Annotated in this window: 53 protein-coding genes and 8 pseudogenes (2 of these 61 cut by a window edge); 13 read left to right on the top strand and 48 right to left on the bottom strand. The window is 56.2% G+C overall.

The window, feature by feature from the left end:
- A protein-coding gene (locus ACOYW1_RS16850; RefSeq protein ID WP_482418945.1) for a DUF3859 domain-containing protein crosses the window boundary here: on the bottom strand, positions 1–4,122 show its 5' portion. 345 nt of this gene lie to the left of the window's left edge; the window shows 4,122 of its 4,467 coding nt (coding positions 1–4,122); it begins with the start codon at positions 4,120–4,122; the stop codon falls past the left edge of the window.
- Positions 4,123–4,590: 468 nt separating this feature from the next.
- On the opposite strand from ACOYW1_RS16850, the gene ACOYW1_RS16845 reads away from it, so the two are divergent.
- Positions 4,591–4,953 carry a CGGC domain-containing protein gene (locus ACOYW1_RS16845; RefSeq protein ID WP_180143070.1) on the top strand — a complete coding sequence of 121 codons (363 nt, stop codon included), beginning with the start codon at positions 4,591–4,593 and terminating at the stop codon, positions 4,951–4,953.
- Positions 4,954–5,047: 94 nt separating this feature from the next.
- Here ACOYW1_RS16845 and ACOYW1_RS16840 read toward each other — a convergent pair whose 3' ends face one another.
- The 3 genes from ACOYW1_RS16840 to creB form a co-directional block, all read right to left on the bottom strand.
- A complete protein-coding gene (locus tag ACOYW1_RS16840) occupies positions 5,048–5,263 on the bottom strand; it encodes a hypothetical protein (RefSeq protein ID WP_482415575.1) in 216 nt (71 codons plus the stop codon).
- Positions 5,264–5,527: 264 nt separating this feature from the next.
- Positions 5,528–6,958, bottom strand: a complete 1,431-nt coding sequence (gene creC / locus ACOYW1_RS16835) for a two-component system sensor histidine kinase CreC (RefSeq protein WP_482418944.1) — start codon at positions 6,956–6,958, stop codon at positions 5,528–5,530.
- On the bottom strand, positions 6,955–7,659 hold the full coding sequence (gene creB / locus ACOYW1_RS16830; RefSeq protein ID WP_482418943.1) for a two-component system response regulator CreB: 705 nt from the start codon (positions 7,657–7,659) through the stop codon (positions 6,955–6,957). The genes creC and creB overlap by 4 nt, the downstream gene beginning before the upstream one ends.
- 173 nt (positions 7,660–7,832) lie before the next feature.
- Here creB and creD point away from each other — a divergent pair.
- Both creD and ACOYW1_RS16820 read left to right on the top strand, forming a co-directional pair.
- Positions 7,833–9,166 (top strand): annotated as a pseudogene (gene creD / locus ACOYW1_RS16825) (cell envelope integrity protein CreD).
- A gap of 634 nt (positions 9,167–9,800) precedes the next feature.
- Entirely contained in the window at positions 9,801–10,190 is a 390-nt protein-coding gene (locus ACOYW1_RS16820) for a Bd3614 family nucleic acid deaminase (RefSeq protein ID WP_482418942.1), read from the top strand.
- 399 nt (positions 10,191–10,589) lie between these two features.
- Here the strand turns inward: ACOYW1_RS16820 and ACOYW1_RS16815 are convergent, their stop codons facing one another.
- From ACOYW1_RS16815 to bla, 4 genes and pseudogenes are all read right to left on the bottom strand, one after another.
- On the bottom strand, positions 10,590–11,384 hold the full coding sequence (locus ACOYW1_RS16815) for a bestrophin-like domain (protein WP_482418941.1): 795 nt from the start codon (positions 11,382–11,384) through the stop codon (positions 10,590–10,592).
- A gap of 51 nt (positions 11,385–11,435) precedes the next feature.
- Positions 11,436–12,502: pseudogene (locus ACOYW1_RS16810) on the bottom strand (serine hydrolase domain-containing protein).
- A gap of 437 nt (positions 12,503–12,939) precedes the next feature.
- A complete protein-coding gene (gene catB / locus ACOYW1_RS16805; RefSeq protein WP_482418940.1) occupies positions 12,940–13,572 on the bottom strand; it encodes a type B chloramphenicol O-acetyltransferase in 633 nt (210 codons plus the stop codon).
- A 26-nt stretch (positions 13,573–13,598) separates the two neighbouring features.
- Entirely contained in the window at positions 13,599–14,408 is an 810-nt protein-coding gene (gene bla / locus ACOYW1_RS16800) for a class A beta-lactamase (RefSeq protein ID WP_482418939.1), read from the bottom strand.
- A 915-nt stretch (positions 14,409–15,323) separates the two neighbouring features.
- On the opposite strand from bla, the gene ACOYW1_RS16795 reads away from it, so the two are divergent.
- Positions 15,324–17,312: a methyl-accepting chemotaxis protein gene (locus tag ACOYW1_RS16795; protein ID WP_482418938.1), complete on the top strand. Its 1,989-nt coding sequence runs from the start codon at positions 15,324–15,326 to the stop codon at positions 17,310–17,312.
- A 51-nt stretch (positions 17,313–17,363) separates the two neighbouring features.
- On the opposite strand, the gene ACOYW1_RS16790 is transcribed toward ACOYW1_RS16795, so the two are convergent.
- The 29 genes and pseudogenes from ACOYW1_RS16790 to ACOYW1_RS16650 form a co-directional block, all read right to left on the bottom strand.
- Positions 17,364–17,852, bottom strand: coding sequence for a hypothetical protein (locus ACOYW1_RS16790; protein ID WP_482418937.1), 489 nt, complete (start codon positions 17,850–17,852; stop codon positions 17,364–17,366).
- A 27-nt stretch (positions 17,853–17,879) separates the two neighbouring features.
- Positions 17,880–18,245 (bottom strand): VWA-like domain-containing protein, encoded by a 366-nt coding sequence (locus ACOYW1_RS16785; RefSeq protein ID WP_482423747.1) that lies wholly within the window; start codon positions 18,243–18,245, stop codon positions 17,880–17,882.
- Between the two features lie 42 nt (positions 18,246–18,287).
- Positions 18,288–19,001: pseudogene (locus tag ACOYW1_RS16780) on the bottom strand (DUF2201 family putative metallopeptidase); the annotation flags it as partial.
- A gap of 426 nt (positions 19,002–19,427) precedes the next feature.
- Positions 19,428–19,772, bottom strand: a complete 345-nt coding sequence (locus tag ACOYW1_RS16775; protein ID WP_482418936.1) for a hypothetical protein — start codon at positions 19,770–19,772, stop codon at positions 19,428–19,430.
- Between the two features lie 8 nt (positions 19,773–19,780).
- On the bottom strand, positions 19,781–20,422 hold the full coding sequence (locus ACOYW1_RS16770; RefSeq protein WP_482418935.1) for an AAA family ATPase: 642 nt from the start codon (positions 20,420–20,422) through the stop codon (positions 19,781–19,783).
- Between the two features lie 533 nt (positions 20,423–20,955).
- Entirely contained in the window at positions 20,956–21,279 is a 324-nt protein-coding gene (locus ACOYW1_RS16765) for a hypothetical protein (RefSeq protein ID WP_482418934.1), read from the bottom strand.
- 1,916 nt (positions 21,280–23,195) lie between these two features.
- Entirely contained in the window at positions 23,196–24,035 is an 840-nt protein-coding gene (locus tag ACOYW1_RS16760; protein ID WP_482418933.1) for a phage tail-collar fiber domain-containing protein, read from the bottom strand.
- A 10-nt stretch (positions 24,036–24,045) separates the two neighbouring features.
- Positions 24,046–24,603 (bottom strand): phage tail protein, encoded by a 558-nt coding sequence (locus ACOYW1_RS16755; protein ID WP_482418932.1) that lies wholly within the window; start codon positions 24,601–24,603, stop codon positions 24,046–24,048.
- On the bottom strand, positions 24,604–25,722 hold the full coding sequence (locus ACOYW1_RS16750) for a baseplate J/gp47 family protein (RefSeq protein WP_482418931.1): 1,119 nt from the start codon (positions 25,720–25,722) through the stop codon (positions 24,604–24,606).
- Between the two features lie 20 nt (positions 25,723–25,742).
- Positions 25,743–26,183, bottom strand: coding sequence for a hypothetical protein (locus ACOYW1_RS16745; protein ID WP_482418930.1), 441 nt, complete (start codon positions 26,181–26,183; stop codon positions 25,743–25,745).
- Positions 26,183–26,380, bottom strand: coding sequence for a hypothetical protein (locus tag ACOYW1_RS16740; RefSeq protein ID WP_180143102.1), 198 nt, complete (start codon positions 26,378–26,380; stop codon positions 26,183–26,185). Before ACOYW1_RS16740 ends, ACOYW1_RS16745 begins: the two co-directional genes overlap by 1 nt.
- Before the next feature lie 13 nt (positions 26,381–26,393).
- Positions 26,394–26,771 (bottom strand): hypothetical protein, encoded by a 378-nt coding sequence (locus ACOYW1_RS16735; protein ID WP_482418929.1) that lies wholly within the window; start codon positions 26,769–26,771, stop codon positions 26,394–26,396.
- A gap of 218 nt (positions 26,772–26,989) precedes the next feature.
- Entirely contained in the window at positions 26,990–27,799 is an 810-nt protein-coding gene (locus ACOYW1_RS16730) for a hypothetical protein (protein ID WP_482418928.1), read from the bottom strand.
- A 2-nt stretch (positions 27,800–27,801) separates the two neighbouring features.
- Positions 27,802–28,320: a hypothetical protein gene (locus ACOYW1_RS16725; protein WP_482418927.1), complete on the bottom strand. Its 519-nt coding sequence runs from the start codon at positions 28,318–28,320 to the stop codon at positions 27,802–27,804.
- Between the two features lie 11 nt (positions 28,321–28,331).
- Positions 28,332–28,907, bottom strand: coding sequence for a hypothetical protein (locus ACOYW1_RS16720; RefSeq protein WP_482418926.1), 576 nt, complete (start codon positions 28,905–28,907; stop codon positions 28,332–28,334).
- Between the two features lie 156 nt (positions 28,908–29,063).
- Positions 29,064–29,996, bottom strand: a complete 933-nt coding sequence (locus ACOYW1_RS16715; protein ID WP_482418925.1) for a phage tail tape measure protein — start codon at positions 29,994–29,996, stop codon at positions 29,064–29,066.
- A 16-nt stretch (positions 29,997–30,012) separates the two neighbouring features.
- Positions 30,013–30,453: pseudogene (locus ACOYW1_RS16710) on the bottom strand (phage tail tape measure protein); the annotation flags it as partial.
- Positions 30,454–30,478: 25 nt separating this feature from the next.
- Positions 30,479–30,652: pseudogene (locus ACOYW1_RS16705) on the bottom strand (phage tail tape measure protein); the annotation flags it as partial.
- Positions 30,653–30,998: 346 nt separating this feature from the next.
- Positions 30,999–31,331 (bottom strand): DUF6848 family protein, encoded by a 333-nt coding sequence (locus tag ACOYW1_RS16700; protein ID WP_482418924.1) that lies wholly within the window; start codon positions 31,329–31,331, stop codon positions 30,999–31,001.
- 117 nt (positions 31,332–31,448) lie between these two features.
- On the bottom strand, positions 31,449–31,877 hold the full coding sequence (locus tag ACOYW1_RS16695) for a hypothetical protein (protein ID WP_482418923.1): 429 nt from the start codon (positions 31,875–31,877) through the stop codon (positions 31,449–31,451).
- Entirely contained in the window at positions 31,877–33,568 is a 1,692-nt protein-coding gene (locus tag ACOYW1_RS16690) for a DUF2586 domain-containing protein (protein WP_482418922.1), read from the bottom strand. The genes ACOYW1_RS16695 and ACOYW1_RS16690 overlap by 1 nt, the downstream gene beginning before the upstream one ends.
- Before the next feature lie 9 nt (positions 33,569–33,577).
- Complete coding sequence (locus tag ACOYW1_RS16685) at positions 33,578–33,784, bottom strand: hypothetical protein (protein WP_092215598.1); 207 nt, start codon at positions 33,782–33,784, stop codon at positions 33,578–33,580.
- Positions 33,785–34,723 (bottom strand): hypothetical protein, encoded by a 939-nt coding sequence (locus ACOYW1_RS16680; RefSeq protein ID WP_482418921.1) that lies wholly within the window; start codon positions 34,721–34,723, stop codon positions 33,785–33,787.
- 599 nt (positions 34,724–35,322) lie between these two features.
- The gene (locus tag ACOYW1_RS16675) at positions 35,323–35,670 is read right to left on the bottom strand and encodes a DUF2730 family protein (protein WP_180143122.1); all 348 of its coding nucleotides are present in this window, start codon (positions 35,668–35,670) and stop codon (positions 35,323–35,325) included.
- Positions 35,667–35,879 (bottom strand): TraR/DksA family transcriptional regulator, encoded by a 213-nt coding sequence (locus ACOYW1_RS16670; RefSeq protein ID WP_482418920.1) that lies wholly within the window; start codon positions 35,877–35,879, stop codon positions 35,667–35,669. Before ACOYW1_RS16670 ends, ACOYW1_RS16675 begins: the two co-directional genes overlap by 4 nt.
- A gap of 4 nt (positions 35,880–35,883) precedes the next feature.
- Positions 35,884–36,522, bottom strand: coding sequence for a hypothetical protein (locus ACOYW1_RS16665; RefSeq protein ID WP_482415603.1), 639 nt, complete (start codon positions 36,520–36,522; stop codon positions 35,884–35,886).
- On the bottom strand, positions 36,515–36,961 hold the full coding sequence (locus tag ACOYW1_RS16660) for a DUF5675 family protein (protein ID WP_482418919.1): 447 nt from the start codon (positions 36,959–36,961) through the stop codon (positions 36,515–36,517). The genes ACOYW1_RS16665 and ACOYW1_RS16660 overlap by 8 nt, the downstream gene beginning before the upstream one ends.
- 153 nt (positions 36,962–37,114) lie before the next feature.
- On the bottom strand, positions 37,115–37,630 hold the full coding sequence (locus tag ACOYW1_RS16655; protein ID WP_482418918.1) for a Mor transcription activator family protein: 516 nt from the start codon (positions 37,628–37,630) through the stop codon (positions 37,115–37,117).
- Positions 37,630–38,238 (bottom strand): DUF3164 family protein, encoded by a 609-nt coding sequence (locus ACOYW1_RS16650; RefSeq protein ID WP_482418917.1) that lies wholly within the window; start codon positions 38,236–38,238, stop codon positions 37,630–37,632. Before ACOYW1_RS16650 ends, ACOYW1_RS16655 begins: the two co-directional genes overlap by 1 nt.
- Positions 38,239–38,686: 448 nt before the next feature.
- Between ACOYW1_RS16650 and ACOYW1_RS16645 the strand changes: the two are divergent.
- Positions 38,687–38,875: pseudogene (locus ACOYW1_RS16645) on the top strand (helix-turn-helix domain-containing protein); the annotation flags it as partial.
- Positions 38,876–38,878: 3 nt separating this feature from the next.
- Positions 38,879–39,457: a S24 family peptidase gene (locus ACOYW1_RS16640; RefSeq protein ID WP_482423746.1), complete on the top strand. Its 579-nt coding sequence runs from the start codon at positions 38,879–38,881 to the stop codon at positions 39,455–39,457.
- 173 nt (positions 39,458–39,630) lie between these two features.
- Here the strand turns inward: ACOYW1_RS16640 and ACOYW1_RS16635 are convergent, their stop codons facing one another.
- Positions 39,631–40,365 (bottom strand): ion transporter, encoded by a 735-nt coding sequence (locus ACOYW1_RS16635; RefSeq protein WP_482418916.1) that lies wholly within the window; start codon positions 40,363–40,365, stop codon positions 39,631–39,633.
- A gap of 916 nt (positions 40,366–41,281) precedes the next feature.
- Between ACOYW1_RS16635 and ACOYW1_RS16630 the strand changes: the two genes are divergently transcribed.
- The 3 genes from ACOYW1_RS16630 to ACOYW1_RS16620 all read left to right on the top strand — a co-directional run bounded on the left by ACOYW1_RS16630 (position 41,282) and on the right by ACOYW1_RS16620 (position 44,389).
- Positions 41,282–41,566: a hypothetical protein gene (locus ACOYW1_RS16630; protein ID WP_482418915.1), complete on the top strand. Its 285-nt coding sequence runs from the start codon at positions 41,282–41,284 to the stop codon at positions 41,564–41,566.
- Between the two features lie 363 nt (positions 41,567–41,929).
- A complete protein-coding gene (locus tag ACOYW1_RS16625; protein ID WP_482418914.1) occupies positions 41,930–43,105 on the top strand; it encodes a lysozyme inhibitor LprI family protein in 1,176 nt (391 codons plus the stop codon).
- A gap of 78 nt (positions 43,106–43,183) precedes the next feature.
- Positions 43,184–44,389, top strand: a complete 1,206-nt coding sequence (locus ACOYW1_RS16620; protein WP_482418913.1) for a WD40 repeat domain-containing protein — start codon at positions 43,184–43,186, stop codon at positions 44,387–44,389.
- 125 nt (positions 44,390–44,514) lie between these two features.
- Here ACOYW1_RS16620 and ACOYW1_RS16615 read toward each other — a convergent pair whose 3' ends face one another.
- From ACOYW1_RS16615 to ACOYW1_RS16585, 7 genes are all read right to left on the bottom strand, one after another.
- On the bottom strand, positions 44,515–44,724 hold the full coding sequence (locus ACOYW1_RS16615; protein WP_482418912.1) for a hypothetical protein: 210 nt from the start codon (positions 44,722–44,724) through the stop codon (positions 44,515–44,517).
- A 58-nt stretch (positions 44,725–44,782) separates the two neighbouring features.
- Positions 44,783–45,115, bottom strand: coding sequence for a hypothetical protein (locus ACOYW1_RS16610; RefSeq protein WP_482418911.1), 333 nt, complete (start codon positions 45,113–45,115; stop codon positions 44,783–44,785).
- The gene (locus ACOYW1_RS16605) at positions 45,100–45,591 is read right to left on the bottom strand and encodes a hypothetical protein (protein WP_482418910.1); all 492 of its coding nucleotides are present in this window, start codon (positions 45,589–45,591) and stop codon (positions 45,100–45,102) included. Before ACOYW1_RS16605 ends, ACOYW1_RS16610 begins: the two co-directional genes overlap by 16 nt.
- A gap of 387 nt (positions 45,592–45,978) precedes the next feature.
- Entirely contained in the window at positions 45,979–47,661 is a 1,683-nt protein-coding gene (locus ACOYW1_RS16600) for a DNA topoisomerase (protein WP_482418909.1), read from the bottom strand.
- A gap of 116 nt (positions 47,662–47,777) precedes the next feature.
- A complete protein-coding gene (locus tag ACOYW1_RS16595) occupies positions 47,778–47,954 on the bottom strand; it encodes a DUF1214 domain-containing protein (RefSeq protein WP_482418908.1) in 177 nt (58 codons plus the stop codon).
- 140 nt (positions 47,955–48,094) lie between these two features.
- Positions 48,095–48,982, bottom strand: a complete 888-nt coding sequence (locus tag ACOYW1_RS16590) for a DUF1254 domain-containing protein (protein ID WP_482418907.1) — start codon at positions 48,980–48,982, stop codon at positions 48,095–48,097.
- Between the two features lie 94 nt (positions 48,983–49,076).
- Entirely contained in the window at positions 49,077–49,265 is a 189-nt protein-coding gene (locus tag ACOYW1_RS16585; protein ID WP_482418906.1) for a hypothetical protein, read from the bottom strand.
- Between the two features lie 470 nt (positions 49,266–49,735).
- Here ACOYW1_RS16585 and ACOYW1_RS16580 point away from each other — a divergent pair.
- Positions 49,736–50,129, top strand: a pseudogene (locus ACOYW1_RS16580) (IS3 family transposase); the annotation flags it as partial.
- Between the two features lie 281 nt (positions 50,130–50,410).
- On the opposite strand, the gene ACOYW1_RS16575 reads toward ACOYW1_RS16580, so the two are convergent.
- The gene (locus ACOYW1_RS16575; RefSeq protein WP_180143147.1) at positions 50,411–50,632 is read right to left on the bottom strand and encodes a DUF3820 family protein; all 222 of its coding nucleotides are present in this window, start codon (positions 50,630–50,632) and stop codon (positions 50,411–50,413) included.
- A gap of 325 nt (positions 50,633–50,957) precedes the next feature.
- On the opposite strand from ACOYW1_RS16575, the gene ACOYW1_RS16570 reads away from it, so the two are divergent.
- The gene (locus tag ACOYW1_RS16570; protein WP_482418905.1) at positions 50,958–53,264 is read left to right on the top strand and encodes an ATP-binding protein; all 2,307 of its coding nucleotides are present in this window, start codon (positions 50,958–50,960) and stop codon (positions 53,262–53,264) included.
- On the top strand, positions 53,234–53,926 hold the full coding sequence (locus tag ACOYW1_RS16565) for a response regulator (protein ID WP_482418904.1): 693 nt from the start codon (positions 53,234–53,236) through the stop codon (positions 53,924–53,926). Before ACOYW1_RS16570 ends, ACOYW1_RS16565 begins: the two co-directional genes overlap by 31 nt.
- Positions 53,927–54,025: 99 nt before the next feature.
- On the opposite strand, the gene ACOYW1_RS16560 is transcribed toward ACOYW1_RS16565, so the two are convergent.
- Positions 54,026–55,192, bottom strand: coding sequence for an iron-containing alcohol dehydrogenase (locus ACOYW1_RS16560; protein WP_482415614.1), 1,167 nt, complete (start codon positions 55,190–55,192; stop codon positions 54,026–54,028).
- Between the two features lie 306 nt (positions 55,193–55,498).
- Positions 55,499–56,596 (bottom strand): TRAP transporter substrate-binding protein DctP, encoded by a 1,098-nt coding sequence (gene dctP / locus ACOYW1_RS16555; protein WP_482418903.1) that lies wholly within the window; start codon positions 56,594–56,596, stop codon positions 55,499–55,501.
- 558 nt (positions 56,597–57,154) lie between these two features.
- Between dctP and ACOYW1_RS16550 the strand changes: the two are divergent.
- Positions 57,155–57,198, top strand: a pseudogene (locus ACOYW1_RS16550) (hypothetical protein) (its annotated part continues 46 nt past the right edge of the window); the annotation flags it as partial.

The following is a 57,198-nucleotide window of genomic DNA, read 5'->3' as shown; positions in this document are numbered from 1 at the left end:
GAGACGGACCGAGGGGGTGCCGTTGGGCAGGGGGTGAACCAGGCTGATCGCCTTGTGCGGATGGCTTGCATCGCACACCACGAGCTCTCCAGAAACAAGGTGGAGGGATCCCGGGGCCTGGATTTCCTCGATCCCAGGGGCGGCGGCCCCTTCGCGGATGATGCGCTCCAGTCCGTCAGGGGCGGCCGCAGGGGCCACCACCCGGAAGGTTTGCGTCAGCAGGGTCTGGGTGTTGTCCGTGTCCCGGATCTCGATGGTCCACATGCCCGGTACGCATTCGGCTGCCGTCTCAAAGGTCCAGCCAGCGAAGATGCGTCCCTGGCTCACACCGTTTTGAGCCCATTCGGTGCTGGTGACGGCTTCCTGTTCGCCCGAAAGGGCGGGGTGGAGAATCCGCACGCGATGGGAAAGCACCTCGGGGGCGTCCGCGTCGTTGCAGGTGAACCGGATACCGAAGCTGGTACCGACCTGGGCCGGGATAAGGAGGGTCTCCTCCAGGATCCGTGGGTTGTGGGCCATGACCGATGCACCCGGTGCAGGGGTTTCGTCGCAGGCGTCAGACTCCAGGACGTAGGGCCCGAAGTCCACAAGGGTCAGCCTGGGAAGGGCTTGTGCCTCGGGGGCGGCTTTTTTCGCTCGGGCCACCAGGTCACGGATTTTCCTTGAGCCGTCGTCTTTAAAGGCCAGGAGAAGGGGCAGGGCCGAGGGCTCTTCGTCGATCAGCTCAAGGGCCTCAAGGCGTTTTTGGGGCTTGAGGCCTGCAAGGCAGGGGACGAGATCCGCTTCCTTTGCCAGCTCCAGAAGGGCCTTTGCCTCCCCGCAGTCCAGGATAAAGGAAAAGAGGCAATGCACAGGGGGATTCACCTGCTTGATGTAGGCGATATACGCGTCAAAGGAGCCCTGGAACTCTTCCCAGCCCGCTTCAAGGCCTTCGGGGCTGGCCGCTGCCAGGAAGGTGAGGGCGCGGAGACGCGTGGGCTCGTCCATGGTCCAGATGAAGTCTTTTATCCTGCAGTCGTAGTAACTCTCCATTTCGAAGGAGAGCTTCTCAATGGCGTGGGCGGCAATGGGGGCCACCTCGGCAAAGGGCTTTTCTCCACGGACATAGGCCAGGGCATCGTCGGCCATGGCGGCTTTGAAGGAATCCCGGGTCATCTCCCGGTGCAGGCTCTCAATCAGCTCAGGGGGGCAGGATGCCGAGACCACCGCCACACGGGTGCTGTACAGGAAGGAGCCGTACCCCTGGGCCATCTCCCTGAAGAGGATGGGTACGATCCAGGGGCGGAGAAGGGGGACGTATCCGGTGTCGGTCTCCTGAAGGAGAAGCCATCGGTAGCCGTTGCCCCCAGGATTGGCGGCCTCTTCCAGCTCGGCCTGCTTCAGGGCTTCGGCCTCGGAGGGGACAGGGCTCACCTTCCCAAGGATGGGGGCGCTGGCAGTGGGGTCTGCCACTGACAGGATGGCGCCATGGCTTCGGGCGCGGCTGACAAAGACGCTTTCCGGGCAGGTCAGGCTTGAGTTGAGCACGGTGGCGAGGGTGTCGAAAAAGAGTTCCCGGCCCAGGTCGAACCCGAAGTCGGGAAAGGCTTCCTGGGTGTCTTTGAAAAATTGGAGCTGTGTGGATTTGGGCAGCATCCCGAGCCCGTCCCTGAGGTCCCGCTTGTTGTTGGCGTGGATTTTTCCGAAGAAGCTGCGGTCTTCCTCGGTCTCCCCTTCGGTGAACATCTCCATGAGGCTGTGGTAAAGGGAGGCCTTGTCCTCGTTGTTCTGGCACCGCTCCACCTTCCATGCCCAGATACCGGGTTTTGGAAATTTGAGCCTCTCCAGATTGTCCTCAAAGGTGATTTCGTCCGTGACGGTGTCCATGAACTCATCGCGGTAGGAGGCCCGGTGGATGAAACTCAGGTTTCGCAGGCTCTTTACCGGGGCCAGGTCAGCCAGGAGCATCAAGGCGCGAGAAGCGGCTTTGCTGATGGAAAGGGGCATGAGGGCCAGGAAATAGGCCGTGATCTGGATTTTCTGGATGTGGTCGGAGACGCCAGTGAAAAGTTCATAATGGGCCTGCCTGGCATGGCTACGGCTGTCACGGACCCCAAGGCGGTTTTTCATGATCTCAAGGGCTTCCTCGTGGGTGAGGCGCTCCCCCTTGGGGGGCTGGAGCTGGGCCAGCTCCTCGGGGGTGAGTCCCTCTTTGCCCACCTTCATGGCTTTCATGATGAGGTCCCTTGGAGGGGCCGCAGGCTTCACCCCGCGGACGTAGGTTTTGACTCGGTTCCAGTCTGCCAGGGCTTTTTCCAGCTTTTCCACCTCCTCCGGTGTGGGGCGCATGTGCTCGGGCCGGTTCGGGTCACGGAGCCTTTGGGCTTTTTCTGCGCAGATAAAGCTGGAGTGGTCCTCCACCTCGTCAAAGAAAAAGGGGAGGAAATGGGTCTCCACGTAGGTGACGAGGGTATCGGTGAGGGTGTCGTGGGCGTTTTCGGTGAAGTCGGTGTGAAGCGTGCACGCGGCAAGGGTCATGAGGCCTGGATCTTTGTGGGAAAAGAGATCGGCCAGGAGGGGTGTGGCGTCCTCCCGGTGCTCGCGCAGTAGCCTGGTACAGGCGGTGAGGTTTTTGCCGAAGACGTTGTCGTTGTCTCCGGTGAAGGCGTCGAGGTTCTGTTTGAAGGCCTGGCGCCAGTCTGAGCCGTAGCGGGTCTGGAAGTCCGCTTCGGATAGCATCTCCCATTCATCGGTGATGAAATCCACCGTGTCCATGGCAAAGGGCTGTTTACCGAAAAATCGGTGGAACACATCCAGAAATCGGAGGATGCACTGTTCTCCCCGGGTGATCTCTGCGGAGGTGAGGTCCTCGTCGCAGTGGTCGTAGACAAGGTCCCGGATGGTGTGGTGGAACTCTTCAAGGAGGCTGTCGAACCCTCCCACATACCAGGTAAAGGTTTTCAGGATCTTGTGATTGCCTTTCCTGGCGAGGTCCATGGGATCACAGGGCGCAAGGGTGTCAAGGACCTCAGGTTTATGTCCGTGCTCAACATAAGCCCAGATGGCCTCCCCGTTGTCAAAGGCCCCTTCAATGAAAGACTGCCACTGTTCCGTGGCCTCTCCACGGTAGTAGTAACAGTCGTCATCCTCTTCTTCGGCGGGTCGTGGAGAGACCAGGGGACGACCCAGGAATGCCTCGATCTCGTCGTGGAGTTCTGCTGCCTCGTTGTCGGCCTGGTCCCGCACCCCTTTTCGGCTGAGGATTTCAAGGTGGTCGTCTTCATCGACATACTCTTCGCCGCTGGTGAGCATGGTGATGTAAAACGCGTCAATGGGGCGCTCCACATGGTCCCGTTCATCTTCGCTGTACTGAAGGAAAGGCTGGCTGGCAAACCGTTCCTTCATGGCCTCTTTGAAGTAGGCGTGGTCGTCGGGGTGCTTGCGAAGGTGCAGCAGAAGGTCGCGCTCTTCTTCCGATGCATCGATCATCATCCCTTCGGTGTCCATGCCGTGGGAGGCAAATATCATGGTTCGTACCTCGGCATTGTCGCAGTAACAGAAGGCCTTGATGAGGTCCCGGGTGATGCCGCACCGGCGTACGAGCATGGGGAGGTAGCCCAGAATGTAGTCGGCGTGCTCCGTGTCCCAGTAAGGGATGAAGTAGGCCCCCAGGAGATAAGTGTACTCGGGGAACCTGCGCGCAATGATGTACAGGATGTCCACACCGAACACGGCGACATCGTCAATCCACATGGCCGAGGTGTCGTTCTGCTTGCGGGCGTACTCCACGATGGCCATGGCCGCGTCCAGGATTTCTGCCTTCAGCTCCGGGTGATCACAGGCCTTGAGAAAGAGGTGGGTCTCGGAATAGAGAAACTCGTCGAGGCGGGTGCTCTCCACGGGTGCCGCCGAGCCCCTTTTGAACCGGTAGACCTCCTCGGCAAGGGAGGTGTTATCGATGTCCGAAAGGGTTATGGCCGTCCCGGACTCGGTTTCGACATATATGTTGCAGTAGGAGAACATGTCCTCGGTAAAGGCCTCTTCAGAGCGTATGAGGCGACCGTATGTCCGGAGGCCTGCCTTGATGGACCGGATGTCCTGAGGGTCGAAGGTGATTTTGTTTGTTGTATGAAACTGCTCCATGGAAACACTCCGCAAATGGGCTCAATTCAGTTGGCATGACTGGTGAGTCATGATGGTTTTTCAATCTCGGGGTAAACGTTTTTTGAATTTTTCTTGGCAGGTGCTTTTGACCGTGGGGAAAGGGCATGTGAGATGCGTCCGTCAGGTATGGCTCCGGCAAAAAACGACGGACTATAGCAGAAATGAATCGGGGGAGCAAAAGAGAAAGGAAGGGAGTGGTTCATGTTGTTTCGACTCCTGATTAAAATAATCCCTTCCTTGCAAATCTATAGAGATATAGCTTAAGTATTATCAGCGTGAGGAATGTGGGCTGGAAAATAAAGGTCCAGGGCTCGATGGCAAGGGCATTTTCAACCCGGCATGTGTGGCGGGTGGGAATCCGCAGCACCAGAATGGCAGCTCACATCCACGGATTCCAGCCATTGTGTTGTGCCCGGGTCCTGATCATATCAACCTTCGGAGGAGCACATGGAAAAGATTCTGATTGTCGGTTGCAAGAAGGCCATGGATGATGTGTGTATCGGCTGTTCGCGATGCATGGTGGGGTTCAATCGCCGTGAAGGCGAGTTTCAACGGTATGAAGAAGACGCTGAACTGATGGGGCTCTTGAACTGCGGGGACTGCCCCGGGGCCACCATCGTGACGCGGCTGGCCCAGGTGAACCTGTGGAACAAGCCCATGGGTGAGACCCCCACCAAGGTTCATATCGCTCCCTGTATCACCGACCACTGTCCCCACAGCGAGACCCTGATCAAAAAGATCAAGGCCAAGGCCGGGGTGGAGGTGGTTGAAGGCACGCACCCCTACAAGCCCAGCGATATCTTTTCCTGATTCGGGGCCAGGTCCGGGCGTCGCCCGCAACACCGGTTTGCGGGCGATGTGTTTCGCCTCTTTTCAGGGTGTGCCTCGCTTGTGCGGGGAGGTATCAGTAGTTGTCTTCGTCCATGGCATAGGACTCAAAGTCCTGTTCGATAAGGAACTTAGTGATCATGTCGCTCACCGCGTCCGCGGTGTCCACTCGGTAAATTCCCCTCTCATCTTTCCCGGTTTTGCGTTTGACGTTTGCCACAATGGCCTGCAGGGTGGCTGTGGTGATGCTGATGTTGGCGTTGATGCGCAGTAAATCTTCTCTGTCCGACATTCTGATAATCCTTTTTCCTGGATGAATAGTATTTTTAGCGCCCACAAAAGCGTGTGGGGCGGAACGTGCGCCGTGGAAAAGGAGTATACAGCATCCATGGAAAAAGTCATCCCCACAGGTCTTGGCCCGGCAGGGTCAACGCATGGAACACTTCAGTTGCCTCCGGCGGGTCGCTTTTGAAAAAAACTCCGCAAAAACGTTCCGGTAAATAAAAAAAGGTTGGCTCCCCGGCAGGGCCGCCGGAGGCATCTGCTATTGTTTTTCCTAACCCAGGGGCAGGGTCAAGATGGCCCGGGCGCCACCGTTGGTTCGGTTTTCAAGGGCGATGTGGCCACGGTGGAGTTCGGCGATCTCTTTGACAAAGTTGAGCCCCAGGCCCGTGCTTTTTTTGTGGTCTTCGGGGCGCTGCAGGGAGAAGAATTTTTCAAAGAGCCGGTCCTGGGCATAGTCGGGAATGCCGGGGCCCCGGTCTTCCACCGAGAACGAGGCCAGGGAGCCCTTTCTGTTCGCAGCGATTCGGATGGTCTCACCGTGGGCGCTGAAATCAAGGGCATTCTGGATGAGGTTGGAGAGGGCCTGCTTTAACAGAAACGCGTCCCCTGTCACCGTGAGGCCCGGGTCGAGGTCCTGGGCAAGGTGGATACTTTTTTGGGCGACAAGGGGCATGAGCCGTTCGGTGACACTGTTGATGAGGGCTTTTACAGCCAATGGTTCAGGCTCTTTCAGGCCCTTCATGTTCTCGATGGCCGCCAGTTGGAGCATTCTGTCCACAAGTTGCCTGATTCGCCGGGATTCGTTTTGGATGTTGTTAATAAAGCGCTGACGCTGCGGCGCGGGCATCTCCTCTTCCAGAAGCTCTGCGGCTCCCTGGATGGCTGAGATGGGGCTTTTGATTTCATGGGTGAGGGTCTGGACGTAGGTCTCCACGTATTTGCGCCCTTCAAGGGCGTCTTTCATGCTTTCAAAGGCCCGCCCCATTTCACCGATTTCACTTCGGTCCAGGGTGGGCAGGGCCGTTTTCTTTCCTTTTCGGACGTCGTGGGCATACCGGGTGAGCCTTTTGATGGGCCGCGTGATGAAGAGGATAAGGAAAAAGCCTGCGAAAAGGGCTGCGGTGAGGGCGATGACGCTTCGTTTGATGATTTGCGCTTTGGCAATGCGCAGGAAGCTGTTGATGTTGGTGGTGGGTTTGCCCACGGTGAGGACCCCGGTGATCTGGTCTCCCATGAGGATGGGAGCGGCTACGTACAGCACGGTGGGTGCGTTCGGGTCTTCGCCTTCCCGGGTCGAGCGTGCTCCGTATTTTCCTTCAAGGGTCAGGGAAACGTCCCGCCACCGGGAGTAGTCGGTGCCTGCCGGGGCTTTGTCCAGGGAGTCAAAGAGAAGGCGTCCCCGGTTGTCCGTGATGTAAACCCGCATGTCCACGCTGGTTTTGTTCAGGTGATAGATTTTGGAGGCAAACTCCCGGGCGTAGGCCTTTGTGAAGGTTGCCCGGAGCGTGTCCGGGGCAAAGGCGCCGGTTTCCATGTCTTGGGAGATCATGGCAGCCATGATCCGGGCTCCGTCCACCAGAGACTCTTCCACGCCTTCCAGGTAGCGGACCCGGATGCTCGTCAGGACATCGTGGGTAAGGTAGTAAAACCCAAGGGAGAGGATCAGGGAAAAGGCGATGAGGATCCGGGCCGCAAGTTTCATAGTGTCTCTTTCAGGGAGTAGCCGATGCCACGGTGGGTTTGGATGGGGTCGAGGTCCGGCCGGATTTTTTTCAGTTTGGCGCGGATGTTTTTGATGTGCACGTCCACGGTCCTGTCCATGCTCATGCCCGGTTCGTCCCAGACCCTCTCCATGAGCCTGTCCCTGGAAAAGATCTGGCCCGGGCGGGCAATAAAGAGGGACAGCATCCTGTATTCATATCTGGAGAGGTCGAGGGGCTGTGAAAAATAGCTGATTTTATGCCGTGCGTCGTCCACCCGGAAGGCAGCGTTACCCGGTTCTGTTTTGCATTTTACGTCTGCGTCCGGTGTGGTGGCTGCCCCTGTCCTGCGAAGGACGGCCTTGACCCGTGCGGCCAGCTCCCTCGGGCTGAAGGGTTTGACCATGTAGTCGTCCGCCCCGATTTCGAGCCCCACGATCCTGTCCACTTCCTCGGACCGTGCCGTCAGGAAGATAATGGGCACCGTGCGGGTTTTGCGGATGGTTTTGCACAGCTCCATGCCGTTTACATCGGGCAGGCCGATATCCAGGACGATGAGGTCCACAGGCGATTCATCAAGAATCGTCATCACCCCCATGCCCCCGGTTTCCCACAGGGTTTCGAACCCTTCCGTGGCCAGGGCGTATCGTATGTTTTCCGCAATGGCAGGTTCGTCTTCCACGATCAGGACAAGAGAATTCATACTCTTTTCATATCCACTTCATACTGGGTTCATGTCTCCGGGCGAAAAAGAGGCGTGTGAGGGCCCCGGGGCGACCGGGGATCTGCAAGGGGCCGGCGCATGCCTTCAGGCCTTGGTTTATAGCCTTGGCCGGGGATCATATCAATAAAAAAGCACTGCCAGGAGAATGGACCATGAATCAATTATTTCTGAAGAAAACCGGGATTATCGCCGCGTTGATCGTGATGCTGCTTGTGCCGCTCACCGCCATAAAATCGCTTGTGAATGAGCGGAAAATACGGAGCAGGGAGGCCATTCGAGAGGTGTCGCAAACCTGGGGCGGGGCCCAGACGGTCACAGGTCCCGTTCTGACCATCCCCTTTGTGGACGAGGAGAATGCAACCCGGTACGTTCACTTGCTGCCCGATGTCCTTGAAGCGGAAGGGGCCCTTGTTCCTGAAACGAGGCGTCGGGGAATTTATGAGGTGGTTGTCTATACATCGGAGATTACGCTCAAAGGATCCTTTGCGCTTCCGGCTTTTTTTGAATGCGAACCGGCCGTGGACAGGATTCTCTGGGACAAGGCGTTTTTGAGTGCGGGCATTTCGCAGCTCCAGGGCGTCCAGAGAAAGGCCCGGTTTCTCTGGCAGGATAAGCCGTGTCGAATTCGACACGGCAAAACACCGGGGGCCCCTTTGCAGGGCCTTCACGCCTCGGTGCTACTTGAAAACAGTACCCTGGGACGGGCCCTGCATGCCCAGGGCTCCCCGGATGACAGCGTTCACCCCTTCTCCTTTGAAATTTACCTGCCCCTCCAGGGGGCCGGGCGGTTGAATGTGACCCCCGTGGGCAACACCAATACCGTGGATCTTCGTTCCACCTGGGAGCATCCCGGCTTTCAGGGCCGATATTTTCCCACATCCAGGGAGATCGGCCCGGAAGGATTCACCGCCCACTGGGATGTGACCAGTTACGACGGGACCCTTGCCCGTGCCTGGACGTCGGGCAAGGAGCATACATTCATCTCCTCATCGGCTCTGGACCCCCTTTCCTTCGGGGTGCAACTGGTCCAGCCCGTGGATTTCTATACAAAGTCCGAGCGCTCGGTGAAGTACGCCCTGGTGATCATCACCATCACCTTTTTGACGTTTTTTATTTTCGAGGTAGTGAAAAATCGCCGGATCCATCCCATGCAGTACGTTCTGGTGGGGATTTCCCTCTCCCTGTTTTACCTGCTCCTGCTCTCCCTTTCCGAGCACCTGGGCTTTTCCTGGGCCTACCTTGTTGCCGGGGCCGCGAGCATCTCATCCATCAGCGTTTACTCTGCCGGTTTTCTTTCGGGCAGAAAAGACTCTGCCGGGCTCTTCGCACTGCTCTGTTCGGGGTCTTTTACGTCATCCTGCAGCTGGAGCGTTTTGCCCTGGTCCTGGGGTCGGCGGGGCTCTTCCTGGTTCTTGTTGCGGTGATGATTATCACGAGGAAGGTCGACTGGTATGATGCCTTTGGGGGTGCCGATCCTCAGGGGTAAGGTTTGTGGGAGCGGCAGGACGACGAATTTCTCCCCTTAAAGAAGGGTGCCATGCCTGTGGGATGAGTCCTTGCGACGGGGAGGGGGAGGGCGTGTTGAATTATCGTGAATAATGATATAGATTTATCTTTAGCTTGCCGGGTGAGGTATTTTGTGGCGGATTGTCGCAATGGTTCCTCGTCTCCATTTTACCGGCCCCGTCTGTTTGCCACTTTACATGACACGTCTGTTTTATACCTCTCGTTCGCTTTTAGTCAGGATATGTCACGAAAAATCAGCGGCCTTGTCAAGGGAATACGTCATCGCGGTTGGTTACTCGTGACATGGGTTAGGTCCAGCGTCAGGACGTATGCACCGTATTGCCCGGCATCGTGAATTGCTATCCAAAACATGGTCCGGACGTATTGTGGCCGGGCCATGTTGCGACGGATAGGTCTTTTCGGTTTGTCGAACCCTTAAAAAAGGAGAGTGACTCCCATGACGTTAAGAAAAAAACTGGCCCCGCCGTTTTTTGTGATGTCTGGCGCGGCCGGTTTCCTGCTCATCCAAGTCAGCACAAGTCCAGCAGGTTCCCCTGTCGACAGAGGTAACGATCAGCGCCGAAGCCCAGGCCGAACGTGATGAGATTTATACCTTGACGGCCTACGGGGTTGTGCTCAATGACTGGCAAACCGGGGAAGGCGAGAAACGGGGACACAATATCGGATCAGTCCTCGTGAATCCGGAAGGCAAGATCGTGCGCTGGGCAAGAAACTGCAACAGCATCCTTTCCAATGGGACGCAGCATGGGGAGGTTCGCCTGATGATGGGGTATTTGAACGAAGCCGGTGGGTATTCCCTGAAGGGGTTTACGGTCTACACCACACTGGTACCCTGTGCCCAGTGCAGCGGGATGATGATCCTGACAAGTGTCCACAGGACCGTCTACGGCCAGACCGACCCCGGGTTTGGGGTGCTGGGTCGTATGGCCTGGACAGCAAGAAATGGAACGAGAATGGGTTTGAGCCGTATCCGCGAAAGGTGATCTCGGATAAGAGTGAATCCGAATTTTGCGACCGCCTTGACGAAGCATATGAAGAGGCCCTGCAGGGTCTATTACCAGGTTTTTGTTAACGGATACCGCAAAAAAGATCTTTTCAGAGGCTGTGGAAAAGCTGAACAATTATGAGCTGAGATACCCCGAAGAGAACCGTGATATTTTCGGCCAGGCTCTGGAGACCTGCTGGGGTCACTCCGGGAGTTCCCCCTATCTGTATTGAGGCCAATACACTAACCCGAACATTTCACGAGCCCAGTGCGCCCATATTCAAGTCATCAGATATACAGATGTAGTATTTTGTCTTAACGCTCTGATGACGCATAAAATGGGTGCATTAGGCTCGCCCGAAGTGTGACATTTTATTGATAGGGCCTTGTCATTTTCTCATGAAATATCCGGGCTATTGTGTCCCATGGTTTGTTGCAGGTTGATCATCGACTGCTGACCGACGGTGATGAGGCCGGATTGGGGCCGGTTGAGGTCCACAACGAGTGTGATAAGCACGGCAAAGGCAAGGGGCAGGGGAACCACCGTGATAATGCGCCGCTTGCCGGTCAGCCCGATCTGGGTCCCCAGGGTCAGCATGGTCAGGGCCGTGATGGCGGCAAGGGCAACCCAGACACTTCGTGGAATACGATTGTGAAGGGCAACCGTTATCCGTTTTTCGTGCATGTCGATGACTTCGTTGGTGGCCTGAACCATCAGTGAGGTATTTGTGGTGGGGGCTTCCAGGGCTGCCTCAGCTACCTGTTCCCACAAGAGGTCATGGATCACCACGGATTTTTTCACCGCAATGTCGATGTCTTTGCCGCTTAAGGCTGCCTTTAAACGAATCTCGACATAGTTTTTCAGGAGCCGTTTTACTTCCATGCCATGTCGCGTATCAATGAGGTCGGTTCGCAGGTAGGCTGTGCCGATGGCGTTGGCCTCTTCCAGAACGTTTTGTTTTCGGTGGTCGTGTTGGGACAGGGCCATGGAAAACGTGAAGGCCAGAACAAAAGCAAGCATTCCGAGCAAGCCTCCCACCAGGGTCCCCAGGGAGGTCTGGGTGTCCTCCTCCTGGCGGCTTTGCAGGCGCATACCTATCTGGCAGCCGAGTTCGTAACACAGGATCATGAGTATCGCGGTGCCGACATAGAACCAATGGATTGGAAGGGTTTCAAATTGACCAGGGTTCATTTGGATCTCCCATGCTGTTTGTTGGCTGACGCCTGGGTGAGGAATCCTTTTCTATCGAGGAAGATTTTTGTAGAGCACCCGTTCAAAATCTGTCACCAGGGCCATGACGTTTTCATCGTAGTGGGGGAGCAGCTGGCATAACAGAACGACTCCTATCTGGTGTGACGGATCGATCCAGAAGTGTGTGTTCTGGATTCCGGACCAGCTCAGGGAGCCTGGAGAACGCCCGCCCTTGCTTTTGCCTTTCAGTACCTGAAATCCCAGGCCGAATCCGTCCCGTCCCGCCCTTGCTGGAAACGGACGCGTCATGCCCGGAAGGGCTGCGGGTTGCTCCTCAATGGTGAAACCGTTCAGCTGGTTGCGAGACATCTCAGCAACGGAGGCGGGCGTTACGATTCGGGTCTTACCCAGTTTCCCCTGCCCGAGGATCATCTGGATGAATCGCCCGTAGTCCCGGGCGGTGGAGAGAAGGCCAGCTGTCCCCTTGCTTGATGGGTTTGTAGTTTTTGGGTCGGGCTGCCTTTCAAGCCCTCGGCGGTTCGCAGGTAGGTTGCCACCAGTCTGTCGTGTTTTCTTGAGGGCAGCTTAAAGGCGGTGTCGTCCATGTCCAGGGGGCCGGTGATACGGGTATCGATGAACGCGGAAAGGGATTGCCCGGAAACCCTTTCGATGATCCAGCCCAGGTAGATGGGCCCCATGCCGTACGTCCATCGGGCTCCCGGGTCGTGGAGCGCAGGGTACTCGTGTGCCGGGGCCGATGTGAGTTGAGAGATGCGAAGCAGCTCGGGGCTGCAGAAGATGTACCCGATTCCTGACGTATGGCACAAAAGGTCCCGGATGGTTATGTCGCGTGAGGCGGGACGGGTCATGATGGTTTCATTTTTATCATCGATTCCCGTGAGAACTTCTAATTCCGATATTTCCGGCAGGTAGTCAGATGCCGGGTCGTCAAGGGAGAGGCGCCCCTCCTCGGCAAGAATCATGATCCCCAGGGATGTGACGGGTTTTGTCATGGAAAAGATGCGGAAAATGGCATCGTCCCGCATCTTTTTTTTACCCTGGGCATCCATGACTCCTGCGGTGCCGGTGTAAAGGATGTGCTCCGCATCGACCACCATGGCAACCACACCGGGAACGCCGTTGCTTTTCACCGCTTCCTGAAGCACCCCATCTAGGGCAGCCCGGGTATCTGCGTCCAGGCGGCTTAGAGGGGGAGGCTCGGTGCAGCCCGCAAGCAGGAAGATGGTGAGGACGAAGCAAAGTCGTTGCATAATCCCTCTTCTGTTCGGCATTGGCGGGTCGTTGCGGATCAGGCAAGTGAAAGGTGTTGCCAGCGTTTCGTTGGGGTGGTGGCTCCACGGGCATGGGTGAGGCCGTTAACCCGTGGCTGCCGGAAAACCGGGGCGGGCCCTGGTGGACGAAATGCTGATTTTTTACGGAGAAGGTTGTGTCGTGTTGAATGTAAACGAATGATATTGCTCATAGTATCACGGGCGATTCGTTGAAGGCAAGGCTGTTGGGCCGCATGGGCGACTCTTGCCCGACGGCGGCCCGGTTATTTGCCTATGGAGGTTTTCCAGTGGGCGTGCAGGCCTGCTATATCCGAGGAGCACAGCAAGCCCATGGCGGCGTTGACCTGGGCGTCGCTCCAGTCCCACCATCTCATCTCCAGCAACATGTCGATTTGGTCTGTCGTGAACCGATACCGGATATGCCTTGCCGGATTTGACCCCACAACCGAGTAAGGCTCGACATCTCTGGTGACAACGGCCCGGCTTGCGATGATGGCGCCGTCCCCCACCTTCACACCCGCCATGACCATGGCTTCGGTGCCAATCCACACATCATTGCCGATCACTGTATCTCCGGCCCTTTCGAAGCCGTCGACTGCCCCGGAGAAGGCCGGGTTGTCCTGGTAATAGAACGGAAACGTGCTTACCCAGTCGTTTCGATGCCCCTGGTTTCCGGCCATCATGAACACAGCCCCTGATCCGATGGAGCAGTAGCGGCCGATGATCAGCTTGTCGACGTCGTCCCGGTCCGGGTTCAGGTACCGGGCACAGTCGTCAAAGCTGTGGTGGTGATAGTAGCCGGAGTAGTAGCTGTGGTCTCCGACAATGATATTGGGGTTTGTTACCTGGTCTTTCAGTTGTTTCCCCACAAAGGGGCTTTCAAAATAGTTCTTCACCGGGTGATTCCTCAAGGGGATTTGATCTATTGGTACAGGGCGAAAATGGCCCGGCCGATGGACGCAATGGATTTGTTTCGCTCCTCAAAGGAGGCCGTGGTCTGGGTTAGGTAGATACAGACCACAAGTGGTTCCTCCGGTGCGGGCCAGACAACGGCGGCAATACCTCTGGACCCATGGCCGCCTGACCCGGACCGGTCGGCAATGTCCCAGCCCTTGGGCAGGACCGAGCGAAGCAGGCTTCCTGAGACCTTGTTTCCCCTCATCCAATTTGTCAGCAGGGCCCTGGATGCGTCTGACAGCTCGTTTCCAAGGAGCAGGGCCCTGAGGTTACCCGCCATGGCGTCCGGGGTGGTGGTATCCCTGAGGTCTCCTTTGCGGGCTTCGTTCAGGTCTGGCTCCATGCGGTCCAAGCGCGTGACGGTATCGCCTATGGACCGAGCAAAGGAGGTCAACGCTTCTGGGCCTCCGGTGTGGGTCAGGATAATATTGGCTGCCGTGTTGTCGCTCATGGTCATCATGGCTTCACAGGTCTGTTTCAGTGAAAAGGCCTGCCCGACGTATCGGCTGGTGACGGGCGACCAGGTAACAAGGGCTGTTTTTTCTATGACGACTGAATCGTCGAAGGAGAGCGCCCCGGCTTCGATATCACGAAGTGTTTTGGCGCAGGCCAGGGTCTTGAATGTGCTCATGAGGGGAAAACGCCGATCCCCATGATGGCTCCATGATTTTTTGGCTTGGACATCATAGATCGAGACGCCCACGGGGCTGCCCAGGGCCTGCTCGATGTCAGCGATTGTCTTTGTCAAAGATGTCACGTCGGTTTTATTTTCCAATGCGTTTCGGGAAACAGGCTCATCATGCCTTGCACCGATGCATCCCGATAGAATCCCAATAATCAAAAGTGAGGCGGTCAATTTTAGAATCTTCACTGATTTTTCCTTTGTGTGTCGTGCATATGAGGGAGGAAAGAGCTGCCGGGGAGGGGCCCGCACAGAGGGTTTTTGTCTGCCCCGAGGGGGTGTTGTCCATTTTGATGTGCATGGCCCGTAAAGCGAAAAGGCCCGGGCCAGAGCATATATGAGTAAATGGATTTGGCATAGCCCGGATATTTCACGAGTCGAGTGCGCCCATCGTCAAGGCATCAGGGCTGTAGGCGTCGTTCTCTCCTTCAACGCTCCGATAACACAGAAGATGGGTGGGGTCGGCTTGCCCGAAGGGGACGAAAAACGAGCCCTAGACGGTAAACCACATGTTGCATTTATGAAATATCAAAATTTTTCTCAGTAACCAACAATGATGACATTTTGTTGGCTTCTCATGACCGTTTTCTCATGAAATATCCGGGATAGGGGATGTTTTTTGACACGGTGGGCTCTGCATGTGGCGTGATGCTTCCGTGCATCCTGATTCTGTTTTGCATCATAGTCATAACGGGTAGGCATTAAAGACTATTGATGCGAAATCGCCCTGCATTGCGATGCAGTGGCGCATCCGGAGCGGTGGGCATGCCATGGCTGTTCTTTTGATGGGTGAGGCTGGTGTGAAAGGGGGCTCTGTCTTCGACGGGGCTGTTTTTAATGGTGATATAGGAAACACTCTTTCTTTACTTAAGAAAACAATACGGCATGGCATAGTCTTTGGAAATATTTAAGGTGAGTTATTATTTTGCTGACCTGATTTGACTCGTGAGGGAACAATTTCCCGGGGGAAACACGAGACTCTGAGACCGGATGAAAGGTAGACCTGCCATGATCAATGCAACACTGAACAAAAAGATCAGCTTTGCCGTTATTCCCATCGTTTTGTTGTGCCTTTTCGTCTTCGGGGGGACGACGTATGTCTATATGAGCAACCTGATACGGGGGGACTTGTCCGACAATATCCTGAAAACCGTGCAGGAAAAATCCACGGTGGTGGACGTATGGATCAAGACACATCTCATCGAAACCGAGTCCATCGCCCAGACACCCCAGGCGAAAAACATCAACACGGGGTTTGATGAGATCGACGCCTTGAACCGCAACCGGTATCTCTATTTGAAAAAAGCCTACCCCAACGACTATTCGGATATCTACTCCGCCAACAGCCAGGGTGTTTACCATACCATTCAGCAGGATAAAAACGACCAGTCCCTGAGCAGCTTTGTGGGCAACATTTCGAGCCGGGGGTATTTCAAGGACCTGATGGCAGGTGGGCCCTCCTTTGTCACCCCGCCCCTGATCTCCAAAACCACGGGCAAGGCCACGATTTTCATGGTTGCCCCCATTGCCGATGACCGGGGAACGCCCCAGGGGCTGGTGGGGGCCGGCATCCAGTTGAACTTTGTCTCCGAGACCATCGACGCCCTGGGCTTGACAGGCAAGAGCTACGGCATCGTCCTGGCCCAGGACGGAACCATCATCGTGCATCCGGATGCCTCCGTTGTCATGAAGGAGAAACTTGGCGAGATAAGCGGCGGCCGTCTTGGGGGGCTTGATGAATACATGAAGGGCAATCGCACCGGTATCTACGAGTTTTCGGACAGCGGAGAGAGCAAAATAGCGTTTTTTTCCAAGGTGCCGACCACGGGGTGGTCCATTGTGACGGTCATCGATGAGCAGGAGCTGCACTCCAAAGTCTATACCTTGCGGAATTTACTGCTCGGGTTGACCCTGGCCACCATTGCCCTTGTGGGGCTGGTGATTTTCCTGATCTCCAGGTCCATCTCAAAGCCTGTCAAGCAGGTTGTGGCAGGGCTCAGGGACATTGCCGAAGGGGAGGGGGATCTGACCATGCGCCTGGTGGTGGACACCAAGGACGAAGTGGGGGAGATGGCCAGGTGGTTCAACCTGTTCATGGAAAAACTGCAGGCCATTATCAAGGATATCGGGGCCACAAGCACCAAGGTCGACGGCTCCTCGGACACCTTGATCGATATTTCCGGTCGGCTCTCGACAGGGGCGGAAAATACGGCGGATCGCGCCGAGGCCCTGTCAGGGGCGGCGACGGGCATGAGTGAGAACCTGGCCAATATTGTCGCGGCCATTGAGGAGTCGTCATCCAACAGCACCATGGTGGCATCGGCCGCCGAAGAGATGAGCGTGACCATCCACGAGATTGTGGACAACACGGCCAAGGCCCGGGGGATCTCCGATGAGGCGGTGTCACAGTCCAAAGAGGCCGCCGGCAAGATGGTGGCGTTGCGCCATGCCGCCGAAGAGATCGGCCAGGTCACCGAAACCATCTCGGCCATCTCCGAGCAGATCAACCTGCTTGCCCTCAACGCCACCATCGAAGCGGCTCGGGCCGGAGACGCCGGAAAAGGGTTTGCCGTGGTGGCCAACGAGATCAAGGAACTCGCCGCCCAGACGGCCGAGGCCACCGAAGGCATCAAGGGGCAGATCGAAACCGTCCAGGGCACCACCTCGGAAACCGCAGGGGAGATCGATCAGATCGCCGGGATTATCGAGCGGGTCAATGCCATTGTGGCCACCATCACCTCGTCCGTAAACGAGCAGTCCACGGCCACAAAAGATATTGCCAACAATATCTCGTTTGTCTCCCGGGGGATTTCAGACATCAACGAGAACGTAACCCAGAGTTTCTCCGTGTCCAAGGCCCTGACCGAGGATATCTCTCAGATCAATCAGGAAGCAGGGGACATTGCCGGATCAAGCGCTCAGCTGAGTTCCCATGCGGAACAGCTTCGGGAGATGGCCGCCCGGGTGAACGGAATCGTCGGGCGGTTTAAGGTGTAGCTGAAACGGCAGAACCCTTCAATCGGAAGCAGCGCCATTCCAAAGCCGCTATCATGCGCTCATGCGATCGGTGCCGTAGAGATTGAGGAGCTTTGCGCGGGCTATTTTTGCGGCGATGGTTCGTTTGGTCTCCGGGGTCATCTCCATGTCACCCTGCCGGGATATCGGGCCATGGCCGTATGCCTGTTTGACGATCTCTTCATAGGCATGCCTCAACATCTCAAAGGAGTCTTCAACTTCAGGGTACTCCCCCTCCTCGCGAAAGGGCAGGCAGATGACGTTTTTGATCTCATTGTCCTTCAGGTAGGGCGCGCTTGGGATACAGAGGTAGTGATGCCGCTCCGGTACCCATGCCCCGGCCCGTTCATCTTCCCCGGGTAGGCAGAAAGGGCGACGTGCATGGGGGATGCGGGGTATGAGGCTCTTGACGGTCAGGGCATTGACGGCCAGCTCTTTTTCAAAGGGTTCCAGGGTGATGGTGTACGTCAGGGTGGGCCTGAAATTGCCCCTTTTTTTATCGATGCTCCATTGAATACGCACGGTTTTTCCTTTTGGGTTCAGTCACATTTACAACTGGATAACGTCGCCGAAGGGCGCCCGGTTGTCGCTGTTGCCGGTTTTGACCCACAGCACCGGATAGGTCGGCGGCTGGGTTGGGTAGGAGAGGCACTCAAGGTCGGTGAGGTAGATCAGGCACGACGGCATGAGCCCGTTTTTTGCGACCAGCTCAAAGACCGGACGAAAATCCGTTCCACCTCCCCCTTTGGGACGAAGGGCCACGGGCAGGTCGCAGCGGCTGAAGACGTCGTACCCTGAAACCTTTGCATCACAGTAAATCACATGGAGGGTGGCCGGGTAGCGCTCCATGATGTCGGATACCTCCGCACTGAACTGGGCCAGCTCAGCCGGTTCGATGCTGCCGGAGGTATCCACGGCAACGACGATGGTGCTCAGCTCCTGATTCTGGAGCGAGGGCAGGTAGAGCTCCTGGTGAATATACCGCCTGTTGGGGGATACCCAGGAGTAATCCGAGCGCGCGGACTGCTCGATGAATCGTGCCAGCAGCTCTCTCCAGTTGAGTTTCGGGTTGATCCGGCGATGGATGAACCGTTCCACTCCGGCAGGCAGTTTGCCCATGCCCCGGGCATTGACAAAGGCCTGGGTAAGGGCCTCATTCCAGTCTGCTTCAAGGTCCGGATCTGTTTCTCCTCCCGCAGGGGTGTCCCGGACTTCCCCTGATTTACCGGGATCGCCCGAGGGAGAACCCTCCTGCGACTCTTCCTCTGATTCCTCCTGTCCTCCGGGTAGGGCCGATGCCTCAAGCTCGGATGTGTCATCTCCGGAGACCGCCGAGTTATCCCCTGCCTCCGGATCTGATTCCTCTTCGCTTTGTTCCGAATCATCCAGGCCGCGCTCAAGAATGGTGTAGACGGCCTCCGCACTTTTTCCGTCATAGGCATCGTTCAGCAAAAAACCGTCGGGAAGGGTGAATCCAGACTCCAGCAGGATGCCGTTGACGGCATAATCGCAGGCCCTGTTCCAGAGGTCGTGGTCCCGGTTCTGCCGACGGGTGTGGTGCCCGCAGGCCGGGTGCATCACCGTATGGGCGGTAAGCCCTTCCAGCTTGTCCGGCGAAAGGACCCGGACATACAGGGGGTTGTAGCCAAACACCTTGCCGTCGGCGGCGCTCGCCGCGACGTTTTCCCTGACCTAACAAGGCGGGAAGCAAAAACGGGTGATTGAGGTCGGCCCAGGGAGTCACGGCCCTCCAGATTTTTAGGAATACGCCATGGTGTCTTTGATCGGTGGGTTCGTGGTTGATGTCGTTATTTTTTCGCCAGGCGGTGGCTAAAAAGTAGTGTCATATTCAGCTTGCCTTCTATGGGGAAATTGGGGTGGGGAAGCATCCTCCGGCGGCCAGGGGATGATCCCCTGAGCCCCAGGTTGCGGATGCTTTCTCACTCGTTTGTCGGTGAATAACATCCGCGAAGATAGTCATAAAACCACCCCAAACCTGCTTGTCAAACCCAACGCATAAAATGGGTATACGTTAGGCCACCGGCAGGGCCGCCGGAGGCATCGTTAACTTGGCAGTCTTCGGCGGGTCGCTTTCTTTCAGAGGGTTACAGGCCTTACATAAGAACCTCTCCGTGTCTTTTCCGCCCACGGGCGAACCCCATCGGTTTCAACGATTCGATTGTTTGCGCGGGCCGCCTCTCGGATGAGCAGAACGCTGAATTCATCGGGCAACCGGGAGGCAAAGGTCAGCAAGGCATCCATGGTGCCGGAATCTGCCGACAGAGCAAGCATTTCGCACAGGGCAAACAGGACCGCAGGGTCTGTGGGGATATCCACAAGGTTGGGGGCGGATAAAATGCTCTCAGGGTCCGGAAGCTGGTGCCGGATGGTGACATACCCGCAAAACTCGGCAGCGGCTCCTTTGCCCACCGTGCCTGCCACAAGCTCGGCTAGGCATGCTCTCCATTCTCCCGCCCATGAGGCAAGAACGTCCAGGACCTGGGAGACGGAAAGGCCTTGTCTGCCCGTTCCGGGTCAAAATCGTGGAGGAGCTTGGGACGAAAACGGATAAAGGAGGTCACCTCCGGAGCGATGTCGTGTGCTTCAGCCCAGGTGAGCCACTCCCCATGGTCCACGCTGAAGTCGATATGCACAAACCGGTTGGCCAGAGCAGACGGCATGCGGTGGGTCACCGCCCGGTCCTGCTCCCGGTTCCCGGCAGCGATGATGGCCCAGCCCTCCGGCAGGGTGTACTCCCCGAGCCGCCGGTCCAGAACAAGCTGGTAACATGCCGCCTGGACCAGGGGAGGGGCCGCGTTGAGCTCATCCAGAAAAAGAACGCCGGTTCCCGAACGCGGCAGAAAGGACGGCGCGCACCACGTGGACGTGCCGTCATCCCCGATGCGGGGAATGCCCCGCAAGTCCACCGGATCCAGAAGGATGGCCCGGATATCAATGAGTTCCAGTCCCATGGCGTCAGCCGTCTGCCTGACCACCTGGCTTTTACCGATGCCGGGAGGCCCCCACAAAAACGTGGGTTGACGAATCTGAATGAGGGTTGAGATGGCTGTTGCAATGTGGGACGGTTTCATGGGTTTCCTTTGGTTATTGTAGTGCTTGCGTCACGGTTATGAGATATTTTTTGATAAATCATATATTTATTGTTTTGCCTTTAAATTTTAGGAAGACCTAACAAATCAGATGCTGTGTGATTTTGCAATGCTTTTTTCTCAGGAAATCGAAAAGGGGTCCTGTGGGGTAAGTGCTTCGAGGGTGGGCTCGTCGAGCAGGAAACACATTGATCCATTGCCTGGCCTGTATGGATCTCAATGTGGTTCGGCCTGGAATTGTGAAACGGACTGAGGGTCAGCGCTGGTGCGCCGCCTGACCCTTAAACCTGGTTCCTCGGTTCGAGAAACCGCGCAACATTTGGCCTTTTTTGTGGCGGACACGATGTTATGGCGCATGTGGTGCTGTTATGCCTTAAACACCCGCATAAAAAACTATCTCATTTTGGTAGTTTGCTGGGAGAAGGAAATATTCCGAGTCACCGCACAAAGGGGTTGGTTTGCGTGCGATGCTCAGGGCAATGGAGGGCTGAGCCCTTGCAAGGTGATGTCTGTCGTTATTTACGGAAAATGGGCTGTACGACTCCGATTAACCTTAGTTGGCAGCCTGTATTGTTGGCCTGGTTTTTCCGGTTGGGGCTATTGTCACCTGTCCTGCTATTGGATTCCCTGGGATTCAAAAGATGTTTGCCCAGGGTCGGAGACTCTTCCACCATGTTGTCCACATCCCAGAGAGGGATGTCGTTGGGATCGGAAAGTTTGGGGATATCAGGAGGCGTTTCCTGACAGTTGTCGGGCATCTTCGCGCCTTTGATGAAATTGACAATTTTTGACCCGGTGGCCTTATTGAACCATGTATTTTGAACTTTGAGTGTTTCCATATCAATAGCCTCGCTTGACTCGGAGTTTGTAATAGCCGTCTGTATAGCCTGTCAATTCGGTGTAAGAGAATGAGTCAATCTCGATGACATCCGGCATAATTGTGGCTTCAGCTCCCACAGAGTTGTTAGACGACAAAAATCTGTCCCTGTGAAGCCTTCTTTTATAGATGTCCTCCAAATTTCTTTTCCAAAATATTTCTACAGATATATTGCCTGTTTTAAACAGGTTCGGTAAACGGTATTTTGAATTAGCGCTTACAGGGAACCACGGCGTCTCATACTCATCGCCGACTGGGGTAAGTTCCAGATCAACGATTAGACCATCTGTGATCGTGCAGCCGCCGAGCAGGAGCTTGTCGTTTTTCCAATTCTCAACATCCGTTACAAAGCTCTCCCTGGCGGTCAGGTCCAGTGAGCCATCACGGAGCAGAACAATATCGTACTCGCCGTCCGGTTCTGACTGCGGGTAGACAACGTTTGCAGTCTTGCCGATTATGGTGTCTTTGTTGCCATAGTCAGCATCGAACCCATCAGAAACTGTTGCTACAAATGGGTCTTTCTCTGTAGCTTTAATCTGCTAAAGACTTTCCAGTTGGGAGTCCCCCTGTTTTTCCGAACCCATAACAAGATATTCCGATGTATCCCCCCAAGCCTCCGGCAGACCAATTATAGAATCCGTTACAGTAGGTTGTGCAGAGGACGTATATGTATCTTCGGCATTCGACTCTGCAGTAGTGTAAATTTATCCCAACCACGGCTAACGCTTTGCGAATACCAGTTGCCGCCTCCGTTTGTGTGCTTGAACAAAAAGGATTGGGGGTTTTCTATGCCGCAGTCAAACTTATGCCCTTCCGAGCAATACGCATGCCGTTGACCCACGTACTCCAGTCATACCGGGGTGAATATCACTGAGATCATCTCCAAACCAGCCGTAGAAAATATAATCTCCATTATTTCCATTTATCTGGGGGTTATCGCCAAGAAAAATTTCTGTTTGGGTAGCGAGCTTATTGTTAAAAGCCGAACTGCTGTGACTGATCTGGCTAGTATCATTAAGGATCAAATACTGTGTTCCGGCGAGTTTATCAGACTGAACCCACCACTGGCCTGTAGCGTTTATTTGTTTGAACTAAACCATAACCAATTTTTTGCCCATGGGATGCATCAGTGTTCTGGGTACACCGCCTTTTCCTCGATATTGGCACATGGCGAATCCGGTCGCAGGATTAATATGCCATGTCTGTGTTTTGTAATCTTGGTTATCTACGACATTCGATGCAGAGTGCTGGTAAAGCTGAGTCTCAAGGTACTGCCTTAAGTTACCCGTCAAATCATCATAAGTTTCCCCTTGAACCTTCGTTAGGACCTCGGAGGTGTATTAGACTTTATACCTTTAACTCCTCCGTCCAAGGAGCTACCATCGGAATGATAATTGTTAATTCGTATTCCAAAAAATGTTCGTGGGGTGTTAAAAACGATAGTTAAACGCTGATTCTTGGTTTTACCTATAGTTGATACCCAACCACCATTAGCACTACCTGTTTTTGAGGTTGAAGTGTCGAATGCCGCACTTGGATTCTCAGTGTTCTTAGCACTGCTCGCATAGGCCACAAAGTCTGATGTTGTTAGAGGTAAAATATTTCCATTGATATCTAAAAACTCTACGGAACGTAAACCAAGTACGTTTTTTCCGTAGTTATCTTTACAGTCAAACGTAAGACTTCTTGCTGTCGTCTCAGGCGAAACGATATTAGTCGTTTGAAAGGCGGACGTTGTTACCTGCGGTAGAGTTTGTGTACGTGTTTGAACCCGCAATATAGCCGGTATCCGTAAAAGCAGACACAACGTTTTCAGATTCATCATCGGTCACAGAGCTTACTGTTGCGAGAAAATGAGAGGCCCCCGAATAGAATCGATTACGTATCTATCCCCACGGGTGGTTGGGCAGCATGGCATAACCATTCCGCCATTTCTCCACCAGCGAAGGGCATTCCCAAGTCAACTTGTAAATTAGCCTGATCGTTGCCCTTATAATCAACCGAATCCATCCCCTTCACCTCGGTCGCCTCAACCGAAATACCCTCGCCATAAGACAAAACTGCCTGCCTGACCCCCGTATTGACCACTTTCTTTTCAAGCGTCTCCAGCGCCTCTTTCTGCACAGCGATCTCGTCCACAGCCGTTTGGTGAGCCTGGCGGATATCCTCATGGGCTCCATCATTTCGGTTATGCTCGGAGATGGCTGTTGTGCAGGCTTGCCGGATGGCCTGATGCGCCTGGCTGTCTTTGTTGTGGTCGGAAAGGGCTCCCATGGTGGCATGCACGGAAGGGGCAATGGCAAGGGAAATAACCGCCTCGTTGCTCACGACCATGGGGGCGGTGATGGTGTGGGTCATGGTGCCCTTGGGGGAGTCCTTGCCTACCTTTTCCAGATCCGGGTGCTGGCCGATGCCGATGACGGTGTCGCCCGCCAAAATGGCCACTTCCCGGATCATCCAGCTGCCGGTTTCGGGCTCTGTCTCGGGGATGCTGACGCCGAACTCCACGACCTTGCCCGAAGGGACGTCCGGGGCATCCACCATGTCAATGGTGTCAATGGGCTGGCGGTAGAGCTCGTTTACCAGCATGGTGCTGCCCGAGTGGTCGGGCGTCTGGCCGCCGCCGTCCCCGATGGCGATGTGGGTGGCTTTGATTTTGGTTCCGGATGATTCAGCCGCTTGAATGGCCTGAAGCCCGGCAGGGGTCCATCTCAACATGGTCTTCTCCTTACAGTCTGATATGGGTTTTGACGCGAAGGCCGGCTGCCGCAAAGATTTGGGCCGGTGTCTGTGTCCTGGTGCTCACGCGGGCGAGTTTGGCCGTGGCGGCCTTGGCCCCGTTGATGACGTCTCGGATGGCGTCGTATTTTTTCCTGTCCATGGGGGTATCCGCGGGAACCGACACCTCGAATTCGGCCCACCTGGCGCTGTTAATGGGCTTCATGGAAGAGAGGGTGCACCCTTCGTGGCCATAGTGGTCCAGGATGCGTTCCACGCCGCGGTGCCGGCCTGCCATGCGATGCCAGACCCAGGCGTCAACCACCCGGGTCCGGTACTGGTCAAAGGTTTCGGCGGGGTGCTTTCGGATGCCCCTGGATTGTGCAAAGGCGGGCACAAGCTCGTCATCGCAGGTTTTGGGGTTCATCTGGTCCCGGGCCCACACGATGTCGGCGCACACATCGTCAAAGGCTTTTGCCATGCCCTTGAGAATGACGGCCACCGGGCCGCCTCCAAGGGCGGGGCGGAAGCGGAGCTGGTTGCGTATGTACTTCCAGAAAAGGGCCATCTATGCCTCCGGTTCCGTTACATGGGTCAGGGTCAGGCCGGTGAGGATGGCCAGGCCGTTTTGGCCCACGGTGATGTTTGTGGTGGGGGCGAGCCACTCCACCTCTTTGATGTGGGGCGAGACATTCATGATGGCCCCCACAACGCGGTCCTGGGTCATGTCTTCGCCCACGCCGAACATATAGGCCTCCTGGGCGCTTTCGTCCGGCTTGACAAAGAGGGTGCGGACGGCCGAGTCCGCCTTGGGCCGGATCTCTTCCCACACGGCCTCGGGTTTCAGGTGGAGGGCAAGGGAGATGGCCACAAGGACGGGGCTGGGGGCCAGGACCTGCCAGTCGTCGTTCTGGTGGGCGTTGGGGGCGATGGCCTCCCGCACCTTGTCAAGGAGTTCGTCGGTGGGCATCCCGGCCATGCCCCGGATGACGATATCCACCGTGCCCTGGCCCCTGGGGTGCTGGTCGTTGACGGCCACGTCCAGAACGCCGGGAACAGATGTTGCCCACCGCTTGTAGGCGTTGGAGGAGTAGCCGTCGTTGCCCTTCCACTGGAGCCTGTAGCGCTCCTTGAGGCTGGTATCGGACTCGGTGTCCACCCCTTCGGTGAGCAGCCAGCCGGACCGGTTGGTGACGGCATCCACCCCGGGAACGGGGGTGACGATGACGGAGATCTGGCCGGGGGTGACGTTTGCCGAGGCCCCGTAATCTTCGGACTCCACGGGCACGGCCACCTCGTTGTCTCCGTTTTGCATGACGGCATCTTCGGTGGTCACGAACCGGTGGACCTTGCCCGTGCCGTCGGGCTGGGTCCTGACGATGCGTCCTTTGGCAATGGAGACGTTGCCGCTGCTTGCCTCCCTGGTGAAGTGCACCATGCCCTTTGCCTTGCCCATGGCCTGGCGGGGGGCCTCAACCTGGTCGGCGTGGAGATCCAGCCACGTGCCGTGGGATTCTCCGGGAATCCCCAGCCGCACCTGATCGGCAAGGAGCAGGTACACCTGGTGCAGGCTCCAGCTCATTACCTCCAGGATGCCCCTCACCACGCCTTTGTTGAGGTTCATCTCCCGGGGAAGCCACCCCTTGGCGATGTATTCGTCGTGTACGTCAGATACCCTGCCGAGCATGGCAGCATGGTTTGAATGTTTTAGAAATTCGTGGAATGGGAACAGCCATCTTTGATCACTACCTCCATGGTTGCGGGATCGATTCCGATCACCAGGTTGTTTATGTGAGACTGGCCGATCCATTGCCAGCCGGCTTCGGCTTCGATGCCTTTCTCGTCCCAGGAGCGGATGCGGCAGGATTCGCTTCCGGCCTCCACCCTGGGGTCGTTTCTTAAGATGCGCCTCACTTCCGCGGTGAAGCCCATGCGATGGGTCTCCGTGTTTTCGTCCTTGATCCAGTGGTAGATCCGGCCACCGTAGGTCTCATCGTAGAAAAGGGTGCCCACAGGTGTTTTCAGGGCCTCGCGAATGTCCTGGAGACCGGTGTCTACGTCCTCGGTGAGCACGAGTTCACCGTTTGCGGCGATGAGGGCATGGCCCTGGCCGTCCAGCTTGATGTCTTGTCCGAAGATATGTTCCATTATGCCACCTTGTATGTGCCGGCACTGGACCCGCCACTTACCGTGACCTGGGCACTTGCCGTGATGTGAGCCACCACGGCGTTTGCCACGGCCGTCGCCAGTTTTTCGGCCCAGGCATGGTCGCCTGCCACCTCGATTCCCTGGGCGGTCATCTCACCGACGATCAATCCTTTGAGTGCGCTGTTGCTCAGACTCATTTTGTTGTTCTCCTTATTTCCCGGCAAAAACCGTTGAGGACACATCCCCGTGGGGAAGGCCTGTAAAATGGCAGACGCAGGCACCGGTCACCACGCCCGTGCCCTGATTGAGCTTGATGAGCGGGGCATCCACGGTGGCCTCGCTCCCCGCCTTGACCGTCCATTTGTCCCCGGTCTCTGTCTCCACGCTGGCCGAGGTGAGGGTCACAATGCGCTTGTCCGCTTCGATCTCGATGGAGACCCCGGGTTCCAGCTGGATGATGAAGGCCCCCAGGTCGCATTGGGGGGCCTTGTTGCCCTGCCACCTGAAATTGCCGATGCGGGGAAAGTTGGGGTCCCCATCGTAGTAAGAAAGATCGCAGCGGGTGCCCGGGGCAGGGGGGCAGACCACGCCGCGTAACCGCCCAGAGCACCGGGATCTCCACCTTGGGGATCACCGGTTCGTCGGGGTCCGGGGTTTCATCGTTTAAGAGCGGCTGCACATCGGCCCAGTACTGCCCGTCGCTGGGGTAGCTTCGGACCACCTCGGCCTTGCGCACCACCCGATAGAACTTGCGGAGGTTGGGCCGTACCAGCTCCACCGCCTTTTGAAAAAGTCGAAAGAAATCATCAACATTGGAAACGGTCATACGATCCTCCGTAGGAAAGAAAGGTGCGCACAGAGCGGGGACGCAGGACGTGTGTCACGGCGTCGGCCAGGAACAGCCCCTGGACCCCCTTGCGGGTGTCGTTTAATTGAAACTGCATGCCGGGCAGCATCCAGGGCGTGAGGAAGGTTTCCACCTCACTGGGCCCTTCGGTGCGGACCTTGTGGCGAATGATGCCCCCGGCCGTGGCAATGACCGGTACCGCCCCCTCCCTGGGGGCGCCGGACAGGACCAGGGCTCCGTTTTCAAGCCGCAGGTAAGACCGGCTCAGGTTCTGCGAAAAGCCGCTCTCCAAACTGTGCATCACCCCCATGATTGCTCCCCGGACAGGGCTGCCGCTGACGCTCATGCGCGGAATGAGGGTGTCGGGCAGGTCCACATGCCCCACGGGAAGCCCTGAGGCGGCAAGCATGCGCCTGGCAAGGACATCCGCCGGTTCCTCAAACCACGACTCCGTGAGATGTGTTGTCAGCAGGGCGCGCTCCGGGCCGTCGGCATGGATCACCACATGCTCCCTGGCCTTTAAAGAAGGCGCCCATCGGGTGACGGTGCCGGTGAACACCCCCGGGTCCCGGTCCCGATACCCGAACCGAACGGAAAGGGACTGCCCTTTGTCCAGGGCCTGATGCACCTCGCCCATGGGGTCGGGCACTGCAATGCTGGCCTGGGTCAGCACGGACCGCCGCGATGCGGTCACCACGCACTCCGGGCAGCGGGTGACCCGTTTTTTCCCAAGAAAAATGTCCAATTGGATGCCTGCAATGACCCCCATGACTACCTCCCCACATCCATTTTAAGGGACAGTTCCGGCTCTTTGGCCGTGGTACCGGGCGTCTTGTTCTCCGCCTTTCCGGAGGCCCCTCCGGCTTTCGGAGGTTGGGCCTGGTTTTGGATGGGCGGGTTGTGCTCGGTAAAGGCCAAGGTGGCCTTGATCGTATCCGTTTTGTTGTCCTCACTGGATTGCAAGCGTTTGAATACGGCATGGTCGATACCCCATGCCGAGATGTGGTGGTTGGCGATGGTGAATACCTTCGGGTTATTCTTGTCATTGGTCCCTTTGAAGACCGCTACGAGCTTTTTCAGTTTGTCGTAGCAGGTGCCGTTTTCGTCGCTCACCAGGACCAGGGACAGGGAAAAATCCGAATCCTCCCATCCCATGGGGAGTTTGGTGGTGCCGGGTTTGCCCTCCTCTTTGGGTTCATCGAAGATCACCTCGCTTCCTATGGAGAGACTCGACAAAATCCCGGGGACAGTCACCCCACCCAACGACACCTCACCATCTGAAAATTTCAAATACCCATCCATCAGTCCTGTCCTCCGTAAGAGCTCACCAGTGTCTGCAGGGCCTGGACAAAAGAGTCCGCGTCCGACACATCGGGGAGCTGCACATGCAAATGTTCAATAACAACCCTGGAACCCTGGCTTCGCACCTCACCGCTTTCAGCGGCATGCTGCGGGCCGCTGGCACCTTCAGCCGCCTGTTCGTAAGGGGTGGCAACGGCCGGAAGGGAGCTGATGCCGGACGCGTATTGCCCTGGATCGGCCATGGCTGTGCCGAGGGCAAGGCCAACTCCGACTGCCGCCCCAGCGGCCCCTTTTTTCCCCAGTACCGACGTTGCGCCCCGGACTCCTGTGGACAGGGTATTCACCATTTGTGAGCCGGGAACAGTGAGCTTCGCCAGCGACCCCTCTTTGTCGTCCGAAGAGGAGAACCAGTTGCGAATTTTGCTGAATCCTCCCTTGATGATGGTAAAGGGCATCATGACGGCACGTTTGATGCCCGATGCCAGGGAATGCATAATCTTCACGCCGATTTCGGCCAGGTTGATGTTGGACAGGAAATTCTTGACGCCGTTAAAGCCTTGAATCTGCCATCCCATCCTAAAGGCGTCAGGTTGAGAAATGCCCACTTGATGCCGTTGCCGATGGAAGCTGCATGCTCCACGATCCAACCGGCAGCATTGCCAATGCCTTCCCCAAGCCAGACAAATGCCGAGAACAAATGGCCCACCACCTTGATGCAAAGCGTAAAGGGGCTAAGAACAAGACGAACGGCCCAGGCCAATACCTGAAAGGCCGAGCCAACCACAACGCCCACGATGGCACCGAAGGTCTGCCAGTTTGAAACGCTTGTGGACTCTGCCGCACCGAAAAGGGCGCTCGTCACGTAGCTGATGATTTTCCACAGGGGGCGGAAGGCACCCGTCACGGTATCGATGATGGGGGTAAATATACTCCCAATTCCCTGCCATGGTGGTGACCATGGCGTCCCAGGCTGTGTCCCAGGCCACCTTGATGCGATAGATCACGCGACAGATCGTGGTAATCACGCCGACCAATCCAGCCACCTGCACGTCCTTTGCCAGTTGGCCTTCAATGGTGCCGATGGTGCCTGATAAGCTTTTAAAAACGGAGATGACGCCCTGGACAATCAGTGTCAAAGGCTTGAAAAATTGGCGATCTTCCCAGAAGGCAATGATCACAGCCCCCAGCGCGATAATGCCCATGGCAACCAGGCCGATGGGGTTGGTTAGAAGCGTTGCGTTGAAAAAGCCGAACGCTGCCGTAACCAAGGTCAGCACCCCGGGTAAGTACGCCAGGACGATGGCGACGGCGGAAAATCCGCCGGCCATGAGCAGGACCGCTTGTCCGATGGGGTGGGATGCCAGGGTCGTTAACCAGCCCACCACCGTGATAAGTGCGTCCGTTAAAACTTTTAAAATCGGGGTGAAGGCACTGCCCACCACGATGGAAAAGTTGGTGGTTGCTACCCCCAGGATTTTGAGGGACCCGTTGAGGTTGTTAAGTTTTGCCGTGGCCATTTCCGCTGCACGGCCTGTGTCGTTGTCCGCCGCTTTGCCAAATTCCTTGAGGCTGCCGATCCCCTCATTTAACAGGGTGTTGACAGGCTTAAGGGCTTCCTCACCGAAGATGGTTGTCAGCGTGGCGGCCTTTTCAGCCGCTTCCATGCCGGCAAGTGCTTTCTCAAGGCCCCCCCAGCATATCCAAAAGATCTCCGCCGGATGCTGTGGGACTAAAATCTATTTTTTTGAGGGCTTTTGCTGCGGCATCTGTCGGCGCGGTCAGCTTTTGGAACATGGTGGAGGTTGTTTTGCCCACACTTTCCGCCTTGATACCGGCTCCGGTCATGGCGTCGGTGATGGCCGCAAACTCGGCAAAACTGACCCCGGATTTGCCAACAGCTGCCCCGGCATTGTCCAGGGCCGTGCCGAGCTTTGCGAGGTCCATGCCCGAAGCCGAGGCCGAGGCGAGGGTATCGGCCACCGTGCCCGACTCCGACGCTTTGATGTTGAAACGATCCATGGCTGCGGAACTCATCGAGACCGCTGCGCTCAGGCCACACTGGGCTGCCGTGGCCAGGTTCAGGATATCCGGCATGGCGCCAACGATCTGGTTGGGTTCGAACCCCGAGCTTGCTGAGCTCCTCCTGGGCCGTCACGATCTCCCCGGCGGCAAATCCCGTCTGGGCCCCTAAGTCCAGGGCGCTTTGTTTCATCAGAGCCATTTTACTGGCGCTGGCTTTTGAGACGGCCCCCAGGCTTGACATCTGAGCCTCGAAATCGGCTGCCACCGAAATGGTGGGAGACAGGACGGCAAGGAACATCTTCGCTGCAAGGGCGAAGGGCATCATTTTTTTGGCGATACCCTTGAAGCCGTTTCCGAATTCCGTGCCCGCCTTTTTCGCGTTTTCGAAGGCACTTTTTATTTCATTTAAGGAATTGATGGCGGATTCTGCCATTCCTAAGTCTTGTAAAATGCTAAGCGCTTCCACTAACTGACTCCTCCTATTAGGCGCTGCAACGATTCAAGGTGTCTCTTCTCCAACCATTCTGCCCGGGCAACCTGGGAGGCGAAGGTCTCCAGGTTCTCCGCCGCCTCTTGTCCCAGCCAGTGGGAGATCATGGCCTCCCACTGGTCCATGGGGTCCAGGGTTTCCCGGGCGCGCCGGATCAGTTTCCCAGGTCACCCACGCCCACGGCCCCCATGATGGCGTTGCCGAAGGTGGCGGCCAGGCCGGGGTAGGTCTTGATGTTGGCGGCCAGGGCCTCTTTTTCGTCGGGGTGCACAATTTCGGAGACGAAGTTGCCGAAGGCTTTCATGGCGTCTTTGCCGGCCCCTTTCTGGGCACGGGAGATCTGGGGCCGGTTGGGGCGTTTGAAGTGGTGCCTGATGGTCACCTCTTTTCCGGCAAACCGGTCGTTGAAGGTGTGTTCCATAAGGGTGTAGCCTTCGTAGGAGGTGGATGCTTCGGGTGCGGTTGTATTGGGGTTTTCTGTGGTCATGCGTTGTTCTCCTTGGATGATGTAAAGTCTCAGCCTGCCTCCGGCAGGGCTGCCGGAGGCAGACATGGGCTGAATCGTTACCGGTTCGCCCCATGCAAGGGCATGGGGCGGTAGGGGTTAAAGGGCTGCCTCTCCGTTCCATTTGATGGGGTTGAGGATCTTGAAGTCGAGCTTCACCTTGCCGGTGGCCGACTCGTCCTGCTTGGCGCTGGTGTCCTGCTTGGTGATTTTCACTTCGGCCAGGGTGTCGGTGACGGTGTCCATGCCCTCGTCGCCGTAGCTGACGCTGATGGGAAAGGGTTTTGCCTTGTAGACGCTGCCGCCCAGGTTCTTGCGAAGGCTTTCAAACTCCTCCCTGAGCAGGCTCATGGACCCTGAGGCGCTGTAGTTCTTGCGCCCGTATTTCCTGGACACGCTGCCTTTGCCGTAGACAACATCGATTTCCCGGCTGTCGTTGTAGCTGATCTCTTCGATATCGATTGCCGTCGTGCCGTTAAGATCAATGGTTACCGATTCCCAGTCATAGGTGTTTCCGTTGATGGGCATTAGGCCACCTCCAGTCTCGGATCCTGACGGCTGCCCGCGTACACGTACTGGGCAAAGAGTCGGATCTCTCGGATAATGGGCAGGCCGATGAGGGTAAACTCAACGGCAACCCCGTTGTTAACGATGTCCTGGCCGGCGGGGATCTCCACTTTGGAGGCGGCCAGCTCCTGGGGTCTTGCTGCGATCATGGTGCCGTGGGCCCCTTCGATGCAGGCTTTCAGATAGTTGAGGCCGCTGCCTCCGTTGTCCGCCAGGGTGGGGTCCCCGGCTTCGTCGTACATGCTCTTGAGGGCTGCCATGCGGGAGAGGCGCACCGCCTTGAAGACGGTTCGCACCACCTCTTCGTACTGGAAGTCGCTGGAGGGATCGGCCAGGGTTCTGGAGTCCCCCCAGTAGGCGGAGGAGAGGCCCGCATAACGCTTGGCCGTCAGGGCGCCTGCCTTTTCCAGGGTCTTCTGATGGGCTTCGTTGAAGTCCTCGTCCAGGGTCCCCTGGGAGATGCCACCGTCTTTGACGCGGCCCGTGGCCCGGCATACCGGAATGGAGAGCACCCGACCTGCCTGGAGCCCGGCCCAGTTGCGCATCAGGCGCTTGCCCGAGGGGTCCGACACCTCGCCGTAGGCCGCGCACACCTGAACAAACCGGTGGGCGTAGCTGTCCAGCTCGGCCTTGCAGGCCGCGGTCCAGTCATCCACGGTTTCTCCGTCCTGGGGCAGGCGGTAGGCCATCTTGAAGTAGGTGGGGCGGTGGAGGCTCCACAAGGCATCGGCCTTGGCACCGGCTGCCGCCCAATCGCTGCTGTCCGAGGGCCCCACGATGAGGACGAACTCCACGTCATAACGTTCCAGGGGTTTCTCAAGGGCCGCCATCACCCCGCTGATGCTGGGCACAGGGGGAGCCAGGCGGCAGGTGTACACCGTGCCGACGGTCATGTTCGAGGCGGGAACCGTGATGGTAACTCCTGTGGAACCGGCGGCAATCAGGCCGTCGGCGGGGAGGGTGCGTTCAACGTCCCAGCTGTCGCCGCCGTCCAGGGAGAGCTGGTAGGTCCCCTGGTTCCGGCCACCGGACTTGACGATTTTCAGGATCAGTTCACCGGCTGCCTTTACCGTGCCGGACACGTCGATGTCCGGGCCGGTGCCGACTTTCTCCACAGGGCCGATGGGGGTGCGCACGGTGACGCTGTAGGTGTCGCCCTCTTTTTGTTCTTCATCCGCAAGGACCAGAGTGGCACCGGAGTCCCCCAGGGTGACCTGGCCGTTGGCCGGGGTGGCTTCCGCCGAGGCGAAGGTCTTGCCTCCGTCCAGGGAGAGTTCGATTGTGGCCGTGCCTAAGGCACCAGTGGTCTTGATCTTCAGCACCGCGTCCAGGTTGCCTGCGGGAGAGCCCGTTGCCGTTGCGGAAGGTCCTGTGCCCGTGTGGCGCACACTGCCGATGTACCCGCCGGAGAGGCCTTCAACAGGCACGGCGATGACCACAGGCTCCTGACCCCCTGTTGCAAACACGTCCTTGAGGGTGTCCACCAGGGGGCCGACCCCCAGGAGGCCTTCGAGGTCCGAGTGCTTGCCGAGCAGGTAGGCCTTGCCCACGGTGCCCTTGGAGCAGACACCGGTCACAATGGCCGTGCCCGATACCCCGCCGGGAGCAAGGCCGCTGGCCCCGTCCACCAAAAATTCCAATACGTCGCCCATAATCGCTCCTTACACGATTCGGCCACCGCCCAGGGGGCGGTTGCGGAATCGTTTCAATGCGTCGTTAAACGCGGTTTCGGTAATCTGTTTGCCGGGAGCCCAGCCTGCGGCCTGCATCAGTCCTGCAAGCTCCCAGGACGGCAGGGCGCTTTTGTCTGCCAGCGCCGCCAGATCAAGCTCCTCTTCCTTTGCCTTTGTCTGTTGTTTTTTGGCCATTTAAGCCTCCTTGGTTTTGGGGGTGAACTGCACCTTGCGGATCAAGGGCAGGTCGGTCTCTTTACAGAGCATCCACTCAAAGGTGAGGTGAAGGCTGTTGCTCCGCCTCACAAACACCTCCGTCCTGTTGCCGGTAAAGCCATCTCGCGTGGCCTTTTCCACGCGAATCTGTACAAGGTTGTTGTCTGCGTCTGCCCGTTTGGGGGGCAGGGTGACGATGAACGCGTTGACAAATGCGTCCAGCCATGACTCATCGTCTGAGATCACCTCGACTCGCACGGGGAGCCGGCCCGTGTAGACCCGGTTGCGGACACGCTGGTGGGTCCCTTCCGGCAGCGTCCACTTGGCAAGGGGCCGGGGGGCGTACATGAAGGTTTCTGCCAGGTACTCAAGCTCAATGCGCTTTTTGGGATCGATGGGGGACGGCTTGTTCGGCTTGGCCATCACGCTGTCTGCGCTGAGCCCGCACTGAACCGCCGCTTCCCTGATCCATGTTTCCGCCTGCTGTCTCATGCCACCCCCATGCTGTGCCTTGTTTTGTCTAAGGTGTTGAGTGCTTCCAGCACCTGAATGTCCTCCTTTGCTGCTTTGCGCTTTGGGGAAGGGATCAAGCTTGCCCTCGCGGATGGCAGCAAGATCGGACTCCGCCCGGTTGCGCTCGTGGAGAAGGGGCAGCCACTCGTTGTCGGTGTCGGCCTCGGACGTCACCAGGGTTGTCACCGCCGCCACGGTTCGCCAGGCCGAAAGGGCCGCCGCAATGCGGCAGAGGGTGGCCGAGGCGCCGGAGGCCGCATACCCGCCTGCAAGAAGGGCATCGTCGATCTCCCCATGCACTGCATCCACGGCACGATTCATGATCCCGGGGCTTTTTTCCTCAGCCACCGACAGGTAAGCTTGCAAAACGTACAGGGTCAGGTCTTCCTGTGTGCACCAGGCCATGGCCATGCCTCCTTCTCGGAAATGTTGATTCGTTTCATGTCGTGCTCCTTCGTTGTTGACGCCTGTACTATCCCACGGGGGGACGGGGGCATGGGTTTCAAGCGTTTTACTCTTAATGCATGGTTCCGGCGGCAAGGGGCTGATGCCCCTTTGACCCCAGGTGCGCACATGCTCTGCACCTTCGTTCCTCTGGTGCGTCACATGTGCTGACGGGCTGCGCCGAGTCGTATTATGGTCAGGTGCACTCTGTGCACCATGATCGGGTACCGTAGGTTTGCGGGATTACCGGGGCATCCGCGTTATGCCAGGCCTTCATTCCAGTGCACGGAGTGCACCCTAAAACCCGGCCCTATCCGGGGGGTAAAGCCAACAAGGGCGGCGACTTTGTTTGTTACCGCACCAAATGGCCCACAGCCCGTGGCGGGGCACCGGAATTTTGGGGTGATGTGTTGAAATGCGCGGAGAGCAGGGGGGCTTTTTGTTTGCCAGGTCTGGAAGCGAGTGCCGAGGGTGTCCCTGAAACACGCTCCTTAATAAATGAGGTAAAAGCGTGGCCCCCGGCAGGGCGCCGGGGGCCTTTTTAATCTATTGGAATCGGTTCATCGTTTGCATCCATCATTCAGGAGGTATTCCTGGATCATTTCAACGGTCCCTTTGACGCCGTCCATTTTCCCTGAGAGCCCGGCGACCTCTTCGGCCACGTCGTTGATGCGGTCGTAGACTGCCGCCAGGTCTTCGTGGGAGAGGGCATGGGCCATGTTTGTCTCCAATTTGGTGACACGCTCGGCAATGACCGACACCTCCTGGTGGACCCCTTTGACTTCCCGGGTCTTGGCGTTGAACCGGCTGCCGAGCCACACGTACGCCCCGATGGCGAGGGTGAGGCCGTACTGGCCCGCGTCAAACCAGAACCGCAGGGCTGAATAGTCCGTCGGTTGTGTGCTCACCTTTTCTTCCTTTCATGCCGGGATTCGCAGGAGACGCACCGCACGCAGCCCGGCATGGCCTGGCGCCGTTTCATGGGGATGGGTTCGCCGCAATCCACGCATTCGCTGAGGGATTCGGCGGCGGCGGACCGGACCTTTGCAAGCTGGTTGGCTATGGCGTTGCGGTTCAGGTGGTCGGCGTAATCGTTTGCTTTGTCGCAGATATCCATTGCCTTACGCCCTCCCCAGCTTCAGGTTGCCTGCAAGGCCCTTGGACGCCATGCGGTCTCCGAACCACCAGGTGACCGCTGTCACCGTGAGGTACAGCACAATGTTGATGGTGTCCGAAAGGATGCCTCCGGCCATGGCCGGGGTCAGGGCGGGGCCGTTTACCGCTTCCAGGAGCTGCCACGCCTTTGCCGTGATCCAGGTGGAGACGCCCAGGAGGTAGGCGGTTATCCCGGGCCGGGCCATGGATTTAAAGGCATCGGCCAGTCCGAAGAACAGGGCCAGGAGCACCCCGAAGGGCACGGTGAGGCATTTTGCCCAGCCTGTCATGTCCAGGAGCCGGTCCATGTAGCCGCTGTCAAAGATGCGCACCTGGCCTGCTTTCTGGCTCTCGGTAAAGGCCGCCACTTCGGCCATCTCGATCTCTCCTGCCACCCGGGTGCGGGTGACCCTGATGTTGGCTTCGGCCTCGGCCATCATGGCTTCGCTCTCTGCCTCGACCATGGCCACGTCGTGTGCCCGCTGTCTGTCCCGGTCGTCCATCTCCAGGGCCTTGATTTTGCGTTGGTTGTACGAGGACCAGACGGTGCCGATAAGCCCGGTCAGTCCACCGAAAAGGGTCGTCAAAAGGGTTCCTTCAAGCATGGTTGTTTTCCCAGGGGTCGATGATGGTGATCTGGGCGTCCCGGCCCGCCATCAGGTTGTTGAATTGCCTCACCGTGGCCCGTGACACCAAGACGGCCCGCTGGCCGTTGAGCCAGCCCATGCGCCTTCCCAGCAGCACGCATCCCTCCACATGGGTCTTGAGCCCCTTGCGGATGTCCCCGGCATAATTGCCGGAGTGAACGAGGATATACGTGCGGTGGGGAACCTGGCGGATGTGGCAGGTGGCACGCCTGGGCGTGACCCGCCATGCCATGGGGTAGGTCCCGGGCGGGATGCACGACACGTTGGGTCGATTCTCCCGCCAGGGCAGCTCCAGGGTGAAGCAGGCAAAGCCAAGCTCGGGGACCGTCAGGATGCCTTCGGTGCCCTGGTCGGATTGGCGCAATCGGGTGAGGTATAGGGTGAGTGTTTTTTCCATGAAGGTATAAAAACACAGAAAAAACAGGGGGTGGGTTTAAAGGGTTTTAACGTCTTTTGACTGGTTCCCAGGTACCCCCACCTGGCCGCCGGGGGCAACTGAATGGTTCAGCGTTGGCCCTGGTGGGCGGCCCGGGCAGGCCGGTACACCCATCTAATCAAAGGACCGCTTATGCTGGTCTCGATCTTTTCGCAGGGACCGCTGCTTGCTGATGATGTTGTAAATCTGTGCCGTGGTTAACCCGGTCTTTCGGGAAAGCTCCCGCTGGTTGCATCCGTCAAAGAGCCGGAAGATCATGGCATCCCGGATGGCCCGTTTTAACTTATCGTCCCTGGGAAGGTAGACGTTGCGTCCGCCCAGGTAGTGGGCAATGACCACGATGACGTTTTGCGACCACTCCAGGGCCTCCTCCGGCTCCATTTTGGCCCAGTCCTGGAAATGGTCATCCACCACATCCACCAGTTCGGCCAGGAGGGTGGGCCACAGGCGCTGGTCATCCCTCACCGACGGGTCCAGCCCGCTCAGTACCTGCTTTGCATCCATGGCATTCAGGATCGATGGCTTGATTGTTCGGCGTTTCGCTTCATCTCTCCTCCGTATTCTGCTGTCTTGCCAGGGCAGGTCATCCCGTCCTGCGATCTCCCGTACGTGTTTCTTTCGTCTATCCACTATACCGCCGCCAGGGCCAGAGCCACAGGCTTGTAGGCTTCGGTCTCTTCATCCCGCTCATACACCCGTAAATAGGGCTTTGTGTCGGCCACTTTCATGCTGTCCGTGATGGCCTCCATGGCTTTTTTCCATTTGGGGTGTTCAATCTTCAGCTGGCGAAGGCCCAGGACGCGGGAGGTGCTTACCTTGCCTTCGGAGTCTGTTTTAAAGGCATGGTCCACAAGGGCCTTTACCTCGCTCCGGCTTCCGTCCGTCCATTCCTGGATGCACTCGTCAATGAGCTCCTTGGCTACCTGGAGGCGCTCGTCAAAGACGATGTAATCGGCCATGGCGCGTTCGACCCGGTACCGTCCGTCAAAGGAGTGAAGGGTGACGTTTCCTTTTTTACCGCCGATTTTTACCCCGTACTTCTCACCGGAGAGCTGAACAAAGGCCGCCGTGTCCGCCATGGCCCTGCCCTTGAAGTCGGCCAGGACCTTCTGGGTGGCCTTGGCTCTCTCAACGATCTCTTTGACCAGGTCGTCCCGCATCAGGTCCAGTTCCTCTACCTGCTCCATGGGGACCAGGTGGCCTTTCATGTCCTTCATGTATCCTTCAGGTACCTGCATCACTCATCACCTCCATTGATCAATTAGGTCTTCGGCCCGGTCCGGGGCCCTTCGGGCGGCGGCAATCTCTGAGAGCGCCTTTGTCTGTTCAGCGGCCAGTTCACACTCATCGTTTGATTCCATGGTGGTCGAATTGGATCTTCCACCAGCTTCGCCGTTGTGACGGAATACACTTTTGTGTTAGTGTCTCTTTGATTCGGTTACAATTTGACCTACACATGAAATGTATGATTGTGCAGGCTGCTGGGTTTTGTACACCGTGGGTTGATTTATCGCCCATAAATCTGTTCACGTCAAGTGTATTTTTGATGATGAAGTTTAATTTTTAGTGTACTCAAGGTTCCGGTATGTACATAATGAATAATAATTGCTGGTTACACTTCAGGTTTATTTTTGAGCGTGCCATTGCATCTTAAGTTTAAACGGTTGCAACCGGTTTGGAGGCGCTATGGATTCGGTAAAGGCCATTGATAGAATCATGGAAGCCACAGGTTTAAGCTCGCAAAGAGAGCTTGCGGATTTGCTGAATGTTTCTGTTCAATCTATTTCGAATCAAAAGAAGAAAGAGGGGATTCCGGCCCCCTGGCTCCTGACTCTCTGTGACAGTCATGACCTTAACCCCAAATGGATAAGGGATGGCGTGGGGCCGAAATATATTGGCAGGGACGGTAAGGATGGGAGCGCATGCCATCAGCCTGAAGAGGAGTCACAGCAGGTCAAGCCGCCGTGCGTTCGCCAGGAAGGCCGTATTGAAGAGGATGAGAACGGGGAGCTGAAGGTCCCCGTCCTTGAAGCACCCGAGGTGGATCACTACGACTACATCCCCATGGTTGAGGCCCAGCTGTCGGCAGGAGGGGGCTCCTTCATGGCCAGCGAGCGGATCAGGGATTACTATGCCTTCCGCAAGGCCTTCATTGCCAACGTCGCCACATCGGTGAAAAAGCTTATCCTGATGCGTGTTTCCGGTGAATCCATGGAGCCCGAGATCCGAAACGGGGCCACCGTCATGATAGATTTGGGCCGCAGGCACATTAAAAACAACTGCATTTACGCCCTGGGCCTGGAGGACACCATCATAATAAAAGAGCTGGAGCGTATCCCCGGGGGCCGTGTCCGCGTTATCTCCAAAAACCCCCAGTACCCCGCATACGAAGCCGATGCCAAGGCCCTGCGTATCATTGGCCAGGTGATCTGGGGTGATCGCATGTATCCCATCTAAACGACCATGCCTTGGGCATTGGAAAACAAAAAAGCGGCTCCGGGAAACTCCCCGGAGCCGCTTAAAAACGAGTTCATTACAGTCTGTAAAAAAACGGTTTTCCTACCTTCTTTTCCCGCCAATCCCTGGCCCGATGGGCTGAAATTCAATGACAGTGCTTCCCGGTAGCGGGTTTACCTTTTTCCCGACCCCTTTGATTCCTGCTCCTGTCGGATTGCTGAAAGCGCGGAAGAAACAATACCGGTTGGCACGGCAACCAGTCCCAGGCCCAGCATCAGAACAACAAAGGTAAACATCCGTCCACCCGTGGTGATGGGGTAAATATCGCCGTAACCCACCGTCGTAAGGGTTGCCACTGCCCACCAGAGGCAGTCAAAAATTGAGCGGAACACCTCCGGCTGTGCCTGATGCTCAAAGTGGTAGACACCCACCGCTGCAAGGTAAAGCATGACCATGCTGCCCACGGTGAAAATCAGCAGCTCTTCCTTGGCCAGGGCAATGGCCTTGCTGAACCGCAGGAGAGCGCTGTTGTATCGAGCCAGTTTCAAGAGCCTGGTCAGCCGGAGAAGTCTCAAAATCCTCAATGTTCGAAGGTCCACGGCCGGAGCAATATAAAAGGGGAAAATCGCCAGGAAATCCACAATACCGTAAAAGCTGAAAATGAATTTCAGGCGATGCTCGGCGGTGTAGATTCTCCAGAGGTATTCGATGGTGAAAATGCCTACGACACATACCTCGGAATACCATAAAAACCGACGCATACCCGCAGATAAGTCCGGTATGGTTTCAATGGAAAAGCAGACAACTGAATAAAGGATAAGAAGGGTTATAAACAGGGATACGGACGGGGCATCCTGCTTGTGTGTTTCGGTGCTGCTTTCCACCGGAGCGATCTGCTGTGGCTTCATTCTTTTCCTCTGTAAAATTTCAAGACATGATTTTACTGATTGGGTCTTTGACTGACTATGAATTATTTATCTTTGTTGTTTTATGAAAGATAATGGGCCGGGGCAACAACTAAATGAAGAGTGACTATGGTTTTGTGTGGGGTATGATTCAGTGATTTGAAAATGCAAAATGTAAATCAGCGTTTGCTGTTTGATTTTCTCACCCTTCGGGCGAGCCGGGGTAGGGCGAAAGGTTGCGGCAGGCATCCGGGTCAGTGGATGTTGTTTCTACTGTCGTTGAAATGAATAAATACAGACCATTACGGTAAAAAAACTGTTGACACGCAGGCAGGATGAAATTATGGTGAGTCGTAATAACTAGTTATTGTGGGAATCAAGAAGCGACCCGACAGGATGCTGGAACATCCTGCCAGGCCTGACCAGAACAACCTAAGACGGAGGTCGTCATGGCTAAGCGGTTTTTTACACCACCCCCCGATCCATTTCAAGTCGTATTTTCCTTTATGCGCATCACATCGCGCACCTTTTACCTGCACAATTGCCGGTTCAAATGGCCAGTGAACACGTGCGTTTCTGACTGACGGCGGGGGAAGACGCCTCTTCGGAATTCTGCGCGTATTCGATCTGCGTTGGTAGCAGCGGTGCTGCGTCTTTTTCCTCATGTTCTCACCGAAGAGGTGTTTTCCCTTCTCCTGTTTCAGGGCGAGCCTGTTCCCATTGTTGAGGGGCGCTATTCCTTATAAAAAAAACTTTGTCGCGCGTTGGTTTGCCTTCCTTCGGAGGCGTGAACGAGCAAGACGCCACGGATGCGCGATGAAGGCGGATCGTGATGAGGGGATCAGGGGATGGTCTCTGCAACAGCCTGAAGATGCGGGCCGTGTCTGTTTTCCTCTCACCAGAATAAAAGGAGGTTGTCATGGCATTAACCGATATGAATTCTTCTCCGGAGATGTTTGAGGGCACCGAAATTTCGGAATTGTGCGACTCCATAAAGGACATTCACCGCCTGCTGAGGTCCGTCGGATCCTTTTATGCGGAGCTGGATGCCGCGGAAGCGCCCGGGGGCAACGGCCTTCAGATCGATTTCAAGAAATGGGGCATCCGAACCATCACCGAGGACCTCCTGGCCCGGCAATATGCCAAGATCGATCGGATGGCGGCAATCTATAAGGAAGAGCAGGAGAGGATGAGGGGGAGATAGGGCCCACACGCATCCAACAGGCCGGTGGCCAGGCGGAGTCAGGGGGATGGGCCGTATTGGCTTCTTCAGGTAAAAGATCGCAGGTTTCTGGGGGCGGCTGAAGCAGCAGGTCGCCAGCTTCACCGAGCCGGGGGATACTCGGTATGTCCACACGTACAAATAACACGGCCCGGCTATCTGGTTTTTGCTGTTTGCCTGGCTCCTTTGCTTTGTTTTTTTTGGGGGGGTAGAGTCTCTTAGTGTTGAATAATATAGATATACTTTTTGCTCTTTATTCTATACGCTATGTTTGAAAAATGGTGGGTAAGGTTGTTTATAGTTTGAGGATGTTGAGTGATGTTTAACTTTGAAAAGTAGGATATGATGAAAACACTTCTGATTGCTATTTTGACGGCTTTTATTCTCCTGCCCTCGCTTGTCTTGGCGGGAAACTGTGACAACCCAACAAATGATTTTGATGGCGTCTATTGTCTCACCAAGAATTATCTGGCCGTAGATACCCGGCTCAATGAAACGTATGGTGAATTGATTTCCTTTCTGACCGATGATCAGAAAAGACACCTAAAAAAAGAACAGATCCAATGGATGAAAGAGAGAAATGCGACGTGCTCTATAGATCATGAGGGACGTTTTTTCATTGATCTCAACCTTGCCACGCAATCAACTCTATCGCGTTTGTCATATTTGAACAAAGAGCTTCAGCGATTCAAAAAATCGGGGGACGTCAGCCTTAGCGCTCCTTCCGATACCAGTAAACCATTGGACCCGCCTCCCTTGAATTTGCCACGGCCGTACAAAGTCAGCACCTTTTCAGCCATGTATTTTAACGGGACGGACCATGTGAGTTCCGAAACGGTCACGCATCCTTCCATTAATTATGAGAATGACGTTTTTTGTAAAATTCCTGCCAGCAGCTTTGAGGCCGTTTGGGAGGCGAACATTGACGCCCAGGAGGCATGCCGCCTGCCCATATCGTTCGCTTCGACAACACACGGTATGGCTGCCTTTTTTTTGGATGATGTGTCCATACCCAACGGGCTGGATTCCAATGGGAGCCTGTCCATTCCCCTTGAAACCGGAACGCATCGTCTGCGAATTGAGTACAAAAGCCATGGGTACAGAGCAAATTTTAACGCAGCGGTGGTGAACTATCCCGGTGCATCCAGCAAAGGCGACCTCCAGGTATTTTTTGAAAAAGCGTTAAGTAATTCAGCCAGGTCCGTTCACATTTCAGGTGAAACCACCACCGACTATAACAATAATGTCCATGTATACTTACCCGACGAGGGCCCGGTTTTTTTGGTTCTCGAGAGCCAGACATCGATTAACTGGACTTTTTATAATCAGAGCGACGTCAGGGTAAGCGGTGTTCTTATCTGCTGTGATTCCGGAGCCTCCACAGTAACGGGGATCCGCGAAGACACACCTGTATATCACGTGGAAGCAATTGATCGATCCGTGTATCAAGGCATGCTCCCGGAAGCATTTGATTATGAGTATAAAGAGAAAAATATGCTTCGGGCTGATTTCTCGTATTGATGTGGCCGCTATCCACTGAAAGCACGGTGTTTCAGTGGAAACTATGGATCCTTTAAGCGTAAGCTGAAAGAAAAATATATGATGAATGAAAATCAAAAAAAGGGATTGTTGGCCGTCCTGCTTCTTACCCTCTGCATCCTGCTGGTCCCTCAGTTCGTAAAATCAAAGGCTCCGGAAACCCCGAAAGTCAAACCAGAAACCGTGAAATCCGATCTGCGGACATACCTCGAAGGGTTGCAGTATGATAAAGGCTCTTCGGTTAACGCGCTTGCCTACAACCCCACGTGCGGAATGCTGGGTGTGGGGTATGAAAACGGAATGGTTGAGTGGCATGATACCAGCGGAATGAAAGCACCTCAAAACTTCAAGGCACATGACATGCGGGTGAGCAACATCGCCATCTCAGATGACGGTGCCATGGGCTTTACAAATTCTTATTTTGACGATGCAACGAGAGTTTGGGATCTCAAGACAGGGTCTTTGGTAACCACAATTGCCGATGCGCGTATAGCGTCAATAATCTATGAGGAAACTAGAGATTATAAGGTCGTATTTGCATGCGGCACAGACCGCGTAAAGATATTTGACACCCGATGGGGTATTTATGACGATACTTATAAATTCGAGGCCTCTGCTACATCAATGGCTTTGAGTTCTGACAGACGCTGGCTCTCCGTGGGCTCTTCGGCGGGTGGTATTGATGTCTGGGAAGTGACGCGTCAGGGCGATAAACCTGTTCTTGTGAAACAGGGGGCCATACAACCCTATGAAAAAGGGAACTGGATCATCAGCGTTACATTTAACGATACATGCGACAAACTCTATACCGTGACACAAAAAGGCCAGATCGACAGCTGGCGTGTCCCGGGCCTTGAGAGAGAATATCATTTCGTGTCGGGTATCAAGCATGCCTATTCCGCCGTTCCTTTAGGGCGGCCGAACTCAATTATCCTGATGGGCTCTAAAGATAAATGGGGACAAGGATATAGCCACGGTGAGTTGATAGACTTGGACAAGGGAAGCAACAGGCTTGTTTTTAAACGTGTCGCATCACACTGCGTTCCACTGCTCTTTCCTTCCATAGCCGCGATGGTTGCCTCCGGGAAAACAAATCATCTTGTTCACGCTTCCCTTCTGCGTCAGGGTAATGAAGACGATGGCAGGCCGTCGGCGCCAGGCACAGGCCGGAGGGGCGATCGCGGCTGCATATACAGAAACAATCTCCGGATTGTTTTTGTGTTTTACCTGCAACCATGCACTGAAATGCCCCGAAGAGAACCGTGATATTTTGGAGCGGGTTCTGGAGACCCTGGCAGGTTTTTTTTCGGGTGTGCTTGTTATCTGCCTTGAGCCCAATACAGACTGATCTTGGAGAACAAATCCGGCGGGTATTATCCGGGCCTGCCGGGCTAACCGCCGATGCTTCGCCTTAACCGGCTATCCCCTTCGTTTGCAATACGCTCAAACAGGGAATCGAGCTGGGGAAACACATCCCATCTGTTCTTGTGAAGGTGACCTGCGATAAGGTCAATGACCTTAAGCTCCAAGGCATCAATGCGTTTGCCTTTCCAGAGTGTGTCGGCCAGCGCAAGGGTCAGCTCTTCAAGGGAGCATTCCATTTTATGCCAGCGGCCGTGGGACAACAGGCACCGGGCCAGTTTCGGAGAAACCCCCTGGTCAGAGTAGTATTTTTTCACCCTGGGTATGTTTATGGTTGAACCGGGCGTCTATATCTCTTGGGCGTGGACTATTTTTGATGTCATGGATCACAACCGCGGTCTGTACAAACTCGGAATCGACGGGAACGTTCAGTTTCTCGAATGTGGCCAGAAGCGCGTTTGCCGCTTCACCCACCAGCTTGGCGTGGGTGATGAGGTGGCCGGGTGCTCCCATGGTTTTCAGCAGTTCAAATGCGTCTGTCTGTGAATGCAGCAACGAGGATTCTCCCGATGTCGTTCGTTTAAGAGTGTCGCCAATGACGGTTTGTCTGTCTTTTACCCGTGGCTGCACGCAACGGCCTGGAAATGATGATACCCCTGCTCGTCCGGGTCTGCCATGGCCACCCAACCCTGGGGGGTGTTGGTGAGGCGGATGCGTGTTTTGACGGGCTGGCCGTCGGGGCGCGTGAGGTTGCACGGCCGGGTGGGTTTCATGGAGAGCAGGCTGATGAGCTGGGTGCGGGTGAGTTCCCTGCCGAAGAGGGTTTTCCAGATGACAAACCGGCAGCCGCCTTTGTCAGCAGGCCAGTTGGCGCAGCCAAATCCTCTCTTGCCTTCGATGATGGTGCCGCCGCAGGCCGGACAGGGGGGCAGGGGCTTCTGGGGGGCGTCGGGCCTGGACGTTCTGGGGGCAGGTGGTTGCACCTGGTTTGGTTCGGAGGCAGGGCGCTCCGAGGCCCAGGGTACGGGGCCGTCGTTTTTTTTGACGCTCTTTTTGGGCTTGGAGTCGAAGTCAAAGGTGGTTTGCCAGGTGCCCTCTTTCTGCACAAGAACGATGGCAGCGGAGAACCGCTTTTTCTTTTTGGAAAGAAAGCCGTTGTAGGGACCGGATTTTTTTCGGTGCCGAGGAGGCGCTGGCCCACCATGTTGGGGGTCAGCGTCTTGCCGGCCATTTTTTTCCAGATGGTGAAGCTGCAGGAGCAGGTGTAGTTTTTGTATGCTTCGATGACCTCGCCCCCGCAGGCCGGGCAGCGGCCCACCACCTCGCCGGTCTTTTTGCGGGAGGCCGGAGCCTTGCCTTCCATGGCAAGGGTTTTCAGCTCTTCCATGGACTTTTCGACGAAGCCTTTGATGGCGGCAAGGAAGTTGTCGTTTGAGCCGTCGTTTTCCCCCAGGGCGATGCGGTTGAGGCTCATCTCCCAGCGGGCGGTCTCTTCAGGTGAGGTGAGGACCTTGCTGACGGCGGTCTTCTGGAGCATCTCCACCAGGTAGCAGCCCTTGTCCGTGGCATTGAGGGTTTTGCCTTCGCGTTTTGGTGACTCGCGGGTGATGAGGATCTCTAAGGATCTGGGCGTGGGTGGACTGGGTGCCGATGCCGATCTCTCCACGGAAGAGGTCCTTCATGGCCTTTTCCGACACGTAGCGTCCCGGGTTGGTCATCTCCTTCAAGATCAGGGCGTCGGTGTAGGCCGGGGGCGGGGTGGTCTCCTTTTTTTCCGGGGCCACCTTCTGTTTGTGGGCGGGATCCCCCTTGGCCAGGGGTGGGATGTGGGCCTCTTCCTCTTTTTTCGCTTTCACCGGCCATGCCGCGCGCCAGCCCGGAGACAGGATGATCTTGCCCGTGGTCTGAAAGGTCTCCTGGGAGAACCCGGTGACGATCTTTGTGTTCTCGTAGTGGCAGTTGGGGTGAAAGGCCGCGGCAAACCGCCGGAGCACCAGCTCAAAGATCTTGGCCTCGTCCGCCGATGCGCTGGGGGGCAGGTTCTTTAAGGGGATCAGGGCGTGGTGGTCCGTGAGCTTGGCGTCGTTGAAAACCCGCTTGTTGGAAAGGGAGATGCGTCCGTGGTCCACCCCCTCGAACAGGGCCGGGGCTGTCGGGGCGAGCTTTTCCACCAGCTTTTTGACCATGTCCAGGTTCTGGGTGCCCAGGACCCGGGAGTCGGTGCGGGGGTAGGAGAGGCATTTTTTGTCCTGATAGAGCCCCTGGGCAACGCTCAAGGTCTTTTTGGCCGGGAACCCGAACCGCTTGTTGGCCTCCTGCTGGAGGTCGGTGAGGGAGAAGAGAAAGGGCGGGGGCTCCGACTTTTTCTCCTTTTCCGCAGAGAGCACCGTGCCCGGTGTGTTGTCGCCGGTGAGCCGCTCCACAAGGGTCCTGGCCGCTTCAAGATCGAAGAGGCGCGTCTCCTTTCCCTTGAACCAGGTGCCGATCCAGGTGCCTTTCTCGTTTTGAAAGTGAACTTTTATCAGAAGGTAGGGCTCGGGTTTGAAGTTCTCCCGCTCCCGCCGTCTCTGCACCAGAAGGGCCAGGACCGCCGTCTGCACCCTGCCCACGGAGTAAAGATCCCCCAGGCGCACGGTAAGGGCCCGGGTGCCGTTCATCCCCACCATCCAGTCCGCCACCTGCCGGTAGTACCCCGCACGCCAGAGGCGGTCGTAGTCGGTGATGGGCTTCAGCTTATTCAGGGTGCTTCTCACCACGGCAGGGGTCAGGGCCTGGCTTGTCCAGAACCGCATGATTCGCCCCTTGTCCGTAAAGCCCGCCTGCAACAGGATGGTCCGGGCAATGACCTCACCTTCGCGCCCTGCGTCCGTTGCGATGATCACCCGGGAGAGCCCCGGGGTTTTAAGGAGCTTTTTGATGACCGAGAGCTGCTTGCCGCTTTTTTTGATGGGCTTGTACTTGAAAGGCTCCGGCAGGATGGGCAGGGTGTCCAGGGACCATTTCTTGAAGGAGGGGCTGTAATCCTCGGGGGCGAACAGCTCAACCAGGTGGCCCACGGCCCAGCAGATCAGGGTGTCGTTGCCCTCGAAATAGCCGTCGCGCTTTGTGCGGACGCCAAGGGCCTTGGAGAAGTCAACCGCCACGGAGGGCTTTTCGGTGAGGATGAGAGTGGTCATAGAGCTGTCATAGCGTAAAATTCTGGAAGAGGGAACGTAAAAAGAAGGTGCTTAAGGTGGCTTTGTTGTGGATAGAATTATTTCTCGTCATCCTCCTTGATTGAATCGTGTTTCGTCTATTTCGCCGGTTCAAGGTCGCCAGGTCGCCAGGATTGGTCAAACCATGCCTCGGTTGGGCCATAGATACGGAACAAGAGGTTGAACCCCTTTCCCGGAATCGTCTGGATCCAGTTATTCTCCCATCCTTCAGGTGCTTTGGCTGCAAAATGAACAGTTGTGGTGCCAGTCTGCATTCATCCGGATCCCTTGCTTTTGCCATTGAAGCCTGCTTCTGGTGGCGGCCTGGTGGCTGAGCATGAAGCCTGTGACTGTGCATAGACATGAAGGACCAGAATGCTTTAGCGAACGCTTTCAGCAATAACGTCCAGTGGCTTCAAAGGGTCAGTAAAAGTTTCCCTGCATCACGGGTGCCCACTAGGTAGACCGACCCTTGCCCCACCTTGGTTGTGACCATATCCGGGGTAATGCCGGTAGCCATGAAGTGGAACACGGTACGCTCGGTAACCGAAAGCACACCGTTTTCATCTTTGAATTCATGCCCCTCAATGAGTGGGGTGAACCACTGGCGGTTGTCGTAGACCTTCACGTGGTCTGCCGGAAAGAAGTTAGCGCCGCGGGCTTCAGCAGTCGCAATTTTTGCCGCCTCTTTGAAGATGCCCTGCATCCTGGCATCCGGCTTAAATTCCACACCTTTTTCAATGCCAAGATCCTTTGCGATTCCAAGCCACTCTTCGTTCCAGAGGGCTGTGGGCTCGTATTGAATCAGAGCATTGATTTCATTGAAGAACTTATCGTTCATCGCGTGGACAGTATTGTATTGAATGCCCGTAATGTTAATGAACTCCGTTTTCTGCCCCGGTTTGTTATACGGGTACAGCTTCATAGTGTCCTTGAGCGCCTGGACATTCTTTGGGACATCGGCCTTATCACCGACAATGCGGATCAGTAGCCAATGCTGATAGCCTATGCTCTCGATGGGAATGTAGCCAACCGGAATATTACCCTTATAGCTGGAGTGGTAGACAAAATATTTGCCGCCTTTGCCTTGGTCCTTCGGATGAGGAAGCCCGATGCGTCCTGTGAATTTAAAGGCCGCATTATCAAGTAAGCCTAATACGGGTGTGCCAACTTCAAGCACAACAGGGCCGTCTTTGACGTCTATCTCGCTGCTGACGTAAGGGGTCGTTGTGTTGGCCGTCAACCAAATGCTTTCAGCTGTCAACATGTTCTCGGAGACAGCGATAGTCTGGTTGGGCTTCATACCAATGCTCTCGTGCCCGACTAACAACCCCTGTATAGAAGCGATGGGAATGCCGGACAAAAACAGACGAACCGCGTTAGCCGTATCCACGAAATCACGGGTCTTGCTGTACGTCTTTTATATAGAGACGCCGTCTATAAGTCATTTCTCCAAGATATTCAGACACCACACGGTTAGGTGTGATGATTTCATCTGGAACTTTTGCTCTGTACTTTGGAGCCGCAGCCACCGTTACGGGCAACATCAGCAGGGCAAACATCACTGCTATCATCGTCTTCTTCATCTAAGTTCTCCTTTTCTTTGTCCGTCTTTTGAATTCTATGTCCCGTCATTTCGATGGGGTTGTGGTTTCTGCTTTCTCCTACAGCTAACGCTACACTTCACCGTAAATTTGCCAAAAACGTAGACATGTTAGAAGTAGAGGCTCCCAAGCACAATATAAATAGGAAACCCTAATGAAAACGTAATGTTTTAACGAAATGTAAATCATTAAAATCTTCAACGAGGCGGATGCTGGTATTTCTCTGAGGTAGATTTGCCGCAAACAAGGTATCTCTAACCTGAATATTTCATGAGAAAAAGATCGCTTTGGTGATGTGAGAATTATTACAGTTGTTTGTCTATAAAAATGAAACATTTCAAAAATGCAAAATGTAATTCACCACTTTCTGCTCGATTTGCTAACCCTTCGGGCGAGCCGAGTGCACCCATCTTCTGCGTTATCAGAGCTTTGAGGTAAACAACTAAAACTGAAAATCGAAGTGCGGTGGTATGAGTGCATCCGGTTTAAAGCGTATGAAAGAAATGAAGCAAGAGCTATCACAACTCAAGCGCATGTTCGCTGACATGGCCCGTGAAAACTAGGCTCTGAAGGATCTGATTGAAAAAAGCTTTAAGGCCGTCGGAGAAACGGGAGGCTGTGAGCTACCTGATTGCCGCGCACCAGCTGTCCGTGAAGCGAAGTTGTCGTTGTCTATGGTTGTTTCGGTTGGCCATTTATAAAAACTTCAAGACGAAGCATCGCGATACCGAGGTCATTGAAGCTATTCATGCGATTATAGACAAGCATCAACGCTGGAGCTTTTGGGAAATGTTCCAAGCCTTGCGCAAGGAGCACCGTTGGAATTACACGCAATTATATCACATTTCCCACTGTATCAGGATAGTTGTCGCCAAATTAATCATTGGGGGCGTTGAAGGTTGACATGTGTTATTCACAAATGTTCAGAGACAAAATGACCCGAAGAATGACCGGAACGACCGCTATCATTGAAGTCTTTTATAATCGTATAAGAATACAAAAACGGTTAGGGCATCGATCCCCAGTTCACTACAAAACCAGACAAGTTACAAAATGCGGCATAATTTGTGTCTGCTATCGCCAACAAGGGTCAGTGACAACTACCTTGACACCTGATGACTCACAATTTATTTAAGCGGTTCAAACAGATACTCCAGCCCGTTCACCTTGATCTCATAGACCAGCCCAAGCATCTCCCCCAGCTCCCCCTTGGGAAATCCCTCCTGGTGGAACCACACCACATAGGGCTCGGGCAGGTCCACGAGGAGGACGCCCTGGTATTTTCCGAAGGGCATGGGGGTTCTGGCGACTTTGAGGAGCATGGTGGGGTCGAAGGTCGGGCTTTGCATGGGGTTGATCCTTATAAATATTAAATCTGATGGCTTCACACTATGAGTTACCGAAAATACCCCGGCTTTGGAAGGGCGTTGCGCAAGATGACATGAAAAAGCGCTCCCTTCAAGGGGCCGCGGCTTGCTTTCTGAAGGGCGCGCTGATAGATTTCCACCATCCATCATCAAAAGAGGGTGTTGGGCGGTTTTGTTGCAGGCCCATTCGGTCGGTCTGTTTTGGGTCACGGGCACAGCCGTGGGCTGTTTTTTATGTTTCGGGGTTTTCATCGTGTTTGATGCAAAGCGAGGTGTTCGGGTTTTTGTTTTATGGATGTGTGCGGTCGTGTGTATCGTGTTGCCCGCGCCCCGAGCCGAGGCCCAGGAGCCTCCCCACAAGAACATTCTCATCCTGCACTCCTTTCACAAGGGGCACGTCTGGAATGACAGCATCTCACAGGGCATCGACGCCGGGCTGGCGCGTGCGGACGCTTCGTCCATGGTCCTCAGTGTCTATTACGAGTACATGGACGCCGAACGGTTTGGCAACGCAGGCCAGGCGCGCCGCCTGGCCGACTTTCTAAACCAGAAATACCGCCAAATCCCCCTGGACGTGATCATCGCCACCGATGATTCGGCCTTCCGCTTTCTGTTGGATGAAAAAAAGAAGATATTTGCCGACACCCCGGTGGTTTTCTGCGGGGTGAACTATTTTGAAGAGTTCGAGATGTTCGGCCACGACCGCTTTACCGGGGTGGTGGAACGCATCGACATCCTGGAGACCGTCCGCACCGCCCTTCGCCTTCATCCCAGGACCCGGGAGATCCTGGTGGTGGTGGACCAGACCGACACCAGCATCGCCATCCTGAAAACCATCGTCACCTATTTCAAATTCATGGACGATCCGTCCCTTTTCCGTTTCATCCCGGCCATGAGTATAGAGGAACTCCAGGAGGAGGTGAGCCACCTGCCTGAAGACACGGTGGTCCTGTTTGTCAATTTCACCGTGGATCGCACCGGCCGGACCTTTTCCATGAAGGAGGGCCTCCGGCGGGTGGCCCGTGCCTCCAGTGCCCCCATCTACACCTTCTGGGACAACTACCTGGGGTACGGGGTGGTGGGGGGCATGATGGCCAGCGGCAGCGCCCACGGAGAGAAAGCCGCCGAAATTGCCCTGGGCCTGTTGTCCGGCACGTCGGTCCAGGCCGTGCCGGTGTTCAAGGAGAGCCTCAACCGCCATATGTTCGACTACACCCTCATGGAGCGGTTTCATATCAAAGAGGCGTCCCTTCCGGCCGGGACCGAGGTGATCAACGTCCCCTTCTCCTTTTACAGCACCTACAAAGAGCTGGTGTGGGGCATTGTCCTGAGCATCGCCGGGCTGGGTATGGTCATCCTGGTGCTTGTGGTGAACACCTTTAAGCGGAAGAAGGTGGAGACCTCCCTGACCTATTACTCCAACCAGTTGCGCGTCTTGAACTCCATCGACCGTGCGGTGCTGGACGGGAGTTTTTCTTCGGAGACGGTGCAGGATGTGCTTCGGTATGTGCGGGACCTGTATGACTGTCGCTGGGCCTGTGTGGTCTCCTTTGATTTTGAGAGGGCACGGGCCACGGTGGTGGCTGTGGACACGGCCTCGGGGCACGGGGTGCCCGAGGGGAGCGCCTATCCCATCGGGGAGTTCCATTCCGATATCCTGGCCAGGGGGCGGCGCATGACCGTGGCCGGGGACGAGGCGGAAAAAAACGCCCTGCTTTCCGGTTTTCAGCAGTCGGAAGGGGGCACGGACGGGTATGTGAGCGTGCCCCTCATGGCCAACGAGGAGCTCATCGGGGCCTTGAACCTCTGCCGGTTCGACCAGCCCGGCCTGCCCATCGAGAACCTGGATATTGTCAAGGAGGTGGCCACGTCCCTTGCCGTGGCCATCCAGAGCGTGAATCTCATGGAGGCCACCCTGCGGCATGGCCACGAGCTGGAGCGGCTTTCGGCCAAGGTGTTTGAGATGCAGGAGACCACCTGCCGCAAGATCTCCTTTGAGCTCCACGACGAGATCGGCCAGGCCCTCACCGCCGCCACATTGAACCTTGCGGCCATGAAGAAGATGATCGCCTCAGGGGTCGGTGCCAACCTCACCGGGCTCCTGTCAGACACAGAAGAGATCGTCAATCGCCTGTACGAGCAGGCACACGACCTCTCCATCAACCTCTGGCCCCCCATGCTGCGGGACTTTGGTCTGGGGCCCACCTTAAGGTGGTATCTGAGCCGCATCGGGGAGAAGGTGGATATCCCCCTGATCCTTGACGCCCCGGACTTTTCGGAGCGGCCCTCCGAAGAGATCGAAGCCGCCGTCTACAGGCTGGCACAGGAGGCCCTGAACAATATCGTCAAACATGCCCGGGCCACCCGGGTGACCATCTCTTTGAAGCGCCGCACCGACGGGATGATCGTCTTTACGGTGGAGGATGACGGGGTGGGGTTCGAGCCCGAGGCCGTGGCCTCCGGGGGAGACATGAATCACAAACTGGGGCTTCTGGGCATGCGCGAACGCATCGCCTTTCTGGGGGGACGGTTCACGCTGTGGTCCAGCCCGGGCCAGGGGACCTCCATCACCACGGAGATTCCGTGGAAGGCAAAGAAGGAAGAGACAACATGAGCAACATCAAGGTGCTGGTGGCCGAAGACCATACCATCGTCCGCAAAGGGCTCTGTGCCCTGCTTCATGCGGAGCCCGACATCGAGGTGGTGGGGGAGGCGGAGAATGGCCGGGAGGCCGTAAAGATGGTGGAGCAGCTCGTCCCGGATGTAGTGCTCATGGACATTACCATGCCGGAGCTCAACGGCATGGACGCCACGCGCCAGCTGAAAAAGAAGTTTCCGGAGCTGAAGATCCTGATCCTCTCCATGCACACCAGTGAGGAGTACATCTTTGAGACCCTCCGGGCCGGGGCCTCCGGGTACCTGGTAAAGCGGTCTGCCACCACCGATCTTATCCAGGCCATCCATGTGGCCCATAATGGGGAGTCCTATCTGAGCCCGGATATTTCGAGCAAGGTGATCACCTACTACGTGAAGCAGAAGGAGGGTGGGGGAGCCGCTGAACCCGAGGGTCTCGACAAGCTTTCGGACCGGGAGCGGGAGGTGCTCCAGCTCATCGCCGAGGGGCACGCCAACCGGGACATCGCCGAGCAGCTCTTCATCAGCCCCAAGACCGTGGAGGCCCATCGCGCCAATATTCAGCGAAAACTCAAGATCTCTGGTACGGCCGAGCTGACCAAGTACGCCATTATCAAGGGGCTTGTGGAGCTGGGCCTGTAACAGAGTCTGGGGAGGGGATAAGAGTAGGCGCGCCGCACGATGGTATGGCGCGCCTCCGGGGCAGGGCCTCCGGCAGTGATGCCGGAGGCTTTTTTGCGTCTAAAGGGCCGCTGTGTAGATCCCGACGACGTCCTCAAGGGTGGGGCGCCTGGGGTTGGTAACACCGCAGGCGTCTTTCTGGGCGTTCCCCGCCATGATGGGCAGGTCCTCTTTTTTAACCCCAAGCACGGTGAGGTTTTCGGGGATGCCGATGTCCCGTGAGAGGGTCTGGATGGCGGTCAGGGCGGTTTCGGCTGCCTCGCGGGTGGAGAGGCCCTCCACGTTTTCCCCCATGGCAATGGCAATATCCACGTAGCGATCGAGCCTTGCGATGAGGTTGAATCGGGAAACATGGGGCAGCAGGATGGCGTTGCACACCCCGTGGGGCAGGTCGTAGTACCCGCCGAGCTGATGGGCCATGGCGTGGACATGGCCCAGGCTGGCGTTGTTGAAGGCCATGCCCGCCAGGTATTCGGCGTAGGCCATTTTGTCCCGCGCCTCGATGTCCTCGCCGTTGGCAACGGCCGGGCGAAGGTAGTCGGAGATCAGCTCGATGGCCTTGAGGGCGCAGGCATCGGTGACGGGGGTGGCGATGGTGGAGACGTAGGCCTCCACCGCATGGGTGAGGGCGTCCATGCCTGTTGCCGCGGTGAGGGACGAGGGCATGCCCACCATGAGGAGGGGGTCGTTGATGGCGATGGCCGGGGTCACGCGCCAGTCCACAATGGCCATCTTCACCTTCCGCGAGGTGTCGGTGATGATGCAGAACCGGGTCATCTCGCTGGCTGTTCCGGCCGTGGTGTTGATGGCGATGAAGGGGGGCATGGCCTGGGTGGACTGATCCACCCCTTCGTAATCGTGGATGGTTCCGCCGTTGGTGGCCACGATGCCGATGCCTTTGCCGCAGTCGTGGGGGCTGCCCCCGCCCAGGGTGATGATCATGTCGCAGCCGCTCTCCTTGAAGAGGGCCACGCCGTCTGCCACGTTCTTGTCCGTGGGGTTCGGGACGGTGTCGTCAAAGAGAACGACCTCGGAGCCGGTCTCGGTTTTGATGAGGTCCGTGATCTGCGCCGTAAGACCGGCGTCGGTGATGCCCTTGTCCGTGACCAGCAGGGGCTTTTTGGCGCCCAGGGTTTTGATCTGTTCTCCGAGTTGCTTATGGGAGCCTACGCCCATGAGGGTGACGGTGGGAATATAAAATCCGTAGACAGCATCTGATTGTGCCATGATGGATACTCCTTTGCGTGTGTAATGATGGCAGTTGGTTTTTTGACCACGCCTGGCGTGGTGATGTGTTGTACTGCAAAAGCAGGGCCGAAGTCTGGGTGTTTTTGCCCTGGTGGCCCTGGATTTGGCGCTGATTTTACACAACAGCGTGAATTCGCAGGGAACAGGTGTTCGAAAAAAAATGTGGGCGTCGGTGGCGTTCAGAAGGGTGCGGGGTGGGAGCGGAAGAGGGGCTGTATCATTGTGACCCGATTGGATCCGGGCAGTGGGACAGTTTGATACGGCCGGGGGAACCTGGCCTCTTCCTTACAGGGCTTCGGCGTCCTTTGCCATGCCTTCGTCCACAATGGACTGGATTTTTTCAAGTATGCGCCTGGCCTCCATTTTCGGCATCAGGGGGCTGACCTCCTTGACCCAGAGCTGCTTGATTTTGATCACCTCGGGGAGCTTCAGCCAGGTGTCCACCTCTTCTTTTGAGGCAAAGGCGACCGAACAGCCGGACGCTCTCTGGGCTGCCACCGTTTCATCAAGCATGGGCTTATAGAGCGTGGCAAAGTGGCGTTTGGAGTTGGCCGAGGCCGTGAGGATGATCTCCTGGAGCTCTTGGGGCAAGCGATTCCACGTGTCGATGTTGATGGTAACATGGAAGGGGACGGGGTTCCAGAATTCTTTGAATACCAGGATGTTGGGTGCCACCGTGTCGAGGCCTACGCGGTGGATGGCGTCGATGTTGGTGTAGATGCCTTCCAGGGCATTGGTCTTCAGGGCCATGTAGGTATCTGCCCAGGGCAGGGAGACGGGGACGGCGCCGACACCTTCCAGGACCTTGAGAAGCCAGCGGCTGGATGCCCGGACCCTGCGGTTTCTGAAATCGCTGAGGGAAGAGACGGGCTCGGTAAAGGCCCCTGCAATGGGAAGCACGGAGTAGGTGTAGACAATTTTCTGGCGGTATTTCAGAAATTCGGCGTTGAGTTGGGGGATGTTGTCGTAGATGGTGTCGTAGACCCACATGCGGTTGGTGTAATCGGCAGGTCCCTGCTGGAACAGGGTAATGGCGCCGTTGACCACCAGGCGGCCGGGGTAATAGTTGATGTTGACGTGCCCCATGTCCACGGTGCCGTCTTTGACCCCTTCCAGGATCTCTTTGTCTTTGAGGTAGGATTGCTCCCAGAAGACCCGGATGTGGATTTTTCCCCGGCCCAGGCGTTCCATTTCATCCACAAAGGCTTTTTCTGCCATGCCGCGCAGACCCACCGGGGCGGTGTTGGTGGCGTAGGTCAGGGTGACGGCCCCTTCCCCGAAGCTGGGGAAAGGGCGCCCCAGGGCCACGGCGAGCAGGATGAGGATACCCGTCGTGACCTGTGTTGTCGTTGGCTTTTTGGCGGTGAAAAAAAGAGGCTTCATCGTTACGGCTCCATGTGGTGGTCATAAACACCCGGCGTCCCACGACCGGGCATTTACTATAGTAGATCCGTATTGTCATCACACCTTCTTTTTCAGGCCCACGGCTGATTTCTATTCCACGGACCCTCAAGGTAGGGGAAATCCACCCCGGGTGTCCATTGGGGAAACCCCTAAAAAGGTTGAGAGATTCCCCTATTTTGCTGATAATATAGATTTTTTATCAAGTTCATCAGTTTTTGCTTGCAATCATTCTCCATTCGGATAATGATTTTTCATGTCATCACATTTTCCATCCCACTGCGCATCCGAATAGTTCCCACGCGCCTTTGCAGGTGCTTCGATGCGAACCGGGTCTGCCAGGGCTCCGTCAGTTACCGGACGGGCCTTTGAAGCAGGCTCCCTGATTTATTCTATCCCACACGTCAAAGAGTTCGTGCCTGAACAGCCCGTGGGCGTTGCCGGTTTGATGCCGGTGCTTGGGTTCGGGTACGGGGTTCGGCCTGCACCGCCGAACGTATCCTGTCGCTTCGCGATGCACTACACTTAGGAGATGAAGACGTGAAATTGAAATTGTATCACAAGATTATCATTGGTCTGGTTGC

The organism is Desulfoluna sp. CYM3A, assembly GCF_056829965.1.
This window is presented reverse-complemented; position numbering and strand designations above follow the sequence as displayed.

Coding starts and splice junctions, on each gene's coding strand:
- ACOYW1_RS16845 (WP_180143070.1), top strand. CDS start 4,591: ATGGAAAAGATTCTGATTGTCGGTTGCAAGAAGGCCATGGATGATGTG.
- ACOYW1_RS16840 (WP_482415575.1), bottom strand. CDS start 5,263: ATGTCGGACAGAGAAGATTTACTGCGCATCAACGCCAACATCAGCATC.
- creC (WP_482418944.1), bottom strand. CDS start 6,958: ATGAAACTTGCGGCCCGGATCCTCATCGCCTTTTCCCTGATCCTCTCC.
- creB (WP_482418943.1), bottom strand. CDS start 7,659: ATGAATTCTCTTGTCCTGATCGTGGAAGACGAACCTGCCATTGCGGAA.
- ACOYW1_RS16815 (WP_482418941.1), bottom strand. CDS start 11,384: ATGAACCCTGGTCAATTTGAAACCCTTCCAATCCATTGGTTCTATGTC.
- ACOYW1_RS16795 (WP_482418938.1), top strand. CDS start 15,324: ATGATCAATGCAACACTGAACAAAAAGATCAGCTTTGCCGTTATTCCC.
- ACOYW1_RS16770 (WP_482418935.1), bottom strand. CDS start 20,422: ATGAAACCGTCCCACATTGCAACAGCCATCTCAACCCTCATTCAGATT.
- ACOYW1_RS16765 (WP_482418934.1), bottom strand. CDS start 21,279: ATGGAAACACTCAAAGTTCAAAATACATGGTTCAATAAGGCCACCGGG.
- ACOYW1_RS16760 (WP_482418933.1), bottom strand. CDS start 24,035: ATGTTGAGATGGACCCCTGCCGGGCTTCAGGCCATTCAAGCGGCTGAA.
- ACOYW1_RS16755 (WP_482418932.1), bottom strand. CDS start 24,603: ATGGCCCTTTTCTGGAAGTACATACGCAACCAGCTCCGCTTCCGCCCC.
- ACOYW1_RS16750 (WP_482418931.1), bottom strand. CDS start 25,722: ATGCTCGGCAGGGTATCTGACGTACACGACGAATACATCGCCAAGGGG.
- ACOYW1_RS16745 (WP_482418930.1), bottom strand. CDS start 26,183: ATGGAACATATCTTCGGACAAGACATCAAGCTGGACGGCCAGGGCCAT.
- ACOYW1_RS16740 (WP_180143102.1), bottom strand. CDS start 26,380: ATGAGTCTGAGCAACAGCGCACTCAAAGGATTGATCGTCGGTGAGATG.
- ACOYW1_RS16730 (WP_482418928.1), bottom strand. CDS start 27,799: ATGGGGGTCATTGCAGGCATCCAATTGGACATTTTTCTTGGGAAAAAA.
- ACOYW1_RS16720 (WP_482418926.1), bottom strand. CDS start 28,907: ATGGGATGGCAGATTCAAGGCTTTAACGGCGTCAAGAATTTCCTGTCC.
- ACOYW1_RS16715 (WP_482418925.1), bottom strand. CDS start 29,996: ATGGAAGCGGCTGAAAAGGCCGCCACGCTGACAACCATCTTCGGTGAG.
- ACOYW1_RS16700 (WP_482418924.1), bottom strand. CDS start 31,331: ATGACCACAGAAAACCCCAATACAACCGCACCCGAAGCATCCACCTCC.
- ACOYW1_RS16695 (WP_482418923.1), bottom strand. CDS start 31,877: ATGCCCATCAACGGAAACACCTATGACTGGGAATCGGTAACCATTGAT.
- ACOYW1_RS16690 (WP_482418922.1), bottom strand. CDS start 33,568: ATGGGCGACGTATTGGAATTTTTGGTGGACGGGGCCAGCGGCCTTGCT.
- ACOYW1_RS16685 (WP_092215598.1), bottom strand. CDS start 33,784: ATGGCCAAAAAACAACAGACAAAGGCAAAGGAAGAGGAGCTTGATCTG.
- ACOYW1_RS16680 (WP_482418921.1), bottom strand. CDS start 34,723: ATGGCCTGGTGCACACAGGAAGACCTGACCCTGTACGTTTTGCAAGCT.
- ACOYW1_RS16670 (WP_482418920.1), bottom strand. CDS start 35,879: ATGGATATCTGCGACAAAGCAAACGATTACGCCGACCACCTGAACCGC.
- ACOYW1_RS16665 (WP_482415603.1), bottom strand. CDS start 36,522: ATGCTTGAAGGAACCCTTTTGACGACCCTTTTCGGTGGACTGACCGGG.
- ACOYW1_RS16660 (WP_482418919.1), bottom strand. CDS start 36,961: ATGGAAAAAACACTCACCCTATACCTCACCCGATTGCGCCAATCCGAC.
- ACOYW1_RS16650 (WP_482418917.1), bottom strand. CDS start 38,238: ATGCAGGTACCTGAAGGATACATGAAGGACATGAAAGGCCACCTGGTC.
- ACOYW1_RS16635 (WP_482418916.1), bottom strand. CDS start 40,365: ATGAAGCCACAGCAGATCGCTCCGGTGGAAAGCAGCACCGAAACACAC.
- ACOYW1_RS16630 (WP_482418915.1), top strand. CDS start 41,282: ATGGCATTAACCGATATGAATTCTTCTCCGGAGATGTTTGAGGGCACC.
- ACOYW1_RS16625 (WP_482418914.1), top strand. CDS start 41,930: ATGAAAACACTTCTGATTGCTATTTTGACGGCTTTTATTCTCCTGCCC.
- ACOYW1_RS16620 (WP_482418913.1), top strand. CDS start 43,184: ATGATGAATGAAAATCAAAAAAAGGGATTGTTGGCCGTCCTGCTTCTT.
- ACOYW1_RS16615 (WP_482418912.1), bottom strand. CDS start 44,724: ATGGAATGCTCCCTTGAAGAGCTGACCCTTGCGCTGGCCGACACACTC.
- ACOYW1_RS16600 (WP_482418909.1), bottom strand. CDS start 47,661: ATGACCACTCTCATCCTCACCGAAAAGCCCTCCGTGGCGGTTGACTTC.
- ACOYW1_RS16595 (WP_482418908.1), bottom strand. CDS start 47,954: ATGCAGACTGGCACCACAACTGTTCATTTTGCAGCCAAAGCACCTGAA.
- ACOYW1_RS16590 (WP_482418907.1), bottom strand. CDS start 48,982: ATGAAGCCCAACCAGACTATCGCTGTCTCCGAGAACATGTTGACAGCT.
- ACOYW1_RS16585 (WP_482418906.1), bottom strand. CDS start 49,265: ATGAAGAAGACGATGATAGCAGTGATGTTTGCCCTGCTGATGTTGCCC.
- ACOYW1_RS16575 (WP_180143147.1), bottom strand. CDS start 50,632: ATGCAAAGCCCGACCTTCGACCCCACCATGCTCCTCAAAGTCGCCAGA.
- ACOYW1_RS16560 (WP_482415614.1), bottom strand. CDS start 55,192: ATGGCACAATCAGATGCTGTCTACGGATTTTATATTCCCACCGTCACC.
- dctP (WP_482418903.1), bottom strand. CDS start 56,596: ATGAAGCCTCTTTTTTTCACCGCCAAAAAGCCAACGACAACACAGGTC.